Source organism: Rothia sp. P7208, assembly GCF_048512915.1.
Classification (GTDB): domain Bacteria; phylum Actinomycetota; class Actinomycetes; order Actinomycetales; family Micrococcaceae; genus Rothia.
Genome location: NZ_JBLXXW010000006.1, coordinates 1 through 57,671, shown reverse-complemented (window position 1 = coordinate 57,671; position 57,671 = coordinate 1). Strand labels below are relative to the sequence as shown.

Below are 57,671 nucleotides of genomic sequence, written 5' to 3'. Positions count from 1 at the left end.
TTCGATGTTTTCAACGCCACCGAACTCTCCGGCATGAGCTGTACCGACCTTGAGTATGACACCGTGGTCAGGTTGAACGATATTCGCTAAGTATCTAATATGTCCAAGACCATCAGCCCCCATCTCAATTACTAAGTAACGGGTATTCTCATCGGCTCGGAAAATGGTCAGCGGGACACCGACTTCTCCGTTGTAGGAGCCAATCGGAGCAACAGTTTCTCCTGCTGTAGCAAAAATATTGGAGAGGAGGTCTTTGGTCGTTGTTTTACCGGCAGATCCGGTGATACCAATAACTGTCAGCTCAGCATTTTTGCGCATTTTCTCGATGCAGAATTGAGCTAAGCTTCCCATTGCCAACACAACATCGTTCACGCGAACTTGTGGGTAATAGCTGCCATCTTCTTTCGAGACGAGATGGTCTACTAGCGCTAAGCTCGCACCAGCACTAAAAGCTGAGGGAACGAAAAGATGTCCATCTGTTTTTTCCCCAGGCTTAGCAAGAAAGAGCGTACCTTCGCGTACTTCACGAGAATCAGTTGTTGCAAAATTACAAGTTATCTGATGAGCAGCTTCTGCAGAAATTCCTTCTAAGGAACCGCCGGTTGCCTGAGCAATCTCTGCCACGGTTAACGTAATCATATATGTTTATGCCTCCAACATCAGCTGATACTCAGCGAGTACGCTGTACCCATAGTGGTTAAGCGCGCGAGCTACTTCTACCCTATCGTCAAGTTCGATATCAACACCGGCAATATCTTGTGCAGTTTCGTGTCCACGGCCAGCTACAAGTACTGAATCGTATTCTTGAGCCAAAGAAAATGCGCGGTCAATAGCCTCTGCACGAGGAGATATGTTAAGTATCTGCTCAACGCGAGCGCCTCGCGCTTTTTCTTGTTCAGCGCCGTGAACAACAGCTTGACGAATAGGTGTTGGGTCTTCGGAGTGTGGGTCATCGTCGGTGACGATGACGATATCTGCGTATTGTGCAGCGATACTACCCATGATGGGGCGTTTTGTTTGGTCGCGGTCGCCGGTCGCCCCAAAGACAACAATAACTCGCCCTTTTTCGTTGGCAGGTCGGATGGCTTCTAATGCTCGTTTGAGCGCGTCAGGGTTATGAGCAAAGTCGACGATTGCGGTGGGTGCATTGCCGATAAGTTGCATGCGTCCTGGCACCACAGGTGTGAGGGTCTGTGGCTGTTCCAAAGCGTGTGTTAGTTCTGCGAAGTTCTGCCCTGATTCGTAAACCATCACTGCAGCTAGGGATGCATTCGATACGTTGAAGTCTGCTGGTAGTTGTGTTTGTAAGTGCAGTTGGGTGCCGTCTGCCCGAACAACGGTGAAGCGGTGTCCGGTGCCGTAACGTTCTACGTTAAGAAGTGCCCAGTCCTGTGGGTTAAGCCAGGTGGGTGTTTGTTTGTATCCGGCCCCGGTGTTGGTGTACAGGGCGACGACGTGTTCTGTGCCCATGTCTTGGCAGGCTTTTTGGTAGATGGTCTTGCCCCAAGAGTCGTCAACAGTAATGACGGCTCTAGCTGAACGTTCTGGGGTGAAGAGCTCTGCTTTAGAGGCGCAGTAGCTTTCCATATCTCCGTGTAAATCAAGGTGATCTTGAGTCAGGTTGGTAAATCCTGATACGTCGTATCGGATACCGTCTACACGGCGGTAGTCTAGAGCGTGGGAGGAGACTTCCATAGAAGTTGCGCTAATGCCACGTTCTCTCATCAGTGCAATCAGTGAGTGTACGTGTGGAGATTCTGGTGTGGTGAGTTTTGAAGGAATGGATTCTTGGCCTGCAAGAATCTCGATAGTTCCGATGAGCCCAGTCGTGTTTCCGAGGCTTTGCATGATGGAGTTCACCATATATGTTGTGGTGGTCTTCCCATTCGTTCCGGTTACCGCAAAGAGAGTTGGGGCGCTGCCATCTTGGGGTTGAGATTGGTAGATGTATCCGGATAGAGGGCCAATGAGTGACCGTGGTTCTTCACAGCTGATGAGCCCTAACTCAAAATCTTGGAGTGGCGGCAGATTTTTTGTATTAAAGATTTCCAGCCCCTGAGCATCAGTGAGTACTGCGGAGGCTCCTTGGTTGATTGCTGTATCAACAAAGTTTGCGCCGTGAGTTTGAGCTCCAGCAATAGCGACGTAAAGGTCTCCTTTTTGGACTTCTCGAGAGTCCATGGTGATTCCGGTGATATGTGGTGTATCAGTGAGTAACTGTACCGAGTGTCCAGCACGTATGAGGTAATCCACCAGCTCTTGTGCGGAGCGACCGACGATATTATGCGGACGGAGGCTCTGAGCCGTTCCGTGATCGGTTGGTTCCTCGGTGCTCATAGTATTCTGCGCTTTCATAATGCTCTTATTTTATAAGGTTGCTGGAATTTTCGTGAATTAAAGACTCTTTTACCTTATCGAGTTTTATCCCTCTCCGTCTTTTTCAGCAAATTTTGGTATTTCTACAGGCTCACTTACCGAGTATGGAACATTATAAGTGCTCAGTACTTTCTCCATAATTTGAGAAAACTGTGTAGCAGCACCAGCAAGACCAACGTTATATGCGTTAGCATCTGGACGCTGAATCGTTACGCTTACCAAAAATTGTGGATTTTCTAGGGGGGCTACCCCCACAAAAGAAGTGGTGTAACCGTCGTACCCTGCTTTGGTTTCACTCGGTGCCTCTGCAGTACCTGTTTTTCCGCCAACACGATATCCTGCAATTTGAGCGCCTTTTGCGTTTTGGAGAACCACATTTTCCATTAGAGATAAAGTAGTACGCGCTGTCTTTTCTGAGATAATTCGTGTACCAGGTTCAACAGGTATGACTTCTTCTGTACCGTCCGCATCGATAATAGCATCAACAATTCGTGGTTTAAGTTTGATGCCTAAGTTACCAACGGTTTGGTAAATCATGGCTGTTTGTAGAGGCGTTTGAGCAACACCTTGACCAAAGAGTACGGTGTATTGTTGGCGGACATCCCAATCTTTCCAAGAGGCTACGATTCCTTGATTTTCGCCGGTTAGCTCAATTCCCGTATATTCACCCAAACCATATTTCTTCAGCCAGTCATAACGTTGTTCAGGAGTCATTTTCTTTCCCGCAAGAACAGTTCCGGTATTCATAGAATCGGTGATGATACCAGAGAATGTGCGTCTCTGGGGAGGATGTTCAAACGCGTCGGTAATGGTCTGCCCGTCGATTACGAGTTCAGCAGGTACATCAAATACCGTTGTTGGGGTGACCAACCCCATCTCAAGTAAAGCTGTTGATGTAAGAATTTTTTCAGTGGATCCTGGTTCAGTCGCTTGGGTAATGGCTCGAGGGTTCATATCTGCATAGGTAAATTTCTGTGACCCCGGATCCATGGTGCTAGAGTCTGCTAAAGCCAGAATTGACCCGTCTGATACCTTCATAACAACGGCTGTTGCCCATTCGGCTTTAAGCTCGTCGGCACGTGCTTTAACGACTTGTTGTGCAAAATATTGAATATCTTGGTTGATAGTCAGACGAACATTTTTTCCGTTGACGGCGGGAACGTTATGCTCATCCCCAACGGGAATACGTACCCCAGTTGCACTGATTTCGAAGCTACGTTCTCCATTTTTTCCGGCGAGGGTTTCTCCATATACGCGTTCTATTCCTACGGAGTTATTTTGGAGTTCAACCTCATCCGAACCTTCAACTTTAGCTTCAACCATCTGGAAGCGTCCAACGACAGAGCCACCTACTGCACCATTAGGATACAGGCGCTCAGAAGTGACTTTTCCATAGACAAATGTTGCGCCTAAATCGCTAACAGCGTTATACACCTCTGGCGTGACGTTATCTTTAACAACCGAATATTTTCTATCACCGTCAAGTGCAGCTTTAACATCTGAGTCTGACATTTTCAGCAGATCAGCTAACTCGTACACTAGCTGACTGGGAGTAACCAGCTCCGTCTTATTCTGGTCTTTATCGCCTTTAATATAACGACGGAATGGCGCAACAGCACTTTGATCAACAACAACAGTGTAACGTTGAACGGTTCGAGCAAGGATATTTCCGTTAATATCAAGAATCTGACCTCTTAAAGCCGGAATTTCTTGTGTTCGAATTCGTCGTTCTTTCGCCTTTGCCGCAATACCGTTAGGATCAAATCCTTGAAGGTATAAGAGACGAGCGCTGAAGAGTCCCAGTCCAGCAGTACCGATAGCACTTGCTAAAAAGGCACGACGCCCGATTGCCCGACGTTCTATCGGGCGCGAACTAGGTGCAGGTTTCCCAGTTTCTTTTTCGTTCATCGCGTTTCCCTTAAACTTTCTCAACCTCTGGTCTTAGCATTACGATAGCCGGCTAACACCATACCTATTTTTCCGCAGCACTCTCAAGTTCACGCGAAAAGTATTTGCCCTACTTAATAACACGTAGAATCTTTGGATAATCTCCTACTGACAAGCAATATCACTAAAAACCTCTATCCGGTATATACGAAGACGGCACATTCCAGCTATTAGTGGTTTGTATCTGGCGCAGGCTGCAGTAAAGAGGTGTTCAAGCCAGGCTGTTGTGATGGCGCTGAAGAAGGAGGAGAATCACCCTGTTGTTCAGATTGTTGATGCTGAGCTTTTTGTTCAGTTTCTTTCTTCTGGCGTGCGGCATCTTCTTTACGTTTCTGTTCTGCACGCTCTTTTTTAAGCTGTTCAGCAGCTCGTTCGCTCGCTTTAGCGTATGCTTCAGTGTCGTACAAGGCAGGTGGACTAATCAAGTTTTTACGATATTCTTGACCTTCAACTTTTGTAGCAGGAGTAGGAGTTCCACTAAGCTGTCCTGTTTGTAGGTTTAGTGTTGTTGTCACGTCTGTGGCAACAAGCCCTAGTTGAGAGGCCCGCACAGCCAAATCTTGAGGAGCTTTATCGTATTCAATTTCTTGGACGAGCGCCTCATTCTTTTCGATCAGGCTCTTCTCCTGCGCTCGAAGATCTAAGAGTTCGTATTGTCCTTGAGCAGTAAGAATATTAAGCCATAGGATGATGCCAAGAGCGAAAGGAATAGCAAGGAATCCCAGAATAATCAGCATTCTCCGGTTTTTAGGTGCAGCACCGGGCACCAACGCTGGTCGGGATTTAGGAGAGTCCGCTGGTACAGAATCAGAGACAAGACGTAAATGACGTTTTGATGAAGATTTTTTCATGCTCCGCCCTCGACGAGGGAATTGAGGTTCAGCGCTCATTTATCGTCCTCCTCCCTGACGCATCTTAATCTTTTCAGCAGCTCTTAGCTTTGCACTAGCTGCTCTCGAATTTTCACTAATTTCTTGTTCACTCGGCGGTTCTGCCCCACGAGTAATAATTTTTAGCTCCGGTCGATGCTCTTCAAGTTCAACCGGAAAACCTTTAGGTGCGCTAGAAGTCGCTTTTGCGACCATTGCCTTTTTGACCAGTTGGTCTTCTAAACTGTGATAGCTCATCGCAACAAGACGCCCACCAAGATTCAACGCCTCGATAGCTGAAGGGATTGCACGAGAGAGAGCATCTAGCTCATGATTAACTTCGATACGTAGAGCTTGAAATGTTCTTTTTGCGGGGTGTCCACCTTGACGTTGAGCAGCAACAGGAACAGCACGCTGAATCGCATTAACAAGCTCCCCTGTCGTTGTTAAAGGTTGTTCTTGTCGTGTTTTAACAATCTCTGCAGCAATACGTGATGCAAATTTTTCTTCTCCCCAAGAACGAATGATACGACGCAAATCGTCAACAGAATATTCGTTGACAATACGTTCAGCAGTCAGTTCTTCAGTAGAGTCCATACGCATATCAAGTGGCGCGTCATAAGAATAAGCAAAACCTCGCTCACGTTCATCTAATTGCATAGAAGAAACGCCAAGGTCAAAAAGTATGCCATCAACGGAGCTCAGCCCTAGAGATGAAAGAACATCTGGAATTTCATCGTATACCGCATGGACGGGTTTAAACCTTGAACCAAAACGTTCAAGCCGTTTTCCCGCGATACGGTGAGCTTCAAGGTCACGGTCGATACCGATAACGGTTAGCCGGGGGAATCGTTCAAGCATTGCTTCGGTATGCCCCCCCATCCCCAATGTGCCATCAATGGCGTAGGCGTCATCACGGCTGATGGCAGGCGCAAGAAGCTCAAGGCAGCGGTCAAGCATAACGGGGATATGCCTCTGATGGGCTTCTTTGCCGAGTGCGGCACCGTCAGTCACTTTTGCTCCTTCACGTTATGGCCTATAACGTTTTCATGATGTGGGGTGGTTCTTAGTGGCTATACCTTTGACAGTTATACAATGAAACCGTCTAAAGCTTCTTCATCCGTTGCTGAAAATTCGTGTTCTTTCTCTGATAGGTAGGTTTCCCATACCTGAGAATCCCAAATCTCAGCTCTGCTACCAGCACCGATAACAGTTAGTTCTTTCCCTAAACCTGCATACTCACGCAAGTTGGTAGGTATAGTGACTCTTCCTTGTTTATCGGGAACTTCATCAGAAGCACCCGATAGGAATACACGAATATAGTCACGAGACTGTTTGGATGAGATAGGGGCCATTCTCATTCGCTCATGAATGTGCTGAAACTCTTCTAAGGGGAAAACGTAGAGGCAACGTTCTTGCCCTCGAGTTAGGACAAGTCCGTCAGCTAGAGATTCTCTAAAACGAGCCGGGAGAATAACCCTCCCTTTAGCGTCAAGACGAGGCGTATATGTTCCTAGAAACATTAGTACACCTCACATTTCTCTAGTTTCTTCATGCGCTTAAAGAATGAAAACTACAACCGTGTTGTTTCGCCTTACCCCACTTTACTCCACTTTCCTCCCCAGTCTACCCAAATACCCGCATTTCTCGATGTTTTTAAGAGTTTTCACATTTCTTTTGCATCATGACTCACCAAAGCCGACACCAACAGCATTTTTCTCACACACCCCAGCGCCTCAACACAAAAGCGGCGGTATGGATACCCATACCGCCGCTTTTCTCAATAACTTGTTGAGAAAACTTATAGACCGCCGTTTTGACGCTTATCCCATTTCTCTTCTAAATCTTTCATAAACCGCGAAGTATTTTTGCCAGAAGAACGAACCTTCGGAGAAGATTTTCCGACACCAGAGGAATTTTTCAACGTTGCAACATAAACTCCCACGCCAGTGATGATACAACCAAAAACACCAAGAAGAATTAGCTTTGTACTAACGCCTGCTATAACAACGCCTAAACCAACAAGAGCAATTAAAACACCAAGAACTACGTGCCGAGCAGAATAGGTCACCGCAGGTGGAGCGTCCGCCGAAGACATAGAGCTTGCAAACTTTGGATCTTCCGCATTGAGCTGTTGTTCAAGCTGTGCTAACAGCTGTTGCTCACGTTCCGAAAGTGGCATATTGCTCCCCTGTCTTCATAGTCATCAATGGGATAGAAGAGACAAAGTATCTCTTTCTCAAACTCTCCCCTCATCATACAGAACCATAACCTATGGTGCTATGGATATATCAAGAATACTTAGGGTTATTTTCTTCTCACATATATCCTACGATTTCTCATGATTTTCACAGAGAGGGAAAGGGCCTAATAATTTGGCGGGCATAATACCTTGAGACCCAAAACGTTCATGAATCTGATCCATAATTTCTTCTGCACGAGACCAGCGCTCATTCCCACTACACAACATCGACTCAGCGGAATAATTCTCGCCCGAGAACGTCTCAAAGAGGGAACATTGAATGCCTTTCTCTACATCGCGAAGGTTCTCCGCTCTAACACCAATCAATCGAATCCCTCGATAAGAAAATCCATGACTATCAAACACAGAAAGCTCACGTATTTTCTCTAAAGCAACAGCATAAATTTTTTGACCAGAGTTAATACTCTCTAAAGAGGTAGAGCGGGTGACCGTTTGAAAATCTGCATAACGAATTTTAATAGAAATAGTTGATGCATATTTACCAATTTTTCGCAGTCGAGCACCGACAGATAAAGACAATTTAAGTAATTCCTGTTGCACCTGCTCATAGGATGAAACATCTTGATAAAAGGTATATTCTGCACCCACCGATTTTGTTGGGCGCTCAGGAATTACCTCTCGAAGGTCAATACCTCGAGCAATATCATAAAGATGAGAACCGGCACTGGTACCAAAACGAGACATAAGAAAAGAACGAGAATGCTCCCGTAGCTGGGATACCGTACGCACCCCAATATCAGCTAATAGCTGTTGGGTTTTAGACCCAACTCCCCATAATTTCTCGACAGGAAGAGGATCCAAAAACTCTTGAACTTGATGAGGCTCAATCACCCATAATCCATGCGGCTTACTCGCAGATGAAGCCATTTTGGCAATAAATTTCGTAGGACCTAGCCCTATCGAACACGGCAAAGATAATTCACTCATAATTCTTCGTTGCATCTGTTGAGCAGTATGCACAGGATGCCCTAAAGTTCGCACAGTACCACTTAAATCCACAAAAGCTTCATCGATACTAATTTTTTCGACGAGAGAGCTATAACTTCTCAAGATATTGAGCATCTGCTGAGAATACTGGGCATAATCTGCACTCGGTGGAATAATGACAGCCTGCGGGCAAAGAGATCGTGCTCTTAGAAGCGGCATTGCTGAACGCACACCATAAGCTCGCGCAGAATATGACGCAGAGAGCACAACAGAGCGAGCGCCTTCTTTCGCCACGATAACAGGCGCGTCGATTGTGCAATTTCGGTGAAGCAACTCAACGTTAACGAAAAAAGCGTCCATATCAAGGTGCATAATAATCTTCGAAGGACTTTCCGACATAACAACACCACCCAGTTAGAACATATATTCGATAAAGTTCTACTAAGAGCATATAACTTTTAGTGGCTTCTACACATCAACACCCCGAGAGTTCCTGCATTACAGTAGATTTTCCTTCAAGACCTCACCTAAAATGGGAGAGTTTACTCCCCTCATGCTCAAGGAGCACCATTGGCTCAGAACCCTCCAACTCAAACAATTACAGAACAGGTCCGCGCAGAACAAGAAGCTTATCTTCAAGCCGTAGAAGACCACATGCAAGAGTTTTTTACGAGCCAAGAACAGCTTCTTCACAAGATTTCTACCGAATCAGTTGAACTTTTGAACGCTATCCGCAGACTTTGTTCAGGCGGAAAAAGAATCCGCGCTCTGCTAAGCTACTGGGGTTATCGCGGAGCAGGAGCTACTGGAGTCTCTGACGAGATTGTTAAAGCAGGCGTAGCCATCGAATTATTTCAAACCGCAGCGCTCATTCACGATGACATCATCGACCGTTCAGATACTCGCAGAGGGTTACCGTCAGTACACCGCAAATTTGAGCATGAACACCAAAGACAACAGTGGCTTACCTCCTCAGAGAACTATGGCATCTCTAGTGCCATTATCGCTGGCGACCTATGTTTGTCTTGGTCCGAGATGATGTTTAGTTCTATCGGAAATAAGGCTCTATGGGGTTCTGAAGCCCGACATATCTTTGATCTGATGCGTACCGAAGTAATGGCTGGACAATATCTCGACATTTTCAACGAAGTATTACCGTCACAGGGCTATCAACAATCTTTACAATACGCGCACAATATTATCCGCTATAAATCTGCAAAATATTCATGCGAGCATCCTTTATCTTTAGGCGGTGCGCTCGCACTTAACATATCCTCTGCCGAGACAAACCCTTTACTTGAACAATACCGTTCTTTTGGGTTGCCATTAGGAGAAGGATACCAACTTCGAGATGATGTATTAGGCGTTTTTGGAGAGCCACGTGAGACAGGAAAACCTGCAGGTGATGACCTCAAAGAAGGAAAACGTACCGTACTCATCGCCCTTGTAGAAAAGAACGCTTCCCCAGCGCAATGGGAATTACTTAACTCACAATTAGGGAATCCTGAACTCCACGATAATGAGATTACTCAGCTACGAACAATCATTACTCGCTCAGGGGCACTTTCAGAAGTCGAAAAATATATTGAGAATACGGGAGACAAAGTATTTTCAGCATTAGAAAGCATGAAAGTTGATGAGCTCACTCGCACTGCACTAGGTAGTATTGTGTCGAAGATGCTGCATCGACGTTCATAAGTTCTCATATATTTTGTACATCATGCGATGAGGTACAAGGTTCATAAAAAGTATGGTGTGGTTACCGTAGCTTCTACGGTAACCACACCATACGCATAATGAATCTGTTGTTTTTTTACGTTGTATAAGGCGCTACCATGCTAGTGCGCTAGCACGACGACGAATCTCCGTTTTACGTCCTTGATGCAACGCATCAATAGGACGACCAGGTAGGGATTCATCTTCAGTAAATAGCCAAGTGATGGCCTCTTCATCGCTGAATCCAGCATCCTGAAGGACGATAAGCGTTCCTTTGAGAGATTCCAAAACGTGTTCTTCTCGGAAGAAGAGTTCTGGAACTTTACGAACCTGAGTTTCGGGATCGCGAAGAGCTAAAAGCGCACGTTCTGCGATAAGAGAGTGCACGCGAGTTACCTTAATATCAAGTAACTCAGCGATATCGGGAATCGTGAGCCAATTGCCCACAAGGTCAAAAATCTGTGCAGTAGTTTTTTCTTCAGTCACAGTTAATGAGTCTGCCAGATATTGAGAAGTTTTTCCGTGCTTTAGAGCACCTGAACAGATTTTATTCGCTAAGAATGAAGATATTTTCACCCTATCGGCAGTTTTGACCCTAGTAGTATAGCTACATGAGTAAATCACGTTCTGCCCCATGGCTCACCGGAAAAACTTTTAGCCGACGCTATCAACTTGGCAGAAAAATCGGTGAAGGAGGTATGGCAGAGGTCTATTATGCCACGGACGTGTTCTCCCATAATCCTGTGGCTATTAAGGTTTTGTCTTCTCGATTTTGTTCAGATATCTCACAGCAGCAAAAATTTTTTAGGGAAGAACGTTCTCTTCGCAATATATCTCATGAACATGTCGTGGGTGTGATTGATTCTGGCGTTCAAGAGGAGCAAGGCTATCAGCTCATGTTTCTCGTCCTTGATTATGTGCACGGTTGCACATTGCAGCATCTGTTAAACCAGCGCAAAGTACTCACACCAGCAGAAATGTTTGAGATTATTCTGCCAGCAGTTGAGGGGCTTTCTGAGGTTCATGCACACGATTTGATTCATCGTGATCTCAAACCGAGCAATATTCTTCTCTCGGCAGATCATCGGGATATTAAACTGACAGATTTTGGTTTGACGCGACGTGCTAACCAAACGTGGACAGGTGAGCTGATGGGTACACCCTCATTTGTTGCCCCAGAGATTGTCACGCCCGGAGCTGAGGTAGGGGTTCAAGCAGATATTTTCTCTCTGGGCATTATCATGTACCGTATGCTTAGTGGCAGACTCCCCTTCGCAGAGTGTTCAGATGATCAGCAGATTATCTACCATAATGTTAATACGGAGCTACCAGATATTAACAAATATGCCCCGCAACTTGATCAAAACATTTCCGGAATCATTAAATGGTGTACCCGTAAACCCCCCAGATTCCGCCCATCAAATGCGACAGAGTTATTTGAGATTCTTCAACAAACCCATTCAGAGCTATCAGATGAAGCATTAAACTACCGTTGGTTCAGTCATATTCCGATGGGTAGAAACCTATGGGAGGACGTAGCGCATATCACGGAGGCAGGTCACTCTCTAGAGGAGTCTCAGAGCCTCATATCTACTGCGGTTAAAGACATCGACAAAAGTATAAGATTCACAGAACCTCCCACAGACCCATATACAGACTCCGAAAATACTGATGATTCTGCCAATTCAGTACGAGATACAGCAAATAACCTTTTTGATAGGACGTCCGTACTGAGTGCTCAATATCATCTTCCGAGAGAGGATTTTGAACCTTCCGCTCAGTATTCTCCCCTTCCTCAGCAGTCTATTACTCCACCTCCGCATAACCCTCGTAAGCCCCAAAGTCCTTGGAATCCAAGAGTTTCTAACGTCATGAAACTAGGAATAGGCATTCTTTTTATTATCGCCTTTACCGTCTTCAGTTTATTAGGATGGCAACTAGCAAGAATTCTCCTAGATTCCCCGTTAATCCCCCAGCTCAATACATTTTTGACAGCACATGGGGATGAGCATCTCCTCGGTAATTTTTTATAGGAGTCACTAAAAGGTTTTAAACGTTAAGGGGCGATAGATTTTTCTATCGCCCCTTAACTATCTGCTCTAGAAAAATTATTCTTGAGCAGTCTCAACGGGTACTTTATCGTCGTGCAAGGTATTCTGCGACTAAGAATGCAATCTCTAGGGACTGGCGATGGTTTAGTCGAGGGTCGCAGAGAGACTCATAATTATCTAAGAACGCTGATTCATCAACGGGGTCTGAGCCTCCCAGACATTCAGCGACGTCGTCGCCTGTCATCTCGATATGTAGCCCACCGGGGAATGTTCCCAAGGCCTCGTGCACTTCAAAGAAACCACGAACTTCATCGACAACATCGTTAAAGCGTCTTGTCTTATATCCTGATGGCACAGAAATAGTGTTACCGTGCATGGGGTCTGTTACCCACACAATCTTTGAGCCTTCAGATTTAACCGCTTCAACGAGAGGAGGAAGATTCTCTCGAATCTTCTGCGCCCCCATGCGGGTAATAAAGGTCAAACGTCCTGGTTCACGTTCTGGATCTAGAATGTCGATGAGGCGGAGAACTTCTTCCGTAGATGTCGTTGGCCCAAGCTTAACACCGATGGGGTTACGCACTTTAGACAGGAAGTTAACGTGTGCATCGTCTAGTCCTCGGGTTCGTTCACCAATCCAGATGAAGTGTGCAGAGGTGTCATATGGGTTTTGAGTACGTGAATCAATCCGTGTCATAGCACGCTCGTAGTCGAGAAGTAAGCCCTCATGTCCGACGTACATTTCGGTTGCTTTAAGAGCTTCAAAATCGGCTCCGCAAGCTTCCATGAATTTAAGTGCGCGATCAATTTCTCGTGCTAAGGATTCATAGCGTGCATGTGCAGGGTTAGCAGTAAAACCTTTATTCCATTGGTTGACTAAACGAAGGTCAGCAAACCCCCCTGTTGTAAAAGCTCGGACAAGGTTAAGCGTTGATGCGGAGGTATGGTATCCACGTACCATGCGTCGCGGATCATGAGCACGAGCTTCTTCCGTGAAGTCAAAGCCGTTAACCATTTCGCCACGGAACGAGGGCAAGGTGACTCCATCGCGTGTTTCATCGTTTGAGGAGCGAGGTTTTGAAAATTGTCCTGCCATACGGCCCATTTTGACGACGGGCATAGAGGCACCGTAGGTGAGTACGACAGCCATTTGTAGAAGTGTTTTTACTCGTGCTGAGATTTTATCAGCGGTGGCATCGTTAAAGGTTTCAGCGCAGTCGCCACCTTGTAAGAAGAAAGCTTTTCCTTCAGCGACGTTCGCTAGTCTTCTGCGTAGGCGGTCCACTTCACCGGCAAACACGAGAGGCGGAAGTGAGCTAAGTTCTTGAATGGAGGAAGGATACTCAGGGTGTTCATGCCACGTTGGTTGTTGGTCAATGTGTAGATTGCGCCATTCGTCAAGCTTTGGCAGATCGTTGGAGTTCAGTGTCTGACCATGTTGGCTGTTTTCTAGTGACATATTAGGTTTCCTTCGAGAGTACGAAAGTTCTGCGGTATCAGAAAAATGAGGTGGTGCTACAAGATGCAGTTCTTATCGTCTTTGGTGTTGATAAGAACGGTATTTTTTGTAGCTGCTGCTTGGTAAGCAAGTGACTCGATACCCCCTGAAGGATATGAGTATTTTGGTGAACATTACCGGTATCTTGAGTAGTTTGCAAAAAATTAGGACATTATCTCACTAATAGCTTCTTGTGCTGTTACATTATGTTTCTTCATGCGTTCTTTGACGTCTGCTGCATAGACAGGAACATACTCTTGTTCGCTGAGCTCTCGAATTGCTTCAACGATGCGGTCGGCAACGAGACGCTGAATTTTGTGTTCGGAGGCGCGGTCCCAATATTCGGAAAAGTCGAGAGGTTTTCCGATACGAGTTTCGACCGTGATAGCAGAGCCATCGTCATTTTTGAGGCGTACAGCGTTTGTTCCAAGTGGTTGGACACGGTCTGTTCCAATCTGGCCGATAGGTACAACTGGTACGCGAGCGCTGAGGGCAAGTTTTGCAACACCAATTTTTGCGCGGTAGGCTCTGCCGTCAGGGCTTCTTGTTCCTTCTGGGTAGATACCTAGGTAGCAGCCTTCATGTAGTTTTTTGATTCCTTGGTTGAGAGAAGCTTGGCTTTTAGCTCCGCCGGATCGATCCATGGGGATTTGTCCGACTCCGCTGAAGAACCAACGCATGATACGGCCTTTGAGTCCAGTTCCGGTGAAATAATCAGATTTTGCGAGGAAGAAGACTTGTCGAGGTACGGACATGGGGATGAAGAGAGAGTCGCAAAACGCTAAGTGGTTGCTAGCGAGGATGGCGCCCCCGGTTGGTAGGTTTTCTTGTCCTTGGACGCGGTGTTTGTAGATTCGTCCTAAAAGTGGTGTACAAACTTTTTTGAGAACCATATATAAACCGGTGCTTTGGGTGTTCTTCATTCTTGTGGGTGTGCCTCTCTACACTAGCGTCACATGCATTCATAGTTTACCTAATTAGTGTTCTGTCTGTATCTCGTTTTGTCGTGTGGTGTGAGAACTGTCGTACTCTAACAGGTGAGGTTTATGGTTCTGTTGGGTGTTTTGTCTGAGTTGTGTCCATGGTGCAAGGTGAATTGTGTTCAAAGACCTTATAATGAGTGGTGTTCGCATTCCGATGAGGGCTCTTTCAGGAGATATAGTTTTGGCCGGTCTTTTCAACCATCAGCCGATGTCTTTTCGTGGTCAAAAGTCTATCGGCGTGCTTGTATTGCATGGTTTTACGGGTTCTCCGTGGAGTATGCGTCCTTTAGCTGAGCATGTGATGAGTCTGGGATATTCGGTGGAACTTCCTTGTCTGCCGGGTCATGGCACGTCATGGCAGGATATGTCGCGGTTTTCTCGTCATGCTTGGTTGGCGGAGGTAGATCGGGCGTATTGGCGTTTACGTGCTCAAGGTTGTGACGTTGTTATCGCAGGTTTGTCGATGGGTGGGGCGTTAGCTCTTTATCAGTCTGCTCGTCGTCCGGTGATAGGAACAATTGTTATTAATCCTTATGTTGTAGATCCGACGCCGTTATTGTCGCTGAGTCCGTATGCGAAGTTTTTTATTTCGAGTACGTCTTCTATTGCTTCTGATATTGCCGTAGAAGGTGTTGATGAGGGTGCTTATGATAGAGTTCCTACTGCTGCTGCGGCGCAGTTACATTTTTTGGGTCGGCAGTTGCGTCCAGTGATACCGAGTTTGTCTGAACCAGTTTTGTATTTTCGTTCACGGCAAGATCATGTGGTGTCAGATGCTTCGCACCGTTATTTTCTCAAAAATGCCCTTTGTCCAGTAGAGTTTATTGAGCTTGAGAATAGCTATCATGTGGCAACTCTTGATTATGATGCACCGTTCATCTTTGAACATGCTACTGTTTTTCTCACGTCATGTGAATTGAGCCAGAAAGTTACCTTATGAAGTATGTTTCAGTACCAGAAGCTGTTACCTGTGACCCACAGCTCAACGTTACCGATATTTTGGAACGTAAAGTGCAGCATAGTGAGAACCCTGTTCTTTACCGTGTTCAGTATTCCCCTGGCAACTGGGTGCCTATTCGTGCCACCGAATTTAAAAAACAAGTAGTAGACCTCGCTAAGGGTATGATTGCGGCGGGCATCGAAATCGGTGACACTGTCGGGATTATGTCCCGCACCCGATATGAGTGGACGCTGATTGACTTCGCCATCTGGTATGCTGGCGCTGTTTCGGTTCCTGTCTATGAAACTTCTTCACCGGCTCAGGCGGCTTGGGCACTTTCACATTCGCGGGCAAAAGCAGTGTTCGTAGAGACGGAGGCGCTTGCACATACGGTTGCTGAAGGTGAACAGTTTGCGCCACTTGTTCTAGAAGATACGTGGGTTATTGATCAAGGCGACCTTAAAGAGCTAGTTCGTCGAGGCCAAGATATTAGTGATGAGGTAGTTGAACAGCGCCGTTCCTACGCCACTTTAGACTCTATCGCGTCAATTATTTATACGTCTGGCACAACGGGAAAACCTAAGAGTTGTCCTCTAACTCATGGCATGTTTGCGCGTGTTGCAGCCAATATCTTGGTGGGTGAACCAAATGTTTCTAAGCCAGGTGGTTCGACGGTATTGTTCTTGCCTTTAGCTCACGTTATGGCGCGTATCATTCAGATTACGGCGTTGGATGCTGGCGTCGTTGTCGGACATTCTTCCAATATCAAAAACCTCACCTCTGATTTAGGTTCGTTTAAACCAACCTTTTTGTTGGTTGTACCGCGCCTTTTTGAGAAGATTTATGAGGCGTCAGTACGTAAAGCAGAAAAAGGTGGGAAGGTCAACGCTAAGCTCTTCCACCGTTCTGTTGATGTAGCAATTAAGTGGTCTCAGGCTTCTATCGCAGGAAAAGTCTCGCGCACGTTAGCGATGCAGTACGCCTTTTATGATCGTTTGGTCTATTCTCAGCTACGTAAAGCAATGGGTGGCAACCTTCGCTATGCGGTATCTGGTGGTGGCCCGCTAGCTCCTCGTTTGGGTCATTTCTTCCATGCTGTAGGGGTGATGGTCATTGAAGGTTATGGTCTGACCGAATGCACCGGTCCTATCTGTGTCGGACGTACCCGCGATTTTGAAGTCGGAAATGTTGGGACGTTACTCCCCGGTGGTGCTGCTCGCCTTGCTGAAGATGGCGAACTAGAGCTTAAAGGCGTTGGTGTCATCACAGGATATCTTGATAATCCTGAAGAGAATGCTATCGCGTTCACTGAGGACGGATGGTTCCGCAGTGGTGACTTAGCTCAAATTGATGAGCGTGGTTTTATTAAGATTGTCGGACGTAAAAAAGAAATTATTGTGACAGCTGGCGGTAAGAACGTTATTCCTTCAGTTGCTGAAGAGCGTCTACGTACTTCCCCACTCGTTTCTAATGCCATGCTTATCGGCGATGAAAAACCCTTTATTGCGGCACTGATTACTTTGGACCCTGACGCTTTACCCGACGAACTAGAGCATCTTGGCTTGCCACGCGAAATGTCCATCTCGGATGCTGCGATTAATCCTAAGGTTCGTGAAGCAATTCAGAAATTCATTGATGAAGCAAACACCTTTGTTTCGCGTGCAGAATCTATTCGTGAATTCCGTATTATGAACCGTGATTTCACTGAAGAAGAAGGGCACCTGACTCCTTCGCAAAAAATTAAACGTGCCGTAGTCTCACATGATTTTGCCTCGTATATTGAGGATATTTATAACAGGACAAAAGAATCTGTTAACGAACAATCCAAGAAATTTGAGGAGTTCCGCGCAGAACGTGCTGAACGTGCCGAAGCTAAACGTGCTGAGCGTGCTGAGAAACTTGATGAGTTCCGTCAAGAAACCGGTAATAAGCTCATTGAGTTAGGCGAACAGATTAAGGACTATACTCCTAAACATAGCGCAGGACAGGAAGACTCTTCTACCGAAGATTAGTCTTTTCTTGTAAGACACGATGGGTGTTGGCATTCCCCTAACTGAGGGGCACCGCCAACACCCATCGCTTTTTAATTGATGCCTCTAGGTGCTATTTAGGCATGTAGCTCAAGGCCTAGGATAGCGTTTTCGACAACTTCTGTAAGTGCTGGATGAATCCAATACTGTCCACGAGCTAAGGTTCTTACGTCTTGTCCAAAGCTCATTGCCTGAATCAGCGGCTGAATCAGCAATGACGCTTCAGCACCCATGATATGTGCCCCTAGGAGCTCAGCCGTATCTGTACGAGCAATGAGCTTGACGAATCCTTCATCGTCTTCCATCGCCCACCCATAAGCAGTATCACCGTACTTTTGAATTTTGGTCACGATGTTGAAGCCTTCTTCTTCGGCTCGTTGCATAGCTTGTTTTTCTGTGAGTCCAACACTAGCAATTTGGGGGTGAGTAAAGACCGCTGCCGGAACAATATTGTCTTCTGCGCTGTGGAGGTCTTCACTCGCCCAGAGGTTGTGTTGCACGGCGCGCATCTGTGCATTCGCAACGTGTTTGAGCATCCACGGTGAGCTAATATCTCCTAAAGCAAATACGCCCTCTACGACTTTCCCCTTCGATAGTGCCCGCTGATATTGGTCAACGGCAAGGAAACCACCGTCTAATACGTCATAACCAGCATCTTTAAGGTTAAGCGATGCACTGTTCGGTGTTCGTCCAACAGCCAAGAGCACAAGCTCTGCGTTAAAGTTTTTTTCTTCTCCTTCATGCTCAGCACGAACCGTGACTTGCTGAGCGTTCTCATCTGTCTCGATGGCATGGACGGGAGTATTCGTGTATACGCTCCATTGTTTACGTGCGTTGTATTCAAAACGTTCTGAGATGAGTTCGTCAGCACCGCGTAGCAGAGTTTCTGAACGGTGAAGTTGAGTCACCTCAGTGCCTAAAGAGCTAAAGACGTGGGCAAATTCTGCTGCAATGAATCCTCCCCCAATAATAATCAGACTTTGCGGTAGCTTTTCGATACGCATAATAGTGTCTGAAGTGTGTACTAGAGGGCTATTCACGCCATCAATATTTTCGGGAATGGTGGTGTGTGAGCCGGCAGCAATCACAATCTTTGGTGCGTGTAGTTGACGTCCACTATCGGTTTGAAGGGTATGAGTATCCACAAAATGAGCGTATTCTTCAATGACCGTGACATGGTCTAGAGTTTTACGGTAGTTAAGTCCTCCTTCAGAAATTGCGTCAATGCGTGTAAAGATTCTGTCTCGCATCTGTTTCCATGAAACGTTCACAAGCTCTGCTTGCACACCGAGGCGTTGCATATGAGTTGTTTCGTAGGCAAGAGTTGCGGGATAAACGTATTGTTTAGTGGGGATACAACCGAAGTTCAGGCAGGTTCCTCCGAACGTTCCACCATCCACGATGGCAACTTTTTGATGTTCCCAACGTTCATCGATGAGGGAGTTCCCTGAGCCTGATCCAATAATGATGAGGTCGTATTCTTCAGTCATGTTTCCTCCATGAAATGAGTATTCGGGATAGATTCTGCTGACTATAACGATGTTGGTGGTGCTTCTATTCCCTCGTTGACAGCCTTTGATGTGTTTATGCTACGACGTTCATAAAAAATGAGGTCTTTCTTTAACAAAAAAGAAGTTTTGTTAAAGAAAGACCTCATCACCTAGTGAGTTGTGTTTTTATGAGTTGGTGTTAACTACGATGAGCAAGTCTCCACCTGCCACTTGAGTAACATCTTGGTAGACGACTCGTTCTACGACGCCGGCTACCGGCGACGTGATAGATGCTTCCATCTTCATTGCCTCGATAGTAGCAATCTGTTCACCGACTTCGACACGCTCTCCTACGGTGGCGGTAATCGTTACGCCACCGGCAAAAGGTGCAGAAATGTGACCGGGGTTGGTTGGGTCAGCTTTTTCTGCTTCTTTGACGTCGGATTCGATGGAGAGGTCTCGAACTTCGACGGTTCGAGATTGACCGTTCAGGGTGCAGATGACGTGCCGGATACCTTTAGAATCTGGTTCAGAGATTGCTTGTAGGCTGGCGATGAGGCGCACCCCTTTGCCTAGGGAGATAACGTGTTCTCGGTTTTCGATCATACCGTAGAGGAAATCTCGAGTATGAAGGATAGAGACGTCACCGTAGTCTTGACGGACACGTTCAAATTCTCGTGTCGGGGCAGGGAAAAGTAGCCTATTTAGCGTTTTACGACGTGTGTCTCCACCTTCTTGTAGAGCTTTTCTATCCTCTTCAGAGAGTTCATTGACCGTCGGTTTCGCTAGTTTTCGCCCTTCAAGAGCACGGGTTCTAAAAGGCTCTGGCCAGCCTGCTGGTGGGGTTCCTAGCTCCCCGTTCAGAAAACCGATAACGGAGTCAGGAATATCAAAGTTCTGAGGGTTTTTCTCGAACTCTTCAGGGTCTACTCCCATTCCTACCAGTTGTAAAGCGAGATCGCCAACAACTTTTGAGGAGGGAGTAACTTTGACGATATGTCCCAGCATCTTATCTGCCGCAGCGTACATATTCTCGATATCTTCAAAGCGGTCAGCCAAGCCAAGGGCTTTGGCTTGTGCTCTGAGGTTTGAGAGTTGTCCGCCAGGAATCTCATGATCGTAGACTCGCCCAGTAGGTGAGCTCAAGCCATTTTCGAAGGGACGGTAAATTGCACGAATAGCTTCCCAATAAGGCTCTAGAGAGAGCGCTGCGTCAAGGCTTACTTCTGGTTGGCGCGCGGTGCCGTCCATCGCGGCGATGAAGGCAGAGAAAGGAGGCTGTGAGGTTGTACCAGCTAATGTGGCAGAGGCAAGGTCAACAGCGTCTACACCTGCTTCTACAGCAGCCAGTAGTGTTCCGATTTGTCCACCCGCAGTGTCGTGGGTGTGCAGATGTACTGGTAGGCTAAAACGTTCGCGTAAGGCACTTACGAGACGTCGTGCAGCTTCTGGACGTAGTAGCCCTGCCATATCTTTGATAGCAAGGATGTGTGCACCCGCGTCAACAATTTGTTGTGCGAGCTCAAGGTAATACTCAAGAGTGTAGACCTTCTCCTGAGGATCTAGGAGGTTACCGGCGTAGCACATGGCGACTTCTGCAACGGCTGTTCCGGTTTTCCGTACTGCCTCAATTGCAGGAGTCATTTGTGAGACGTCGTTGAGAGCGTCAAAGATACGGAAGATATCAACGCCTGTAGCAGCCGCTTCTTGGACGAAAGCATCGGTTACTTCTACCGGATAAGGAGTGTATCCGACGGTGTTTCGTCCGCGTAGAAGCATCTGGATGGGGATATTTGGCATGGCCGCACGAAGATGTGCTAGACGTTCCCACGGGTCTTCTGAGAGGAAACGTAACGCCACGTCGTAGGTTGCTCCACCCCATGCTTCTACCGAGAATAGTTCTGGTAGTACATGTGATACTGCTGGTGCTGCTGCTAGCAGGTCTCGGGTTCTTAGACGTGTTGCAAGCAGAGATTGGTGGGCATCTCGGAACGTTGTATCGGTAATAGCGACTGGCTGGTATTCGCGTAGTGCTTGTGCAAATCCTTTTGGTCCGCGCTCTTGCAGGATATGCCGCCATCCTCGGGGTCGTTCGTGTTCGCCGTGGTCGAACGGTGAGCGGAAAGGCTCGTCAATTTTGTCCCCGGGGAATCGAGGAAGTTTATGACGGGGGTCTGGCCCTTCAATACGTGGACCGTGAGGTTGGTTAACGGTCACTTCTGCTAGGTATTGTAGGGCTTTTGTGCCACGGTCGCTGGAGGGACGTTTACGTAACAGTTCTGGGTGTTCGTCGATGAACGGGGTTGAGACGTCTCCAGCTTGGAAGGTGGGATCTTCAAGGACGGCATGAAGGAAGGGGATGTTGGTTGCGACTCCGCGGATACGGAATTCTGCAAGTGCGCGTTGAGCTCGTTGTACTGCTGCTGAGAAGTTTCGTCCACGGCAGGTGAGTTTTACAAGCATGGAGTCGAAGTGCGGTGAGATTTGAGCTCCGGTGTAGACTGTTCCGCCGTCCAAGCGGATGCCAGAGCCACCTGCTGATCGGTAGTATGACACTTTTCCGACGTCAGGTCGGAATCCGTTGGCAGGATCTTCAGTTGTGATGCGACATTGTAAGGCTGAGCCTCGAACGTGTAGTTCTTCTTGCCTGATGCCGAGGTCTTCAAGGGATTCCCCTGAAGCGATGCGCATTTGAGCTTGGACGAGGTCTACGTCTGTGACTTCTTCGGTGACGGTGTGCTCAACCTGAATGCGTGGATTCATTTCGATGAAGACGTGTTCTCCGGCGCGTTCACCTGCGGTATCGACAAGAAATTCTACGGTTCCAGCGTTCTGGTATCCGAGTTCACGAGCAAATTTTACGGCGTCTCGGAAGAGAGCTTGACGAATGTTCTCATCAAGTTGTGGTGCTGGTGCGATTTCGACAACTTTTTGGTGTCGCCGTTGCAAGGAGCAGTCACGTTCAAAGAGGTGCACGATGTTCCCTTGTGCATCGGCAAGGATTTGCACTTCGATATGGCGCGGGCGCAGTACTGCTTGTTCTAGGAATACGGTGGGGTCGCCAAATGCGGTGTCTGCTTCTCTCATTGCCGATGCGAGCGCGTCAGGTAGAGCCTCTTTGCTTTCGACTCGACGCATTCCTCGCCCGCCACCGCCTGCTACTGCTTTGACGAAGATGGGGAACCCAATTTTTTCGGCTTCTGCCAGTAGGTATTCGGTGTCTTTAGATGGTTCGGAAGATTTGAGGACGGGTATTCCGGCTGCTCGTGCGGCGCGGAGTGCTTCGACTTTGTTACCGGCGAGTTCTAGAACTTCTGGCGGTGGTCCGATGAAGGTGATTCCTTCTTTCTCCGCGGCACGTGCTAAGTCTGGGTTTTCTGAGAGAAAACCATATCCTGGGTAGATAGCGTCTGCGCCGGCTTCTTTGGCGACGCGGATAATTTCTTCGATATCAAGGTACGCACGAACGGGGTGTCCTTCTTCACCGATAGGGTAGGCTTCGTCGGCTTGCTGACGGTGAATGGAGTGGCGGTCTTCGTAGGGGAATACGCCAACTGTTTTTGCACCAAGTTCGTAGGCGGCGCGATATGCACGAATGGCAATCTCGCCACGGTTTGCGACAAGAATCTTTTCAAACATGTGTTTAGTTCCAATCTGCCTAGCATAGGAGGCATTCTTGGTAGAGGTTTTCACGGTGTGTGACTAGCTCTACTATATGCATCATTGCTAGTTTTTGCCCTTTTTTGTTCTTGGTGAAGCCAAGAATACCTAAAGTTTACATAGTTACAGGGTGTGTACTGTGATTATCTACATTTAAGCCCACAATGCGATATTTTCCGTGACTATTGACAGGAGTTACCTCTAAAGTTCGGTAGCATTATGTTAACTGTGTAAAAATTGCACGTTAGTTTTGTGTTCTGGATTTGGGTGGGGGCCATTTTTATGCCACTGGTTGTGAGTATCAGCAGCCTTAAAGGTGGAGTTGGTAAAACTTCAGTTACTCTTGGTCTTACCTCAGCAGCTTTGCACGCTGGACAGAAGGTCCTTGTGATTGATTTAGATCCTCACGGCGATGCAAGCACAGGTTTGGGTGTTCCAACGACGGGAGCCGATATTGGCAGTATGCTTGCTGCCCCAGATCGGTTCTCTTTCACCGATAATATTGTTTCTTCTGGGTGGAACGCTATTGCTCAGGAACATGAAAATTCGGGTGGAGTTGTTCACGTTGTCCGTGGTAGTGCGTCTTCTACTCCCCTGGAGCAAGCACCCTTGTCTCAGTATCTGCCACGGTTGTTGAACCTGCTTCAAGGAAATATTGATGATTATGATGTGGTATTCATTGATTGCCCTCCAACGTTAGGTGTTCTCACCTCGATGGCATGGGCAGCTTCTGACCGTGTTATTTCGGTAGCTGAACCTTCTTTATTTTCGGTTGCCGGTACAGAACGTACGTTGCGTGCTATTACTCGTTTTGAGGAAAATAGTCAGTATTCAGTTTCCTCTGCTTCAGTTATTTTGAATAAGGTTCGTCCTCACAGTAGTGAGCATTCTTATCGTGTTGAAGAGATGAAGGTCTTATTTGGGGATCTTGTTGCTGACCAGTTTTTAGAGGATTTTGAAGAATTCCAACGAGTTCAAGGTTCTGCCTATCCTGTGCATTATTGGCCAAGCGATGATGTGCGACGTTGTGCAGCGGTTTTCTCTGATATTCTTCAAGGACTTAAATAATTCTTTAGACATTCAGCGAGGGGTTTTATACAAGATATTTTGTATAAAACCCCTCGCTGAATGTTTTAAGTATGTTGAGGTTATTTTCCGTTTGCTTTTTTAGCGCGAAGCAGGGAAAGCTCATCTGTTTGAGCGAGTTCTTCATCGTCAGAGATTGCGCAGGTATTTTCGCCTGGAAGGTTGGCGAGGTTAACTTCGAGTTCACGCCAGACTCTACCAATAGCAATACCAAAAACGCCTTGCCCAGCTTGTACAAGGTCAATCACTTCATGAGGTGAAGTACATTCGTAGACGCTTGCCCCGTCGCTCATCAAGGTAATGCCGGAGAGGTCTTCGATTCCGCGAGTACGTAGATGTTTCACCGAAGTTCTGATTTGTTGTAGAGAGACTCCAGTGTCAAGAAGACGCTTAACAATTTTAAGGACAAGGACGTCTCTGAAAGAGTATAAACGTTGAGATCCTGAGCCTGAGGCTGAACGTACAGTAGGTTCTACAAGTTTGGTGCGCGCCCAGTAGTCTAATTGGCGGTAGGTAATTCCTACGGCTTTGCAAGCCACTGGTCCACGGTATCCGAGGTTTTCGTCAACGAGTGAGACGGAGTCAGTGAAGAGTACCCCTTGTTCACCTTGCTGAGGAGGTTGCTTGGGCATCACTTGCTCAAACCCCAGAATAGGCTGATCCATCGGTATAGTTTCTGAGTTCTGTGTAGCTAGGTTCAAGGGCTGAACCGCAGAACTAGGGCGACGCGTGCCCCCATTCTTGTGAGCTACCATAAGGACTTCCTAACCGTAGATACTTTTTTACTGACCTCTTGACATATTACCGGTAGATACGGCAAAACGTCGTCATTCTCGATAAAGAACAGTTGTTTTTCTTCAGAGATTCCCCTGATACGAGTTTTAGGAGTCGTAGTCAGGGATAGAAGAAATAACGAGTGCCATATGTAGGCGAAGGCAAAGATTAGAGATCTCTCGTGCACGTGTTTTTGCTAGTGACAGAGAATCTTTATCTTTTCTCAAGGCTAAGGGCGCTACCGCATTTTTGACAAGTTCAGCTTCTCGTTCTGCTGTTGCGCGGAATTGACGTAAATGTCGGGGTTGCAAGCCATGAGAGGTAAGCTGAGAACAAATTTTGGTGATAGCGACATCATATTCGCTATAGTTTCCGTCGACATCTCGAATCAGACCAAAATTGATAAGTTCACGGAGCAGTGGCATATCCGCACCGGCAGCAGTAGAAAGCTCTCGAAGAGTATAGCTTCGTTCTTGCTCCGGTAAGGGAACAAAACTAGCGACGGCGTCCTGTTCTTCACCGTGTACTTGGGCATGTTGTTCTTGTGTATTACGGGGCGAAGATTCAGCTGTCGTGTCGCCTTGTGTCTTTTCCCGATAATACTGTTCGAACTCCCCTGCTTGAAGTTTATCTTTGATAACTTTCAGCGGCAGGTATTGGTCCCGTTGTAACGATAGGATGTAGCGTAGCTGTTCAACGTCTCGGGCAGAGTACTTCCGGTATCCGGTGTTTGTGCGGTGAGGTTGTACTAAGCCTTTATCTTCTAAAAAGCGAATTTTTGAAGCGCTAATGCCTTTAAAATTGACGTCAAGAGCACTAAGAACTTGGCCGATAGTGCGGTCTTTACCTTCACTATCAGAGAGCTTTTGTGCAGAGTCTGACATTTATTCTCCGACTCCCAAGAAGAATGCAAAAATGTATTTTCCAATCTGAAGTTCAGACCCATTTTTAAGGAAAGCAGTGTCTACGCGGTCGCCGTTGAGGTATGTTCCGTTGAGCGAATTATTATCCGTGATAACAAAAGATCCAGCGTTAGGCGTGAAAACAGCGTGCTGACGAGAGACGGTAACGTCGTCGAGGAAGATATCAGAATCTGGGCTACGACCCACAACGATTTGTTTCTCCGCACCGTTTTCGTCAAGCTCAGAGTTGAGCAAGAAACGAGCGCCTTCAAGTTCTGTGCTAGTGCAGATGAGTAGCCCTGAGCCTTGAGGAATGGTTGCTAAAACGTCCATTTCTTCTACTGTGGGTTTGTGGTTAGCATCTTTAAATTCTGCAAAAACTTTCGCAGCAATCCGCATCTCTTGTTGCGTGATAGCGTTGAGCGCAGCTGTCGGTGGGTGCGCTTCGTTCTGTTCAGTCATGGGGGATCCTTCGCCATAGTATTCTTCCCTGTAGGTCAAATTTTGATTGAATCTTATCCACTCATAATGATAACGATTCGGTAAACATTGAACCTACCGTCTAATCTTATAGGCAAGTATAAGAGTTAGCTATATAAAACACGATGGCATACAAAACTCCTCAAGGATTTTCTTGAAGGGATCATCAGGTAGTTCTCTAAGACGCTCCCTCATAATATGCCGTTAAACAGTATTGGTGCCGGTCTTTTACTGATGTTAAAGACCGGCACCAACAACCAGAAGAGTCGCTACTTATTCAGCAATTTCTGCAGCATAAGCTTCTGCGTCAAGAAGTGCAGAGAGATCCTCTACGTTATCGGGACGTAGCTCAATCAGCCACCCCTTCTCATAGGGATCGGTATTCACAAGAGCAGGATCTGCTTCAATTTCTTCGTTGATGGCAACGACTTCACCACTAACGGGCGCAAATAAATCTGAGACAGATTTTGTGGATTCAATTTCTCCGAAAGTCTCTGAGCCGACGACGTTCTCCCCCACCTCAGGAAGATCAACATACACGACGTCGCCAAGAGCTTGTTGTGCGTGATCGGTAATACCTATTTTTACGGTACCTTCTGCAGTTACAGCGGTCACCCATTCGTGTTCTGAGGTATATAGCAGATTTGCGGGTACGTCACTCATAGTGGCTTTCCTTTCGTGCGTGTGGCGATACGACCACCAAGATGCCCGGGGCTGCTAGCCCCAGAAAATAAACCATGTTCAGCAACGGGGAAGAACAGTGGCGTGTGCTGTTCTTAACGCAACAAGATGATACGACAATACATCTTCTTATACGTTTGACCCGTCACACACTCTATAGTATTCCACATCTCATTCAGATAGGTTCAACAACAGCGCGTTCACAAGAATTATTCTCAAACAGGCAGCCATATCTTACTTTGTAGAAGAAAACTATTTTGATGTTTAAAGCACGTGGTGTCGCAGAAAACGTTTCTACGACACCACGCCTAACAGGAGTATTAGATGACGTGTTCAGAGAATCTGTTGGGATTACCAAAACGATGCGCAGTAATCGAGACTGCCTGCTCCTTAACAAATGGAAGCATCTCAATACGTCCGGCTTCAGTGACTGCAGCCGTATAAATACCGATATCAGGACGTCCATTCAACGCGGCAAAAATGCTTGTTGCTTGATCTCCAATATAACGGATACGGCTACCTTCTAGAGGCGTACCTTGCAAGTCTGCAGTGCTCTTTGAAGCATAAGAGTTGAGCCACTGACGGTATTCCTCATCGCTTTGAAGAGCAATCTTTACTCCGTGGTTTTCTAATGTTCCAGCCACAGCTACTGGCAGCTGCTGAGCAGTTGATAGGTAGATAGGTGCACCAGCTGCCAAACCAGCAAGGAGTACACGTAAAGTATCAGCTACGTTCGCAGAAGAATCCGCACGAACTTGTACAGTTTGAGGAACATAACGCAAAATATTGCGTTCGACACCTAACTGTGAGGGGTCGTGAGCAATGCCGAACTCGCTGTTATAGGCCTCAGCATCAGAAGATGCAGAACGAACCAAGAATTCTAGTTTTTCATGGTCTACAGCAGTAGGTTGGCGGGTAGCAGCCAGAGTCTCGCGGACAGCTCGAGAGGTTGGCATAGCAGTAGCTGTCGAAGGAGCGCTCTTCCAATCGCTGAGGGCTACTAAATAGTTAGGTCCTCCAGCTTTAGTTCCACTGCCCACAGTGGATTTCTTCCAACCGCCGAAGGGCTGACGGCGAACAATTGCACCAGTAATTCCGCGGTTGACATAGAGGTTTCCTGCTTCAACACGAGATAACCATAATGCCAGTTCATCAGAATCAAGAGAGTGAAGCCCTGCAGTAAGACCGTAGTCAGTTGCATTTTGCAATTCAATGGCTTCTTCAAGAGTTTGCGCCACCATAATGCCGAGAATCGGACCAAAATATTCGGTGAGGTGATATTCACTTCCCGGCTTAACTCCTACACGTACACCTGGTGACCAGAGTTTGCCACTCTCATCAAGCTTTTTAGGTTCAATTAGCCAGCTTTCGCCGTCTCCAAGAGTGGTTAGTCCGCTGAGTAGTTTGCCTTCTGCCGGTGCGATAATCGGCCCCATCTGAGATTCGATATCTTGTGGGTAGGCTACGTGCAAGGAAGATACAGCATCGACTAGCTGATTCTTGAAACGTTCAGATTGTGCAACAGTTCCAACGAGAATCACCGTTGATGCTGCAGAACATTTTTGTCCAGCATGCCCAAAAGCAGAATAGACAACGTCCTTAACCGCTAAATCAAGGTCGGCGTTAGGCGTAACGATGATGGAGTTTTTGCCAGAGGTCTCACCAAATAATGGTAAGTCTTGACGCCATGAACGGAAAGTTTCTGCTGTTTCGTATCCGCCCGTGAGAATCAGTCGGTCTACTGCTGGGTGAGAGATAAGCTCTTTTCCGGCCTGACGATCTGTGATTTTGATGAGTCGGAGAAGCTCGCGAGGGACTCCAGCTTCCCAAAGAATCTCAGCAATCAAAGCACCCGTTCTTGCAGTGTTCGTTGCAGGTTTGAAAACGACACCAGACCCGGCCGCCAGTGCAGCAAGAACACCACCTGCGGGGATAGCCGTTGGGAAGTTCCACGGTGGCACTACTAGTGTGAGGTGAACAGGTACAGGGGTTGCCCCGTCGATGTGTTCGATATTCTCTGCCAACGTCGCATAGTAGTTTGCGAAGTCGATTGCTTCTGAGACTTCAGTATCGCCTTGGTCGAGAGTTTTTCCTGCCTCTGCTGCCATCACTTCAAGTAGTTTTGCACGGTTCACACCAAGTGCGATACCTGCTTGACGCAGAATTTTAGCTCGTTCGGCGCCACTACGTTCAGCCCAGACTTTGGATGCTTCAATCACAGAATCCACAAGTAGTTGAACCTCATCGCTAGAGCTAAGCTGTGAGGCTTCGAGAGTTTCTATGCCCAAGCTCGTTGTTTTTGAACGTTCGAGGATTTCTCGTCCCCATTGGCGGTTTGCAGCAAGCGAAGGGTCAGTATCTGGTGCGTTTTCAAATCCTTGACGGGGTCGGAAAACGTTATCGACGGTTTCTGTCTGACGGTTTTGCTGACGTTTGGGCTCAGGCACTTCATCAGTAACAGAGTTAAGCGAGCGCATGAATCGTTGTTCTTCTCGTTCGAAGAGTTCAGCGTTGTCATGCAGGTCGAATACTGCTGACATGAAGTTTTCGCTCGAAGCATTTTCTTCAAGACGTCGAACGAGATAGGAAATTGCTACGTCGAATTCTTCGGGGCGAACAACTGGAGTGTAGAGCAGAAGATGTCCGACACGTCGGCGGATGACTTCTGCCTGTTGTGCGGCCATACCGATGAGCATTTCAAATTCGATATCGTCTTTGACTCCGCGTTCTTCGCTCAAGAGTAGCGCGAATGCTACGTCGAAGAGGTTATGTCCGGCGACGCCTAGTCGAATGTTTTTGGTGTGTTCGGGGCGTAGCGCGTATTCGAGGACTCGTTTGTAGTTGGTGTCGCTGAGCTGTTTGGAATCCCAGGTGGTCAGTTCCCAACCGTGGGTGAGGGCTTCAACGATTTCCATGGAGAGGTTGGCGCCTTTGACCAGTCGCACTTTAATGCGTGCTCCGCCGGAGGCTACGCGGTTGCTAGCCCATTGCTGGAGTTTTTGCATTGCGGCGAGGGTGTCGGGCAAGTATGCCTGTAGAACGATTCCTGCTTCGAGGTCTTTGAGCTGTGGTTGGTCGAGAATTTTGGTAAAGACGTCGATGGTCATGTCGAGGTCTTTGTACTCTTCCATGTCGAGGTTAATGAACTTCTTTTCAGGAGAGTTTGCTGCAAGTTCATAAAGTGGTGTGAGTCGTTGTACTGCTTCTTCGACGACTTCGTCGAAGGCCCAGTGAGAGTGTGGGCCGGAGACAGCAGAGACTTTGATGGAGACGTAATCGACGTCGTCTCGTGCGAGGAGACGCTTGGTTTCGTTGAGTCGTCGTTCTGCTTCTTTGTCGCCGAGGACGGCTTCGCCAAGGAGGTTGACGTTAAGTTTGTTGCCGGTTTTGGTGAGGTGTTCAATAGCTGGGCCAAGTTTTTCGTCGCGGGCATCTACGATGAGGTGTCCGACCATTTCTCGGAGGACTCGTCGTGCGATACCAACGGTGGGCCATGATGCTTTGCTAGCAATTTTTCCGCCGGCGGCTACTGCACTTTTCATGTACCACGGGAGGAATGATGGTACGAGGGGTGCGATTTTTGCGAGGTTGGCTCCAGCAACATTATTGTCTTCAGGGCGAACGACGGTGTCGACGAATCCGACGGTAAAGTCTAGCCCGTTGGGGTCTTTGAGGACGCCTGCGAGCATTTGTGCGGAGGAGTCTGCGGGGACGTCTTGGGCTTCGGTGAGCCACTGGCGCACGAGGGTTCGGGCTTCTTGTGCGAGTTCTTGGTAGCGTTCTGCAGCAAAGGGATTGGTTGTCATTCCTGTGCTCCCATCTTCTGTGTTTGTGTGAATTGGCACTCATTGTGCTTTTGTTCTATTTGACCACGTTATGGTGGCGAACACACTATTAGTAAAAATAATTATTTCTCAGCATAATAGTTAAGAAAAGCTTAACTACTAGTGATGAGGTTTAGCACAATGTACGATATTCACCGGCTTCGCATCCTTCTTGAAATCCACGAACGCGGATCCCTCGCAGCAGCTTCAAGAACACTACACCTCACCTCTTCTGCTATCTCACAACAGATGACAGCACTCGAAAAAGAAGCTGGCGCTCCCCTTATTCGCAGATCAGGACGTTCAGTACGACTGACCGACGAAGGACTTATCCTCGTCCACGGCGCACGAGCTATCCTCAGAGAAATGGATAAGACCGCCACTCGCATTGCACAGTTTTCTGGCGAACCGCTAGGCACCGTAAGGCTAGCAATTTTTCAGTCAGCAGCGATGGCGCTCTTACCCACAGCACTATCGTATTTACAGCAGAACGCACCGCAACTCATTTTAGAAGTTGTGCAGATAGACCCCGAAACAGGTTTAGAACTCACAAGAAGCAGACAATTCGACCTTGCTATTACGGAGTCCTATCCGCACCATTTTGTACCTGAACATGAGGACCTACAACTTGAACTACTCACGGCAGACCCTATTCACCTTGTTTTAGCACAAGATTCTCCCTACACAACCCTCACTGAAGCAAAATCTCTACCATGGGTTTTTGAACGAGAACACAATACCAGCCGTATTTGGGGTATTAATCAATGCCGTCAGGCAGGCTTCGAACCGCAAGTTCGTTATAGCATCGAAGATTTACTCACTCATGTACGTCTTGCAGAACAAGGTTATGCAGCAGCTATTCTGCCCGGTTTTGTCACATCTTCCACGCACCACAAGACCTCTATTAAACTCATCTGCTTACCAGAACACCCCGAACGTCAAATCTTTACCGCCTCTAGAATTGACAGTGCAGGACAACCCAACATTGCCATGGTCAGAAGGGCACTATCATATGCAGCCGGTGCCCTCAAACATCATCAAGAGAGCATGTGCCCCAGTGACACTATCTAAAAAAGTTTTAAGGACAGTCCATCAACGCTTCAGCAAGTTGAGTATCTATCACCACATCTGTAATAGCGCCAGTGCGCAGTGCACCTCGTAAAGCAAAGACTCGGTGATTGCCAGAAACTACCGCAATCCGGCGACGAATCCGTGCCAATTCTGTTGCGGTTGGCCCCGTTGCACGTTGGTTCACGGCAAGGTCTTGATAGCTTCCATCTTCACGAAGAAGTACCGTACACATATCTCCGACAACACCACTTGCACGCAATTCGCGTTGTTCTTGAGCATCAAAATACCCTCCGTTATACACGTGAGAAGGAATAGCGCCACCAAAAGCCCCAATCCCAAACACCGCAACATCAGCTTTACGCTGTGTAGCGAGAACTCCCATAATGCTCCGTTCACGCCACATTGCTTCTTTAGTTTCAGAATGGTCAAAGAAAGCAGGAACGGGAAAATGCACCATCTGCGCATCGTATGCGGCGGTAATCTGCCCAAGAATCGACCCCGAGTAAGGTATACCTGTATGCCGAGCGTTACCGGCTCCGTTAAGTTGTACTACCACCACATCTTTGAGCGGACGATACGGCAGATGTTTGGCTAGCTCTGTCACCGTTGATCCCCACGCAACACCTAATGAGGTGCCTTCTTCAACGCAGGAGTCCACAAGAATTGCTCCACGCTTAGCGACTTTTTCCATACGGGAAATAGCAGATTGTTCTTTTGAAGTTTTCACCAGATGCACACGAACTCGATACTTGTCTCCAAGTCTTTGAGCAAGATCTGTTTGCGGTTTGCTGTTTTCGTTGAGCCGAATCTGCACGATTCCGGTGTCTCGAGCAGTTTTGAGTAGGCGTGATACCGTTGCGCGTGAGGTGTATAGATGTTGCGCAATTTGTTCCATAGTGAGGTTTTCCATGTAGTACAGGTACGCTGCCTCGTATGCGGTGTCGTGACGTTCGTTCATTCAAATTTCCCCCTTCTGAAAAAACGTTCAAATGTTTTGGTCATAGTAACTACAACTACGTCAGAATGTATATCAAGCATCCGTAGTAGAAAGGGACAGGAACTATGGCCAACACACAATTCGCTCAGAAGTCTCAGCTTACCGCATCTTCTCGTACTGAAGCTCTCCACGAAATGAGCAAAGAAGAAGGCGTAGACATTCTCGTCATTGGCGGAGGCGTCACCGGCGCCGGTATCGCCTTAGACGCAGCAACCCGCGGACTCAAAACCGCTATCGTCGAAGCAGGCGACTGGGCAGCAGGAACTTCAGCATGGTCATCAAAACTTGTCCACGGCGGACTCCGATACCTCTACAACCTTGACTTTAAACTCGTAGCAGAAGCACTCAAAGAACGTGGCCTACTCCTTGAAAAAATTGCGCCACACCTCGTTAAAGCACAGCCTTTCCTATGGCCTCTCAAAACACCAGTCATCGAACGCGCCTATTCCGCTATCGGAATTGGAATGTACGACACTCTTGCATTGATTGGGGCTCGTGGCAAAAAAACTGTACCGCCACAACACCACTTCTCAAAGCAAGGCACGAAAACCGTATTCCCCGATATTAAAGATTCAGCTTTTACCGGAGCTATCCAGTTCTACGATGCACGCGTTGATGATGCACGCCTCGTCATTGACCTTGTACGCACCGCAGCAGGATACGGTGCCCTAGCGGCATCTCGTACACAAGTCACCCGAGTACTCAAAGACACTCAAGGAAAAGTTACCGGAGCAGTCATCCGAGACCTTGAAAACGGACAAGAACACACTGTTCGTACCCAACACATCATTAACGCTACCGGCGTATGGACCGAAGAGTCTGAGTCCATGGCCAATAAAGATGCCGGGCTTAAAGTTCTTGCATCCAAAGGTATTCACATCATCGTTCCACGAGACCGCATTAATGCTTCCAGCGGTATCTTCACCAAAACCGAAAAATCTGTACTCTTCATCATCCCTTGGCAGCGTTACTGGATTATCGGAACAACCGACACCCCATACACCGAAGACATCACGCACCCTGTAGCAACTTCGCAAGATATTGACTATGTACTCGAACAAGCCAATAAGCTCCTTGCACGTGAGCTGACCCGTGATGACATCATCGGAACCTATGCAGGTCTACGTCCGCTACTACAGCCAAAGCTTAAAGAAGGCTCCGAGGCAGCATCTACTAAAGTTTCACGCGAGCATACCGTCACCGAAGTAGCCCCCGGAATGAGCGCTATCGCGGGTGGAAAACTCACCACCTACCGTGTTATGGCAGCTGACGCCGTAGACTTTGCGCTCAAAGAACGAGCACAAGAGCAGCCTTCTGTCACTGAAAATATTCAATTGGTGGGTGCCGCTGGTTTTTCTGCAGCACAAGCATCTTCCCCACGTCTCGCACAACGATTCGGCTGGGACGAAGACCGTATGGAGCATTTGCTCGAACGCTATGGTGCAGATATTACGGAACTCGTGGCACTTATTGATGAAGCACCAGAATTAGCGCAACCCTTGGCAAAAGCTCCACAATTCCTCAGAGCAGACGTCCTCTTTGCAGTACGTTACGAAGGTGCTCTTCACTTAGAAGATGTGCTCATCCGCCGTTGCCGTCTAGACCTTGAACAGCGTGACCGTGGCTTACGTGCAGCCGAAGAAGTCCTCCAAGTAATGGCGCCAGAACTCGGTTGGAGCGAAGCTGAAGCGGAGAAAGAGCTAGAACTCTACCGTAAACGCGTAGAAGCAATCGCTCAAGCAGAAGAAAAAACTTCTGACGTTCAGGCAGCTCAATGCATCACATCTATCGAGCATGTCTGCCCTCGCGTACCTCTAGGCTAGTATTCCATAAGTTTCCCCATAGAAAACTTCACATGAAAGGTATAGATACAGAACTCCCCATACAGATAAAATACTGATTTTTTTGATGAAGGGGCAGAAACTTTCCCCCAGCTACAATGTTTCTGCCCCTCTCATATCAACCGCTCAGGCACACACAATATGTCGCAGTGCCTCTCATCTTTTTCTTGTCGTTATTTGAGGATTTTTCCCTCAAGAATGTTTGTGTAAAAGCAATGGTTGCTTTTACTCCTTCCCCCACCACAATGCTGTGTTGAAAGGAAAAATACATGCAGACTATTTTGGCGGAGGGCGCATCTGCCCTCGTAGGAGCGGATGGAGTACCTACTGCATTAGGATTATTCTCCTCCGAATTTTTGGGAACCTTTATCCTCATTCTTCTTGGCGGTGGCGTTTGCGCTGCTTGTTCGCTACCAAAATCTATCGCTAAAGATGCAGGCTGGGTAGCTATTGCGTTGGGCTGGGGTATGGCAGTTTTTGCTGCAGTGTACCTATCTGGTCCATCTGGTGCGCACCTTAACCCTGCCGTCACCATCGGGCTGTGGGCTGCCGGCGAAAACCTTGTCGGCGAAGTACCTGCAACAGCATCTAATATGATGATTTACTTTGCGGGTCAATTTACGGGTGCCTTTACCGGTGCTGTCATGGTATTTCTCACCTATAAGAAACACTTTGATGAGGAAACCGAACCAGGTGTCAAACTTGGTATTTTCTCTACCGGACCAGCAATTCGCTCCTATGGTTGGAACGTATTTACTGAAGCAGTCGGAACCTTTGTACTCATCGGATTCGTTGTAGCGTCAGGGCAAACTCCCTCCGGTCTTGGACCTTTGGCTGTTGCTCTCATCGTGGTAGGTATTGGTTTCTCCCTCGGTGGTGCAACCGGTTACGCTATCAACCCTGCTCGTGACCTTGGTCCACGTATTGCTCACGCAGTGCTACCTATCAAGGGTAAAGGCGATTCTAACTGGTCCTATGCTTGGGTTCCAGTCGTTGGCCCAATCATCGGATCTGTTGCAGCAGCAATTCTCGTTCCTATGTTCCTCGGAATCTAATTCGAGTTTGTAGGGTTTCTCATCACCGCACCGTTATTGCATTTTCCATCATCTACTATTTGAGGTACACATTGACTCAACACAAGTTCTCCTTGGGTATTCTCAATGCCCCACCAGCAGCCAAACGTATCCCCGAAAACGAAATCCCGCAGCGTTACCGTCGCATGCGTCTGAGCGTCTTTATGGGAATCTTCATCGGCTACGCAGGGTTCTATCTCATCCGTAATAACGTTTCACTCGTCTCAGCAGTACTTAAAGATCACGACATCCTCAATGCTGTTGGCATTGGTATCGTCGCAAACGCAGTGCTCTTCTCTTACGGGTTATCAAAGTTCTTCATGGCAATGCTCTCTGATAGAGCTAATGCCCGTTACTTTATGCCCCTAGGTTTAGCGCTCTCTGCGGTAATCAACCTGATGATTGCCTTCATTCCGGCATTATCAGCTACCGTTATGATTTTTGCTTTGACAATGTTCGTCAACGGTTGGGTGCAGGGCATGGGATGGCCGCCCTCAGGGCGTGTTCTCGTCCACTGGTTCTCAACAAACGAACGTGGGTGGAAAACCTCCATTTGGAATTGTGCACATAACGTCGGTGGTGCAGCTGTTGGCGTCATCTCAGCGTGGGCACTCGATCACTACGCTCAGTCTGAGGCAGACTGGCGACCAGCTTTCTGGGCACCAGCTATCGTTGCGCTCGTTGTTGCTTTTATCGCGTTCCTTCTAATTCGTGACCGTCCTGAAGCGGTTGGTTTGCCACCTATCGAAGAGTATCGTAACGATCCTCCCAAGGTCGCTTCTGAATCTCAGATTCCGTGGAAAGAAATGCTTTTCAAGCATGTTTTGAAGAACAAAGTTATCGTGCTTTTAGCAATCACAAACGTCTTTGTTTACACTCTGCGGTACGGCGTTCTTAACTGGATTCCGATTTATCTCACCGATAAGATTCACGGCACAAACGTCAAAGAAGGCATTCTTGGTTTCGCAATCTATGAGCTTGCAGGGATCATCGGCACACTTTTGTGCGGTTGGCTATCCGATAAAGTCTTCAAAGGGTGGCGTTCTGGTGCAGGAATGGTATTCCTCGCAGGTGTAGGTATAGCGTTAGCAACATACGCGTTGCTACCAGCTACTGCACCTATCGGAGTTTTCTATCTGCTCATCGCCATCATCGGTGGTCTTATCTATGGCCCTGTGATGCTTATCGGGTTACAGGCTATCGATTTATCCCCTCGTAACGTTGCAGGAACCGCAGCCGGATTTACGGGACTTTTTGGGTACTTACTTGGTGCTTCACTGGCATCTACCGGTGTAGGTTTGCTCATCCACTATTTTGGTTGGGGCGTAGCCTATAGCGCGTTGCTTGGAATCGTTGTTCTCGCTCTGGTTTTCATGTGGATTATCGGCCGTAAAGAACGTGAGCTCCTACAACAACGCGAGATGGCAGACAACAACTAATTTTTCTCGTACGAGATATCTTTTGTCCATTATCAAAATCTCAAACTTCACAAGGAAGTGACATTATGACTACTACTCTCCCCGAGCGTAAGAAGTACATTCTTTCCATCGACCAGGGAACAACCAGCTCTCGCGCGATTCTTTTCAACAAGAGTGGCGAAATCAAGTCCATCGGCCAGCTGGAGCACGAACAGATTTTCCCAAAGGCTGGGTGGGTAGAACACGATCCCATGGAAATCTGGGAAAATGTCCGCCAGGCAGTAGGCCAGTGTATGACCAAAGCTGAGGTCAACCACCACGAAATTGCAGCGGTAGGTATCACTAACCAGCGCGAAACTGCTGTTGTCTGGGATAAGACCACAGGTAAACCTGTATATAACGCTATTGTGTGGCAGGATACCCGCACCCAAAAAATTTGTGATGAGCTAGGTGGTGAGGCAGGCCCCGGTAAGTACCACGATATTGTTGGTCTTAACTTGGCAACATACTTCTCCGGCCCTAAGGTCAAATGGATTCTTGATAACGTCGAAGGCGCACGCGAAAAAGCAGAAGCAGGCGATTTGCTCTTTGGCAATACTGACACCTGGGTTCTATGGAATTTGACCGGTGGTGTTGATGGCGGCGTTCACATCACAGACGTTACCAATGCGTCCCGCACCCTGCTGATGAATATCCGTACCCTCGAATGGGACGAAAACATTGCAGCAGATATGGGAATCCCGATGTCTATGCTCCCTGAGATTAAGTCCTCATCCGAAGTTTACGGATACGGACGTTCTCAAGGACTTCTCAACGGCACCCCTATCGCGGGTATTCTCGGTGACCAGCAGGCAGCAACTTTCGGTCAAGCTTGCTTTGAAAAGGGCATGGCAAAGAATACTTACGGAACCGGTAACTTCATGTTGATGAACACCGGCGAGGAGCCCGTCATCTCTGAGAATGGGTTGCTCACAACTGTTGCGTATAAGATTGGCGATCAAGCACCTGTCTACGCATTGGAAGGCTCCGTCGCTGTTTCTGGTTCACTGATTCAATGGCTTCGCGATAACCTGAAGATGATTGATAATGCGGCAGATTCAGAAGCTCTTGCGACAAGCGTTGAAGATTCTGGCGGATGCTATGTTGTCCCCGCTTTCTCTGGTCTCTTTGCACCACATTGGCGACCAGACGCACGTGGCGTTATCGTGGGTCTGACCCGTTATGTTAACCGTGCACATATTGTTCGTGCTGCTCTTGAATCTACTGCTTGGCAGACTCGTGAGGTTCTCGACGCAATGAATGCTGATGCGCAAGCTGCAGGAACTAACGTTGATCTTTCTGAGCTACGTGTTGATGGCGGCATGACGGCAAACGAATTCCTCATGCAATTCCAGGCAGATATCTTGGGCGTACCTGTGATCCGTCCAAAAGTCATCGAAACTACCGCATTGGGTGCTGCTTATGCTGCAGGTATCGCAGTTGGTTTCTGGAGTGGTGAAGAAGATGTCACCGCAAACTGGGCTGAGGACCAGCGTTGGACTCCGCAAATGCCAACTGACGAAGTTGAACGTCAATACCGTCTTTGGAAGAAGGCTGTAGCAAAGACTCTCGACTGGGTCGATGAGGATGTAGACCAAGACTAAAGCTATTGTCGTTTTCACTCTTCGATAGCTGACTTTCACTAACGCTGAGTCATAGGTGTTGTATGTACTCCATGGGAGTATTTATGACGCTTATGGCTCAGCGTTAGGCTTAATAGCAGATTTTTATACCAGTTTTTGAGAGGGTGAGAAGATGAGCATTACTTATCTTTCGTATCAAAATATCCTCGAACATTTCTCTCCTGCACAAGCAGTACATGCGCTCCGAGAAACTTTAAAAAATGGTTATGATCCAAGTTGTGATTATCCTCGTCAGAAAATGGATATGCCCTACGCTCAGCTGCTCATGATGCCTTCTTATACTCGTGATAGTTTCGGAATGAAAATCCTCAGCTGCGCAGATACCTCGGTACGTCCTGATGTGCCGTTGATTCAAGGGTCTTATCTTCTATTCAATGCGCAGACCCTTGCACCAACACATGTTCTTGATGGCGTGGCACTAACTGATATCCGCACGTCAGCGGTTTCTATTGCCGGTGTTTACCCTTATATTTCTGGTTCTTCAGAACCACTAAAAACCGTCATTTTTGGCTGTGGTGCACAAGGACGCGCCCACCTTAAGACCCTCGAAAATACGCTCGAGGCAATACGTCCAGTAGAGCATACTTTTATTAGCCGTACCCAGCCAGAAGATATAACACAGTGGGTTCAGGCTGATTCTCAGGATGCTGCTGATGTCCTCAAACAGGCAGAACTCATTCTTTGTACCACGACTTCATCCACTCCCCTTTTTGAGGTAGAAGATATTAGCCCTCACGCTGTTATTGTTGCGGTGGGTTCTCATACTCCGCAGGCACGAGAAGTGAGTTCTTCAGTGATGGAAGTTGCTGAAGTGATTGTTGAAGATATAGCAACTGCTCTTCGCGAATGCGGTGATGTTATCTGCGCAATTGAAGACGGTGTCTTGGCAGAAGACAAGTTGTATCCTCTGTGTAAGATTGTTTCAGGAGATCTTAAAGTAAGGTCTGAACGCCCTATTGTTTTTAAAACATCAGGTATGGGTTGGGAAGATTTAACATTAGCAGAAGCAATCGTACGTTCAGTGCAGTCTTAAGATAACGCTATCCTAGAGATATTGTTATGTGTCTTCTCTACTTGTCATCATTATGTGGTGCGGAAGGTTTTTATTATGACTGAGTCTGTTTCCAACGTGATTGAAGAAGCAGCCGGTAATGATGTTCTCTCACGTGTCTATACCACTTGTGCTACGAAGATTGGGACTATTTTTCTTTGCGTTGAAGAGGGCGCTCTTGTTGGTGCGTGGTTAGAGAAGCAAAAGCATTTTCCTGAAAAAGAGCGTCTGGGAAAGTTCGTTGAAGCTCATGAGAATAGTGTTCTTTCTCAGGCTGTACAAGAGTTAGAAGAATATTTTCGAGGTCAACGTACTGTCTTTGAGATTCCTCTTCGCCCTGAAGGAACAGATTTTCAACTAGCAGTGTGGAATCTCGTCTCAGACATCCGTTACGGGTATACAGATACGTACGGTGCTATTAGCCGTGTTGTTGGTCCTGGTGCTCCTGCTCAGGCCGTAGGCCAAGCGGTAGGCCGAAACCCTTGTATTATTTTTATTCCTTGTCATAGGGTTCTTGGGGCGGGAGGAAAAATAACCGGTTATGCAGGAGGTCTTTCTGCAAAACAGTGGTTATTAGAGTTAGAACGGCCCCAGAATCTAGCAGGTGATCGTCTTTTCTAAGACATTAGATATCGTATAAAAATAAAGCCGTGATAAAAACAATAAGTTTTTATCACGGCTTTGTTGGTCGGGTTGACAGGATTTGAACCTGCGACCCCTTGACCCCCAGTCAAGTGCGCTACCAAGCTGCGCCACAACCCGAAATGCTGTATAGAAAACCTGAAGGTTTCTAGCACCTAGACAACTATACAGCACCGACAAGAGCGAAGACAAACTCACAACCTAAAAACTTGAGAGTCTTAGCTCACACTTATGGAGGTGCGCTGCACGTCGCAACCGTGTCGTCAACGCACAACACACACCACAAATACTATTTAGCGTCGAGAGCCTTTAGAGGACTGACGTTTCTTATCAAGCTGACGACGTTCACGTACACGCATCGAAATTTCAAGTGGAGTACCTGTGTATTCGAAAGTCTCACGCAAACGACGCATAATAAAACGACGGTATCCAGGATCCAAGAAACCTGTCGTAAAGAGAACAAACTTTGGAGGACGAGAAGACACTTGCGTACCAAAGAGAATACGAGGCTGCTTACCGCCACGTAAAGGATGCGGATGCGCAGCAACAATCTCGCCCAAGAAAGCGTTAAGACGTCCTGTAGGAATACGAGAATCCCATGATTCAAGAGCAGTTTCCAAAGCTGGTACAAGCTTATCTTTATGCCAGCCAGTACGCGCAGAGATATTTACACGAGGAGCCCACGCAACATGCGCAAGGTCACGGTCAATTTCTCGTTCTAGCTGATCTCGACGCTCTTCATCAAGAGTGTCCCACTTATTAAAGGCCAGCACTAGAGCACGCCCCGAATCAACAACCTGCTGAATAATCCGAATGTCCTGTTCAGAGATGGTCTCTGAAACATCGAGAAGAACAACACATACTTCAGAACGTTCAATAGCAGTTTGGGTTCTTAGAGAAGCATAGAAATCTGCGCCTTTTGCCATATGCACACGACGACGAATACCTGCCGTATCCACAAAACGCCAAGGACGCCCCCCTAGCTCAACGATCTCATCCACAGGGTCACGTGTCGTACCTGCAAGATCATTAACTACGGCACGTTCTTCACCGGCGAGCTTGTTTAGTAACGAGGACTTACCCACGTTGGGGCGACCCACCAGAGCCACACGACGAGGACCACCTAAAGCCTCTGGCTCAGCATATTGAGAATGCTCCGGCATCACTTCGTATAAGGCGTCAAGAAGGTCAGCAAGCCCACGGCCGTGCAGACCCGACACAGGATAGGGCTGGCCCATACCCAAAGACCACAAGCTATGAATTTCAGCTTCTTGATGTTCAGCGTCTACCTTGTTAGCGATCAGCAAAAGAGGCTTATTAATACGACGCAACATACGAACAATCGCTTCGTCGGTTGCAGAAATACCAACCATTGCGTCCACCACTAACAACACAACATCAGCGTGCGCTACAGCAATCTCTGCTTGAGCAGCCACCTGCGCATCAATGCCCTTAGCGTCAGCTTCCCAACCGCCGGTATCAACGAGAGTGAAGTCTTTTCCGTTCCACTCTGCTTTATAAGAAACACGGTCACGCGTCACACCAGGTTTGTCTTCAACAACGGCTTCACGACGACCCAAAATACGGTTGATAATAGTGGATTTACCGACGTTTGGGCGTCCAACGATAGCGACAACGGGGTCAGCTTCTTCACTTTCATCTTCGTTAATATCGAAGCCCCATGCACCAAGTAGCTGGCGGTCTTCCTCTTCTAGAGCATAGTCTTCAAGACCTGCACGCAAGGCCTCAGCTCGTTGTTCAGCGGTTTCGTCATCGATCTGCGCTAAACGCTCTGAAACGTTATCGTTACCGTCACCTAAATATTTCTTCTCATACTCATCGCGCTCTGGCGTCGTATTCTCTACCATAAAAATTCTTTTCTCTTCGCTCGTATAATCTATTTAGTTCAAGTCTAATGCACTATCGGAGTGAATTTGGTCTTCGATAGCTTCACGCACAGCAAGAATCGTCTGTTCAAAATCTAATTCAGATGAATCAACCAAAGTTACGCCCTCAGCAGCTTCCATAAAATTATTGACTCGGGAATCTTTAGCGTCACGTTCAGCAACCTGTTTCTGTAGCTGCTGCTGATTTTGTGTTCCACCAAGCTGAATACCACGACGAGCCATTCGAACCTCTTCAGACGCCGTTAACAGCACACGCGCATGAGCATCTGGGGCGACAACTGTGGTGATGTCTCGACCTTCAACAACAATACGCCGTGCACAGTCTTCAATCATTTGACGCTGTTGGGCAACCAACAAAGAACGGACCTCAGGCACAGAAGCAATAGCAGAAACAGACTCTGAAATACGTGGAGAACGAATCTGCGCAGAAACATCTGTACCGCCGACCCGCAAGAATTTTTCATCGACAGTGGTGCTTTGTTCTAAGGGAAAACGCTGCGCAGCTTCAATCACTGCTGATGTATCGTTGAGGTCAACGTGCTCTTCTAGACAGTACCATGTCAAGGCACGGTACATGGCGCCAGTATCGAGGTATGCCAGCTGATAGTGGCGTGCAATCTGCTCAGATACCGATGATTTTCCAGAACCAGAAGGCCCATCAATCGCGATTACAAGTTCTTTCATCGTCTTGTCTTCTTTCATCTTTATCGAACAACCTTCCAGCCGGCGTTCGTCAAATCTTCAATTAATTTCTCATGCTCATGAGGATTTACCGAAAGCTCCACCATACCGACCGGCTGCCCCGGAGAATGCTCAAGACGTAAGTCCTCAAGGTTCACCCCTAACTGACCAATTTCCTGCAAGAGTTGAGCAAGAGTCCCCGGGGTGTCTTCAACCAATACTACAATCTGGGAGAAGGCAGAAGGCGCACCTCCATGTTTTCCAGGAATACGCGCCACACCAGCATTACCATCACGCATCATCTGCGCGATACTCAAGCGAGCGCCCTGCCCTTGTGGGTTTTCAAGACTACAGATAATACGATCTAGTTCCTGTCGAATCTCAAGCAGCGTCTCTCGAACGTGCTCAGCATTAGCCGACAAAATCTGGGTCCATAAGGTTGGTTCAGAGCCTGCAATACGAACAGTGTCTCGTAACCCCTGCCCCGCTAACGATAATGCGTGTAAAGGAGTTTCTTGCAAACGGGAAGCGAGCAGAGAGCTCATCACCTGCGGCACATGTGAAATACGGGCAACAGAACGGTCATGTTCTTGAGCATCCATGATGGTCACAAGAGAACCAAGTTCCATGCCTAGATGATGAGCAATTTTGATGGATTCTTCGCAGGAACTATGATGCGGACACACAACAAATGGACGTGACGTAAATAGTTCTGCGCGAGCAGCAACAGGCCCTGATCGTTCTCGTCCAGCCATAGGGTGTGCACCCACATAACGGTGTGCTTCTGACGAAGAAGCAATCACGGTTTCGGCGATGGGTGCTTTCACTGAGGCCAGGTCTACTACCGTTGCATGAGGCCACCACTGTAATTGTTCTATGACGATTTGCGCTACAACATCTGGCGGAGCAGCTACAACCACAAGATACGGCGCCTCAGGTATCAGTTGTGGAAGTGGCATATTTTTAAGACCGCGCTCTTGAGCACGTTTATGAACAGATATTCCGGCACCAATATCTTCAGCAATAGCTTCCACCGTAGGAGAGACGTCTACGAGGTAGACGTCTCGTCCTTGGCTACGAAGACAGAGCCCTACGGAGGCACCCAAGAGTCCGGTTCCAACAATAAGAACCGGTGGGAGCGAGTGCGTCTCTGCCTGAGGTGAATGACTCATCATATATTTCTCTTTTATAAGCCTACAGAAGCAAGGAGCTGCCCAATTTCCACTTTAGATAGATTGCGAATAGTTCCTTGTTTTTGAGATCCGATACGAACTGGCCCCATTTGTACACGAACGAGCTTTTCTACGGGGTATCCGGCTGCGTCAAAGAGACGTCGTACAATACGGTTCTTACCGGAGTGGATAGTTACCTCAATGAGTACGTGCCCGGGAGTAGAGTCTACGAGTTTGAAGCTATCTACTCGGGAGACACCATCTTCAAGGCGGATGCCTTTCTTCATCTGTGCACCTACGCCAGCTTCTACAGGCCCGTGAACTTGAACTAGGTATGTTTTAGGAATCTCGTAGCTGGGGTGTGTCAGGCGGTTGGTGAGTTCGCCGTCGTTGGTGAGAAGTAGCAGCCCTTCAGTTTCTACGTCGAGGCGGCCGACGTGGAAGACACGTTGGCTCATAGAAGAACGTAAGAAGTCGTTAATGCAGGGGCGCCCGTCGGGGTCTTCCATAGTAGAGACAACACCTGCCGGTTTATTTAACGCCATATAGATTTTACGTTCGTCGGTTTGAATGGTGATTCCATCAACACGGATGCTGACTTCTTCGGGGTTGACGCGTACCCCTAATTCGGTGACGAGTTCGTCGTTGACGGTCACTCGGCCTTCGGTAATCATCTGTTCGCAGACTCGTCGGCTTGCGACACCGGCTTGAGCCATCACTTTTTGTAGTCGTACACCGTCTTGTTCGTAGAAATCGTAATGGTCTACTGGTTCTGCACGAGGACGGCGGGGGCGGTGTGGCCCAGCGTAATTAGAGTTGTTACGTTGTGGCCTGTATTCTCCACGTTCTTGTGCGAAAGGTTTTCCAGAACGGAATCGTTTTCCGCCATTACCTTTACCGCCTTTGGGAATACCGCCTTTACGGTGAGTTGTTCCGCGATTATTTTTAGCTCCGGTTCGGTTCTGTGAACGACCGGATGGTTTCTGTGCACTCATGTGTTTTTCTCCTGTTCGTGCTGTAGTAGCACGTTGTGTGTTGAGTTATTGGATTGTGAGGTGAAGAGTGTTTCAACGCCGTATAGCGCTGTTTTCTTCTACTCTTTAAAAGTTTTCTGTTGCTATTTCTAGGTCGTTTTCATCGGGTAGATAGGGGGCTAACGGCGGTAATTCGTCTAAAGAATCTAAACCGATTTTTTCCAGAAAAAGTTCTGTAGTGATATATTGTTGCGCTCGAGTTTGGGGTTCTGGTGTGGTTTCTACGATGAGTTCTCGTTGAAGAAGAGTTCGTACCGCAGAGTCAGCGTTAGTTCCTCGGACGCCGGCAATATATGCTCGTGTTACGGGCTGTTGATACGCAATAATTGCGAGTGTTTCCATCACGGCTTTTGGCAATTTTGAATTTGCTTTTGACCCGATGAATCGCCCTACCCAAGGACTAAAGTCTGAACGTGAATAGATGCGCCATCCCCCTGCTACACGTCTAAGTTCTAGTCCACGAGGTTCATGCACGGTATCTTGTTCTACATAACCATTATATTCTCGATATAGCTGGTCTAAAGCGCTCTCTATCACATCTTCAGGGAGGAGCAGAGCTTCTGACAGTTCTCGGGTTCGTACCGGCTTGTGCGCGATTAAAAGTATCGCTTCAATAGCTGCTTTTGCTCCTCCTGGTTGAAGTTCAACGCTGGGGATATCCTCATCGTTAAGAAGGACTACGGGTTTCTGTCGAGTTTTTTGTGCTGCGTATTCTTCAGCTTTTTCTGGCTCTTCCCAAGGGTTCTCAGGAGCTTGAACGCTCTTATCTGCATTGTCGAAAGAGCATTGTTCTGCGTTGTTGTGGTCGTGATCTTCTGTATCTGGGCTCCATGCTCCAGAAGTCAGAAGTGCAAGGTCTTCTGCAGTGTAATCGTATTCTTCTGAGCGTTCAGACATCGTCACTGCTCCTGCTCTACTAGTTTGTGTGTTGTACCTTCGTGGAGCTGTTGAGCTATCACACGAATTGTTCCTAAAGGCTTTTCTTGGTGTAAGGTAATGGCACCTTGCTGATATAACCCAAGAAGAGCGAGAAAACGAACAATGGCTATTTCATATACGCCGGCATCTTGAAGAAGTTCAAGGAGGGATGCTTCTTCTCTGTCTTGTAGAAGTTCTTGAACATGTTGTTCTTCTGTGGCGATAGTGGTGAGCGGTTCTTGCAGATGTTCGGTATTGACCGTTGGCTCTGGTATGCCAGTAGTTTCTCGTTTTTTAAGCTGTAGTGCTTGGGCGGCGATACGTGCAAATTCTTCAGCTCCCGTGTTAAAAACGAGTTCGGGAAGAACTTTTGCAAGGTGAGGTTCAAGAGCGACTTCTCGTGTGAAACGTTGTGATTCTTGTTCGTATCGAGCGTTCAGGTATTCTGAGACTTCTCGATAGGCACGATATTGTAAAAGCCGTGCAAAGAGTAAGTCTCGAGCTTCTAGTAATGCTGCATCATAGTTATTTTCAGAGGTACTCTCTTGCGGTAATAATCGGGCAGCTTTAAGTTCTAGAAGTGTTGCTGCGGTAACCAAAAAATCGCTGGCAGTATCTAGCGCTTGACGATGATGTTGTTGGTAGAGAGCCGAAATATATTCGATAAACTCATCGGTTACTTCAGATAAGGCAATATCTGTGATGTCGAGTTTACGGCGAGTAATCAAAGAGAGTAAAAGGTCAAAAGGGCCTTCAAAGTTCTCTAGTGTGAGCTTAAAAGGCGTTGGTGTTCTCTCGTCTGAGGTATGGGGTGTCGGTGCCATCACGGCAGCGACCGGCTCTGTTGTCATAGATGTAGCAGGTCCTTCTGAAAAAGATATAGGTCATTCCCTTATCACGATTCTGCCCTAGGACAGAAGAAAAGTGCAAGGGTCTTAGCAGGTAGCTTTGCCCACGTTTAAGCGGCACCACCACGGCTAATGAGTTCACGTGCTAATTGGCGGTATGCTTCTGCGCCAGGATGAGTTGTGGCATACGACAAAATAGGTTCTGCAGAGACACTTGCATCGGGGAATTTCACGGTTCGTTTGATGACGGTATCGAAAACTTTATCTCCAAAAGCGTCAATGATACGAGCTAGAACTTCCTTAGAATGTAAAGTGCGAGAATCAAACATCGTGGCAAGAACCCCATCAATTTGAAGTTTAGGGTTGAGACGTTCTTGAACTTTCTCAATCGAATCCACCAATAGTGCAACCGCACGTAGAGCGAAAAACTCACAAATAAGTGGAATGATGACACCGTCGCTAGCTGTCAACGCATTGACTGTCAGCAGTCCTAAAGAAGGCTGGCAGTCAATCAAAATCACATCATATTCATGAGCAACTTTACGTAGAGCGCTACTTAGAACCTGTTCACGAGCAACCTCGTTGACGAGCTGAACTTCTGCAGCCGAAAGGTCAATATTTGCAGGAAGTAAGTCAATATTTTCGACGTTAGTACTTTGAATAACCTCACGAATATCAACGTTACGGTCCATCATAACGTTATATACTGTCAGGTCCAGTTCGTGTGGGTTGGCACCAAACCCAGCGGATAACGCACCTTGCGGATCAAAATCAACGAGTAGAACGCGTCGTCCGCATTCGGCAAGAGCAGCACCGAGGTTAATAGTCGAGGTGGTTTTACCGACTCCACCTTTTTGGTTGACCATAGAAATAATACGAGCTGGCCCATGAGTCTGCAGTGGCGCAGGATCAGGATATATCCGTACAGGACGACCCGTTGGACCAGTCTGTGAATGATCATCAAAAGATTTATTCATATGCATTACCTTTATGAAACCGAAAATTGTTCTCTCTCTAGAGTACAGCCTAGAGTCAAATTATCTCTGGTTAAAGAGCTCGTGGATGCGTTGCCGCGAAGACTTCGCGTAACGTTTCTGCCGTAACTTTAGTGTAAATCTGGGTTGTTGTCAGTGAAGCATGCCCTAAAAGTTCTTGGACAACACGAATATCCGCCCCACCTTCTAACAGGTGCGTAGCATACGAGTGTCTTAGCGTATGTGGAGAAATATCTGACACAATACCTGCACGTTCAGCAGCATTTTTGATGATGAGCCATGCACCCTGACGTCCGAGCCTTCCACCACGAGCGTTCAAAAATAGTGCGGGTATTCCTTTACCTTGTTGAGCAAGGATTGGGCGTGCACGCACCAAATATTCTTCCAGAGCGTGCACAGCATATGAGCCGAGGGGAACAATTCTTTCTTTAGAGCCTTTGCCCCATAGCCTTACCATACCAGTACGGTGTTTTTGTTCAGAAGATTCAGAAGCAGGCTCTTGGACAGAGATATCATCAAGGTCAAGATTCAGGACTTCAGAAATACGCGCCCCTGTTGAGTATAAAAATTCCAACATGGCACGGTCGCGAAGACCTGTTGCAGAATGTTGATCGGGGCTTTCTAAAAGAGCCTTGACATCTTCATAGGAGATACCTTTGGGAAGTCTTGACGCTATTTTAGGTGGCTGGATATGAGAGGCGGGATCGTCTGAGGTAGTACCTTCTTTGAACCAAAAACGGTGGACTCCTCTCACCGCAACGACAGCTCTTGCTACGCTCCGTACGCTCAGTGGCTTCTGTTCTGGGTAAACTCCGGTGGCTAGTTGAGTCACAAAATCACGAATGTGTTTTGAGGTGATAGAGCGAGGAGAGATGATTGCATTCTGTACCAAAAATATTTCGTACCGATGAAGATCACGACGATATGATTCCACCGTATTTTTACTCAGGGATCGTTCGATAGTGAGAAATTGCAGATATTGTTCTATGCCACGTTGTAAAGCTGTTTGTGTTGAAGTTGTTGTCATAGAGATATCGGCTTATGAGTTTTTCGCTGGACGGATAGGCCCTGTACAATCTTTTGTTCTGTACCGAGGATGTGCTTCAAATGGTGAGTGAGCAGAATAAAGGCTACTAAAATTCTGCTGGTGAGCGATATAGGTAGCAAGAATCGCGTTAGTCGCACTAGGGTTATGTATGTACCCTGATAATACAGCAGAAACTGCGTCCTTAAGATTTACCCATCGCATAATAATCTCAGATTCTTCATCTTCTCGAATGTGCTGATGTTCTTTATCAACAGGGGCAATGTCCCGTGCTAAGAATACTCGACAGGCCTCGGTACTTCCTCCTGGAGAATTATAGAATTCCATTAACGTGTCCCATTGTTTAGCGCATAGAGATGTTTCTTCGGCAAGTTCTCGTTGTGCTGCTTCGAGAGGAGTTTCTCCTGCCACATCTAATAATCCAGCAGGTATCTCCCAAAGGTTGGCACGTACTGGGTGACGGTATTGGCGGATTAAAAGAATCTGTTGGTCTTCGTTCAGCACCGCAATAGCTACGGCTCCTGGGTGTTCGAGAAAATCCCGTTCAAAAGGTGCTGACTCTTCTGTCAGTGAGACGTTCTCTCGTACGACATCCCAAATACGCCCGCCACATAGAAGGGTTCTATTATGTGTGGTTCTCGGATCGATAGAGTCGGCAAGTTCTTCTAATGGGAATTGCATGGTGGAGCCTTCCTAAGGTTGTCTCAAACATGTATCAGTCTACAACCGAAGCTTGTTATGTGAGGTTCCAAGATATACCAGCTAGAGAAAGTCGGGTGTCAGAGATGACCTCTGACACCCGACTTTCTATGGCTCAAGAACTATGTATATCGTTCCCTCGTTACTTTGCACGTTGTGCGAGCGCTGCCCGAATCAGCCCAACAAACAAGGGGTGTGGTCGTGTTGGGCGAGAACGGTATTCAGGATGCGCCTGTGTCGCAACGTAATAAGGGTGTACGTTTTCAGGAAGTTCAACGTATTCTACAAGATTGCCGTCAGGAGATACGCCACTAATAACGAGACCAGCTTTTTCTAGCTGTTCACGATATTCATTGTTAACTTCATAACGGTGGCGGTGACGTTCTGAAACTTCAGTAGCACCATAGGTCTTCGCCACGACAGAATCAGCGTTTAAGGTTGCGGGGTACAGTCCAAGACGCATCGTTCCGCCAAGGTCTCCGGCGCCCTCAACAAATTGTTGTTGTTCTTTAATTGTAGCGATGAGTGGTGACGGTGTTTCAGGGTCAAATTCTGTTGACGATGCGTCACGAATTTCTAGCACATTGCGCGCGTATTCAATCACCATTGACTGTAGACCTAGGCAGATACCCAGTGTTGGAATATGGTGTTCACGTGCATATTTGAGTGCCCCAATTTTACCGTCGAGACCGCGGATACCGAATCCACCAGGGACAAGAACGGCGTCCATCTCGCGTAGCTGGTGTGCAGCATCTTCGTCGGTGGCACAGAGGTCAGCCGCTACCCATTTGACGTTCACTTTAGCGTTGTTTGCAAAGCCTCCAGCGCGTAAGGCTTCAGAGACAGAAAGATACGCGTCAGGTAGGTCAATGTATTTTCCGACGAGGGCAACATTAACCTCAGCTTGAGGCTGGTGTACAGCGGTAAGAACTTTGTTCCATTCGGTAAAGTCAGCCTCTTGATAGTCAAGACCAAGATAATCGAGGATATATGTGTCTAGCCCTTGGCTGTGAAGAGTTTTAGGGATGTCATAGATGCTAGGCGCATCAGCGCAAGAAATAACTGCCGCAGGGTCAACGTCGCAAGCGTTCCCAATTTTCTTCTTATGAGATTCTGGAACTTCTCGTTCGCATCGAAGGACGAGCCCATCAGGAATAATGCCCAAACCACGAAGCGCAGCAACTGAATGCTGAGTAGGTTTAGTTTTGAGTTCTCCGGAAGGCCCAATAAAAGGCACTAGAGACACGTGTAGAAAGAAGACGTTATTTCGTCCAACGTCTCGGCGGACTTGTCGGGCAGCTTCAAGGAACGGCTGAGACTCAATATCACCGACAGTTCCACCAATTTCAGTAATGATAATATCTGGTGCGTCTTCACGTGTTGCAGGCACTCTCATACGACGTTTAATTTCATCGGTAATATGAGGGATGACCTGAACGGTATCGCCAAGGTATTCACCACGACGCTCTTTAGCGATAACAGTAGAATAGACTTGTCCGGTTGTTACGTTGGAAGACTGGTCGAGATTTTCGTCAAGGAAACGTTCGTAGTGACCGATGTCGAGGTCTGTTTCTGCCCCATCGTCTGTTACGAAAACTTCTCCGTGCTGGAAGGGGTTCATCGTACCGGGGTCTACGTTGAGGTAAGGGTCAAACTTTTGCATCGTCACGGATAGACCGCGAGAGCGTAGCAGACGCCCTAGAGAAGATGCTGAAAGTCCTTTACCGAGGGATGAAGCTACACCACCAGTTACAAAAATCTGATGTGTTACTTTGCCGTTATCTGAAGTCTTTTTTTCATTCGCCACGGAATTCCACCTTATCATTGATATTCTTCTGAGCCAACACCACTCACCTATTGCGTGCGAGTAGGTCGTGAGATGTTCTTCCCATTTTTCAATAGTTCTCTTGCATGTTCTTGAGCAGAGAGAGATTCGTCATGTCCGGCTAGCATACGAGCCAGCTCTACGACACGTTCTTGTTCGTCAAGCACTTTGACTTTAGAGAGTGAAGCGTCGTCGTTCTTCATGACCAGAATATGTTGATCGGCAAAAGCGGCAACTTGAGGCAAATGTGTGACCACCAGAACCTGAACATGTTGAGCGAGCATCGCTAGTCGCCGACCAATTTCGACGGCGGCTTTACCACCCACACCCGAGTCTACCTCGTCAAAAATAAAAGTAGGGACGGGATCGACTTCTGCTAAGACAACTTCAAGCGCTAACATTACGCGAGAAAGTTCACCTCCAGAAGCACCTTTTCCTAAGGGACGAGCCGTTGCCTTTTCATGTGGCTTGAGTAAAAACTCAATAGTGTCTTTGCCAGAAGGAGTGAATTTTGCATTCTCTTGAACGTCAACAACAAGTTCGGCATGGGGCATGGCTAACGCGCTTAACTCTTCAGAAACAGCATAAGCAAGTTTCTTCGCTGCACGTTGCCTGATCTGCAACATCTGCTCGGCTTGCTGTTGAAGACGTTCTCGAAGGTCTTGTAGTTCCTCTTCAAGCTCTTCAATACGGTGAGGGTCGTCGTTCAAAGACACAAGACGTTCTTGAGATTCTTCTGCCCATTGGAGTACTTCAGCAATATCTGAACCATATTTGCGAGTAAGAGTTTTAAGCTGTGCTAAACGTTCTTGAACTTGAGCTAAGCGATGCGGCCCTTCACTGTCTAGATTTGAGGTGTATGACGACAGCTCCTCAGCAATATCTGTAATCTGTATCAGCGCATCATTGAGTCGTTGAACGAGTGTTGCTAATTGTTCGTCAGAAGAGGATTCCACCTCTAGAGCAGAACGGGCTGTATCTAATAGTGCTAAAACGTTAGCGCTATCAGCTTCAAGATATTCTGATCCGGTCAAAGCGCCTAAAGCCGTATGCGCGGCAGAACGTAAAGACTCAATGTTCGTCAGCCGTAGACTTTCTTGAGATAATTTTTCGTCTTCTCCGAGGATGGGTTCTATCGTGTTAATCTCAGCTAAAGCACTTTCTAATGTTTGCGCTTCAAGAGCTCTTTCACGAGTATTTTCACGAACGTGGCGTAGCTCCGTTGCAAGATGACGATAACGCTCATAATGTTGCTGATAGTTCTGCTGTATCTTGCTTAGTTCGTCTCCAGCGTAGGAGTCAAGAGCTCGTCGTTGTTCGGCAGAAGATTTCAAACGAATCTGATCCGATTGTCCGTGTACTGCCACTAGTGTTTGCCCAATTTCAGCTAATTTTCCAATCGGTGCCGAACAGCCTCCAACGTGTGCACGTGAACGTCCTTGGGCAGAGACAGTACGTGCCAGTAATAGTTCACATTGTTCTTGATCAATATGGTCGAAACTACCGCCGGCGTCTTCTGCTAGAGCAAGAGCTTTATGGTTTTTAGGTAGGCGCATCACAGCTTCAGCTAAAGCGTTCTTCGCGCCGCTTCGTACCGTTCCAGCGTCACTGCGTGCACCAAGTAACATGCCAAGAGCAGTGACAACCATTGTTTTTCCGGCTCCAGTTTCACCAGTAAGCACAGAGAACCCCGGTTCTAGCGGCAAACGAGCATCCGTAATGACGCCCACGTCACGCAGATGAATTTCTTCAATCATAGAATTAGTGTCTCTCTTATCCTTATGAGGCTGTTTTTTCGTCTTGAGTAGTGTTTTCTGGACCGCGCCAGCCGCGAATAGGAAGCTCAAATTTTGCGACAAGACGTTCGGAGAATGGTGCTGTATGTATTCTTGCTAGACGAACGTATTTTTCTGATCGTGAGACTTCAATTCTTGCACCAGCAGGTAAGTCGATGGTTCGACGCCCATCGCACCACAGTACGCCAGTCACCCCATTATGGGGTAATAGTTCAACAGCTAAGGAAGATGTCGGGGCAGTGACAAGAGGACGAGCAAAAAGGGCGTGTGCGGATAGTGGAACCATGAGCATGGCTTCTACTTCTGGCCAGACGATAGGCCCGCCACCGGAGAAAGCGTAGGCTGTTGACCCCGTGGGCGTTGCCATAACAACCCCGTCACACCCAAAGGTGCTCAACGGACGTTTGTCGACTTCGATAACTACCTCAATCATTTTTGCGCGGTTACCTTTTTCGACACTCGCTTCGTTCAGGGCCCATGTTTCGACTAGTTTTTGATGCCCGTGCCATGCTTTTACGTCAATGGCCATGCGTTCTTCGACGGTGTAGTTATTTTCAACGATGCATTGCACGGTCTCTTGAAGATCTGATTCTTCAGATTCAGCTAGAAATCCGACGTGCCCAAGGTTAACACCGACAAGTGGAATATCTGTATGACGCACTTTCTCTGCTGCACGCAGAATAGAGCCGTCGCCACCAAGCACAATTCCTAGTTCGACGTCAACGAGTGCTACTGCTTCACGAGCAACAGCTACAGGGACGGGATTTTGCCACCCCTCAACTAGACATTCGAGGTCGCTACGTTCAAGGACGGGAACTAGCCCCGATTCATGTAGTTGACGGCAGACAGTACGTGCTGCCTTGCGGGCTTCTTCACGGCCGGTATGGGCGAAGACGAGAATTTTTCGAGAAGAAGAGTTCTTTTTTGTTGAGGTGCTCACGTTATAAATCTTATGGTACTTTTGCGTTGAGGTTGAGTTGGCTTTCACTATTTAGTGCACCACAGGAAAAATTCTTGATTTCCGTCTTGTCCCGGTAATGGACTTTTTTCAACGCCAGCAATGTTAAGTCCACATTCTTGAGCGCTCAACGAGACTTTCTTAATGGCTTCTTGATGAGCTATCGGGTCGGTGACAACTCCCCCGCGTCCAATGTTGTGTTGGCCTACTTCAAATTGAGGTTTAATCATCAGGAGGAGATCTCCGCCTGTTCTAGTTGCTTGAGCTAGTGCATCCATGACCAATGTTAAGGAGATAAAAGAGAGGTCAGAGACGGTAAGATCTACGACTCCTCCGATATGTTCTGGACGTAGATATCTAACGTTCATGCCCTCGTAAACGCTAACTCGTGGGTCTTCTCGTAGCGTGGAAACGAGCTGATTATGTCCTACGTCAACAGCAGCAACGTGTGCTGCACCTTGTTGTAGTAAGACATCTGTAAATCCTCCGGTGGAAGCTCCAGCGTCAAGACAATTTTTATCAGCTGCTGTGACTTCGGAAAAGATTTTTAGTGCGCCCATCAGTTTATGTCCAGCACGGGAAACATACTGTATATGGTCGTTATCATCCACTGTGATGGTGTCTTGAGGTAGTACGTCATAGGAGCTTTTTGTGATAACTACCCCGTTGACCGAGATAAAACCATCGTTAATGAGTTTCTGAGCAAGGGTGCGTGAACGTGCTAAAGCACGATTCACGAGTTCTTTATCGAGTCTCACTCGGAGGACTCACCCTTTTTAAGATAGTCTTCTAGCCCATGAACCAGAGACCAAAGTTCTTGAGTTTTTTGGTTCATAGTATTTATTGTGTCAGCCTGTTGCAGCTGATGCATAAAGTGTTCTATGTAGGAAGAATCTAATCTTTCCGCTTCTTCTGGGGAAAGTCCGTTGGGTGAGTTATCGTTTGCCACGAATAATTTCTTTCGGTTGGTGACTTTCACTTTCTTGAGGGTAAGCAGCCCACCATGCAGCACATGCGACTCTCCAGGCATCGGGTTCTTCTCCTTCACCGGTTATGGTGAGAATTTCGCCTTCAACTTTGGCGTGGTATCCTGCACCTTCGGCAGTGTAGCTCTCTCCCTCAGAGGTAACAGTTATCTTCGGATATTCTATGAAGAAATCATTTAATGTGCTGAGAATATAGTCTGGGCGGTCAAAAGTTGGGGCTTGTAGAATGCTTTGATAGCTTTCTACTCCGGTCAGGACACAAGCTGTTGCTATACCTGCTTTATTACCGCCACGAATGTCGGTATCAAGGCGATCTCCTACAACAACTGGTGCAGTACTCTTGAGTTTTTGAGCTCCGGTTCGGAAGATCGCTGCCTCTGGTTTCCCCGCAATATATGGGGTTCTGCCAGTCGCTTTAGCGACGGCGTGTACTAGTGTGCCGTTTCCGGGGGCCATTCCACGGGCTTGTGGAATAGTCCAGTCAGTGTTGGTTGCAATCCACAGAATTTCTGGGTCTGCTAGGGTAAAGGCTGCTTCTGCTAAGTTTTCCCATACCATTTTTGGGTTAAAACCTTGAACAACAGCTTGAGGATTTTCTGTCTGGTGGTAAACCGCTTTAAAACCTGCTGCTTCGACACATTCTGCAAGGTCTTGAGTTCCTGTAATCAGAACTTTTGCCCCTGTTTTAAGGTGTTCTCGTAAGAGTTCTGCTGCAGCTTGTGCTGAGCTGACAATACGTTCTGCTGAGGTATTGACCCCTAGAGAGCGTAGGTGTTCTGCAATGGTTTCGACGCTTCGTGAAGCGTTATTCGTTACGAATGCGACAGGTACGCCTTCATCTTCTGCTCGGTTAAGCGCTTGAGGTGCGCCGTCGATTGCATGTGGGCCAGCATAGACGACACCGTCAAGATCGCTCAGAATGGCATCATGATTTTTAAGTAACATACTATGCGTCTTTGGGTGCGTTGTCGGTATTTTCCTCGTTCGTTGCAGAAGATTCTTCTTCAGCAGATGCTGAGGAAGTCTCTTCTATAGTCTTTTCTTCGGTAGGCTCTTGTGAGGTTGAGCTTTCAGCTTGGGATTCTAATTCACTAATATCTACTGAAGGTTCTTCTGGCTCGAGGAGTTCTTCTTCGGTGAAAATGTCAAAAATTTCAGGCTCTACGAAGTTTCCTTGGCCTAAAGCTGCTTCGGTCATGAAAGCAAGACGGTTCCAGCGTGCTGCTTCTTTGGTTTTTCCGGCTTCTTCTAGAAGATTTGCGTAGGCTGAAAAGAGGCGTGGACTATAATCAAATCCGCGTTTGCTGTTAAGTTCTGGAATTTCTAGTGCTTTGATTGCTTCTTGTAGGTTGCCTCTATCGTGATGGATACCTGAAAGTACAAGAGCGATTTCGACACGAGTTGCCGGTTGTAAGTCTTGATCGAAGCGGAATTGTTCTGCCATTTCTAGTGCTTTATCGATACGCCCTAATGCACGTTCGCTGTCGATTAGTAACGCTAGGTGTTGGTTAGAACCACTGATACGGCGGTGCGTGCGAAGTTCACGAAGGCATAGGTCATAGTTTTCAGCAACATATGCGGCGACTCCAGCTGCTTCACGGACTGTTCCGATACGTCCTGCACGGCGGGTAGCAGCAACGGCGTGTTCTAACGCGAATTGTGGGTCAAGTTCAAGGTATCGTCCCGCCATAACAAGGTGTTTTGCAACAACTTCAGCGTTATCTTTTTCGAGGGCTCGCAGCTCTCTCAGGATGTATCCTTCAAGTTCACGACCAGTGACGTCGGTGTCTAGTTCTGGTGCGTGTGGGCGTGCCGGACGGTATCCTTCTTTACGGGCGAATCGTTCTTCACGTTGTTCTACTCCTCCACGGCGATGTCCACCTTGAGGTTTATTTTCGTTGTTATAGCGTCGTCCGCCTTTGTTACGATCTTGGTATGAGCGCTCTGATCGATTATTATCGCGGGAAGGTCGATGTGTTGAAGAAGAACGTTCAGTATCTTTTGAATAGCGTTTTTCTCCGTCACGTCCACGATCGTTAAATTTTTTGTGGTTGCCAAAATTCTTCTTGTATTCTCCACGAGGAGCAGAACGCTGACGGTCAGAGTGTTGAGGTCGTTTTCCCTGGTCTTTACGGTCGTTGTTCTGGTGCGTGTCACGGCGGGAGTGGTCAGACAAATTATGCTCCTCTATTGTTGTGAAGACGATTCACGTTATGGCGTTGAATATATAGTTTATCGGGGTATTTTAGGATGAGCTATCAACACATCAAAAATGTTGATGCGTTTTCTCTTACATGAATGTTTAATTTAGATAATAAAAAAGGAGGACTTCTACCAGTTTTACCTGGAAGAAATCCTCCTTCAAATAATAACGCGGCAACAACCTACTCTCCCACACCGTCCCCAGTGCAGTACCATCGGCTCGGTAGGTCTTAGCTTCCGGGTTCGGGATGGAACCGGGCGTTTCCCCTACGATATAATCACCGCAAACCTATTTAATAATCAATACCTGCAAAAGTTTTACAACTCTTGTGG

Annotated in this window: 46 protein-coding genes, 1 tRNA gene and 1 rRNA gene (1 of these 48 running past the window's edge); 12 read left to right on the top strand and 36 right to left on the bottom strand. The window is 47.4% G+C overall.

All coding sequences use genetic code 11. The features are described 5' to 3' along the window. The 8 genes from ACN084_RS06620 to dinB form a co-directional block, all read right to left on the bottom strand. Positions 1 to 639 carry the start of a UDP-N-acetylmuramoyl-tripeptide--D-alanyl-D-alanine ligase gene (locus ACN084_RS06620; protein ID WP_419101890.1) on the bottom strand. It extends 951 nt beyond the left edge of the window, so the window shows 639 of its 1,590 coding nt (coding positions 1–639); the start codon lies at positions 637 to 639; the stop codon falls past the left edge of the window. 6 nt (positions 640 to 645) lie between these two features. Next, positions 646 to 2,337 (bottom strand): UDP-N-acetylmuramoyl-L-alanyl-D-glutamate--2,6-diaminopimelate ligase, encoded by a 1,692-nt coding sequence (locus tag ACN084_RS06615; RefSeq protein ID WP_419106300.1) that lies wholly within the window; start codon positions 2,335 to 2,337, stop codon positions 646 to 648. A gap of 84 nt (positions 2,338 to 2,421) precedes the next feature. Next, positions 2,422 to 4,284 carry a peptidoglycan D,D-transpeptidase FtsI family protein gene (locus ACN084_RS06610; protein ID WP_419101892.1) on the bottom strand — a complete coding sequence of 621 codons (1,863 nt, stop codon included), beginning with the start codon at positions 4,282 to 4,284 and terminating at the stop codon, positions 2,422 to 2,424. A 209-nt stretch (positions 4,285 to 4,493) separates the two neighbouring features. Further along, positions 4,494 to 5,213 (bottom strand): hypothetical protein, encoded by a 720-nt coding sequence (locus ACN084_RS06605; protein ID WP_419101893.1) that lies wholly within the window; start codon positions 5,211 to 5,213, stop codon positions 4,494 to 4,496. After that, complete coding sequence (gene rsmH, locus ACN084_RS06600; protein ID WP_419101894.1) at positions 5,214 to 6,206, bottom strand: 16S rRNA (cytosine(1402)-N(4))-methyltransferase RsmH; 993 nt, start codon at positions 6,204 to 6,206, stop codon at positions 5,214 to 5,216. It lies immediately after the preceding gene. Between the two features lie 74 nt (positions 6,207 to 6,280). Continuing rightward, the gene (gene mraZ, locus ACN084_RS06595) at positions 6,281 to 6,715 is read right to left on the bottom strand and encodes a division/cell wall cluster transcriptional repressor MraZ (RefSeq protein ID WP_419101895.1); all 435 of its coding nucleotides are present in this window, start codon (positions 6,713 to 6,715) and stop codon (positions 6,281 to 6,283) included. A gap of 278 nt (positions 6,716 to 6,993) precedes the next feature. Next, the gene (locus tag ACN084_RS06590; RefSeq protein WP_419101896.1) at positions 6,994 to 7,374 is read right to left on the bottom strand and encodes a DUF3040 domain-containing protein; all 381 of its coding nucleotides are present in this window, start codon (positions 7,372 to 7,374) and stop codon (positions 6,994 to 6,996) included. A gap of 147 nt (positions 7,375 to 7,521) precedes the next feature. Next, positions 7,522 to 8,781 carry a DNA polymerase IV gene (dinB, locus tag ACN084_RS06585; protein WP_419101897.1) on the bottom strand — a complete coding sequence of 420 codons (1,260 nt, stop codon included), beginning with the start codon at positions 8,779 to 8,781 and terminating at the stop codon, positions 7,522 to 7,524. Between the two features lie 171 nt (positions 8,782 to 8,952). Between dinB and ACN084_RS06580 the strand changes: the two genes are divergently transcribed. Continuing rightward, positions 8,953 to 10,080, top strand: coding sequence for a polyprenyl synthetase family protein (locus tag ACN084_RS06580; protein ID WP_419106298.1), 1,128 nt, complete (start codon positions 8,953 to 8,955; stop codon positions 10,078 to 10,080). A gap of 132 nt (positions 10,081 to 10,212) precedes the next feature. Here the strand turns inward: ACN084_RS06580 and ACN084_RS06575 are convergent, their stop codons facing one another. Beyond that, the gene (locus tag ACN084_RS06575; protein WP_419106297.1) at positions 10,213 to 10,584 is read right to left on the bottom strand and encodes an Rv2175c family DNA-binding protein; all 372 of its coding nucleotides are present in this window, start codon (positions 10,582 to 10,584) and stop codon (positions 10,213 to 10,215) included. 125 nt (positions 10,585 to 10,709) lie between these two features. Between ACN084_RS06575 and ACN084_RS06570 the strand changes: the two genes are divergently transcribed. Next, positions 10,710 to 12,131: a serine/threonine protein kinase gene (locus ACN084_RS06570; RefSeq protein ID WP_419106296.1), complete on the top strand. Its 1,422-nt coding sequence runs from the start codon at positions 10,710 to 10,712 to the stop codon at positions 12,129 to 12,131. Between the two features lie 103 nt (positions 12,132 to 12,234). Here the strand turns inward: ACN084_RS06570 and ACN084_RS06565 are convergent, their stop codons facing one another. Both ACN084_RS06565 and ACN084_RS06560 read right to left on the bottom strand, forming a co-directional pair. After that, complete coding sequence (locus ACN084_RS06565) at positions 12,235 to 13,608, bottom strand: class II 3-deoxy-7-phosphoheptulonate synthase (RefSeq protein ID WP_419106295.1); 1,374 nt, start codon at positions 13,606 to 13,608, stop codon at positions 12,235 to 12,237. A gap of 203 nt (positions 13,609 to 13,811) precedes the next feature. Continuing rightward, positions 13,812 to 14,570 (bottom strand): lysophospholipid acyltransferase family protein, encoded by a 759-nt coding sequence (locus ACN084_RS06560; RefSeq protein WP_419106294.1) that lies wholly within the window; start codon positions 14,568 to 14,570, stop codon positions 13,812 to 13,814. A gap of 193 nt (positions 14,571 to 14,763) precedes the next feature. Here ACN084_RS06560 and ACN084_RS06555 point away from each other — a divergent pair, with 193 nt between their 5' ends. Further along, positions 14,764 to 15,570 carry an alpha/beta hydrolase gene (locus ACN084_RS06555; protein ID WP_419106293.1) on the top strand — a complete coding sequence of 269 codons (807 nt, stop codon included), beginning with the start codon at positions 14,764 to 14,766 and terminating at the stop codon, positions 15,568 to 15,570. After that, entirely contained in the window at positions 15,567 to 17,582 is a 2,016-nt protein-coding gene (locus ACN084_RS06550; RefSeq protein WP_419106292.1) for an AMP-dependent synthetase/ligase, read from the top strand. The genes ACN084_RS06555 and ACN084_RS06550 overlap by 4 nt, the downstream gene beginning before the upstream one ends. 95 nt (positions 17,583 to 17,677) lie before the next feature. Here ACN084_RS06550 and ACN084_RS06545 read toward each other — a convergent pair whose 3' ends face one another. After that, a complete protein-coding gene (locus ACN084_RS06545; protein WP_419106291.1) occupies positions 17,678 to 19,090 on the bottom strand; it encodes a mycothione reductase in 1,413 nt (470 codons plus the stop codon). A 186-nt stretch (positions 19,091 to 19,276) separates the two neighbouring features. Then, positions 19,277 to 22,729: a pyruvate carboxylase gene (locus tag ACN084_RS06540; protein WP_419106333.1), complete on the bottom strand. Its 3,453-nt coding sequence runs from the start codon at positions 22,727 to 22,729 to the stop codon at positions 19,277 to 19,279. Positions 22,730 to 23,044: 315 nt separating this feature from the next. Between ACN084_RS06540 and ACN084_RS06535 the strand changes: the two genes are divergently transcribed. Then, the gene (locus ACN084_RS06535) at positions 23,045 to 23,818 is read left to right on the top strand and encodes a ParA family protein (protein WP_419101907.1); all 774 of its coding nucleotides are present in this window, start codon (positions 23,045 to 23,047) and stop codon (positions 23,816 to 23,818) included. An 80-nt stretch (positions 23,819 to 23,898) separates the two neighbouring features. Here ACN084_RS06535 and ACN084_RS06530 read toward each other — a convergent pair whose 3' ends face one another. From ACN084_RS06530 to ACN084_RS06510, 5 genes are all read right to left on the bottom strand, one after another. After that, the gene (locus ACN084_RS06530) at positions 23,899 to 24,501 is read right to left on the bottom strand and encodes a MerR family transcriptional regulator (RefSeq protein ID WP_419101946.1); all 603 of its coding nucleotides are present in this window, start codon (positions 24,499 to 24,501) and stop codon (positions 23,899 to 23,901) included. Between the two features lie 216 nt (positions 24,502 to 24,717). Further along, positions 24,718 to 25,494, bottom strand: a complete 777-nt coding sequence (locus ACN084_RS06525) for a MerR family transcriptional regulator (protein WP_419101908.1) — start codon at positions 25,492 to 25,494, stop codon at positions 24,718 to 24,720. Further along, positions 25,495 to 25,974 (bottom strand): FHA domain-containing protein, encoded by a 480-nt coding sequence (locus ACN084_RS06520; protein ID WP_419101909.1) that lies wholly within the window; start codon positions 25,972 to 25,974, stop codon positions 25,495 to 25,497. 291 nt (positions 25,975 to 26,265) lie between these two features. Then, positions 26,266 to 26,655, bottom strand: coding sequence for a glycine cleavage system protein GcvH (gcvH, locus tag ACN084_RS06515; protein WP_419101910.1), 390 nt, complete (start codon positions 26,653 to 26,655; stop codon positions 26,266 to 26,268). 338 nt (positions 26,656 to 26,993) lie between these two features. Then, positions 26,994 to 30,479, bottom strand: a complete 3,486-nt coding sequence (locus ACN084_RS06510; RefSeq protein ID WP_419106289.1) for a bifunctional proline dehydrogenase/L-glutamate gamma-semialdehyde dehydrogenase — start codon at positions 30,477 to 30,479, stop codon at positions 26,994 to 26,996. 159 nt (positions 30,480 to 30,638) lie between these two features. Between ACN084_RS06510 and ACN084_RS06505 the strand changes: the two genes are divergently transcribed. Continuing rightward, on the top strand, positions 30,639 to 31,568 hold the full coding sequence (locus ACN084_RS06505) for a LysR family transcriptional regulator (RefSeq protein WP_419106288.1): 930 nt from the start codon (positions 30,639 to 30,641) through the stop codon (positions 31,566 to 31,568). Positions 31,569 to 31,575: 7 nt separating this feature from the next. Here the strand turns inward: ACN084_RS06505 and ACN084_RS06500 are convergent, their stop codons facing one another. Further along, positions 31,576 to 32,526, bottom strand: a complete 951-nt coding sequence (locus tag ACN084_RS06500; protein WP_419106287.1) for a sugar-binding transcriptional regulator — start codon at positions 32,524 to 32,526, stop codon at positions 31,576 to 31,578. Positions 32,527 to 32,630: 104 nt separating this feature from the next. On the opposite strand from ACN084_RS06500, the gene ACN084_RS06495 reads away from it, so the two are divergent. The 6 genes from ACN084_RS06495 to ACN084_RS06470 all read left to right on the top strand — a co-directional run bounded on the left by ACN084_RS06495 (position 32,631) and on the right by ACN084_RS06470 (position 40,251). After that, positions 32,631 to 34,388 carry an FAD-dependent oxidoreductase gene (locus ACN084_RS06495; RefSeq protein WP_419106286.1) on the top strand — a complete coding sequence of 586 codons (1,758 nt, stop codon included), beginning with the start codon at positions 32,631 to 32,633 and terminating at the stop codon, positions 34,386 to 34,388. A 287-nt stretch (positions 34,389 to 34,675) separates the two neighbouring features. Then, entirely contained in the window at positions 34,676 to 35,461 is a 786-nt protein-coding gene (locus tag ACN084_RS06490; RefSeq protein WP_419101915.1) for an MIP/aquaporin family protein, read from the top strand. A 71-nt stretch (positions 35,462 to 35,532) separates the two neighbouring features. Then, positions 35,533 to 36,918, top strand: coding sequence for an MFS transporter (locus ACN084_RS06485; protein WP_419101916.1), 1,386 nt, complete (start codon positions 35,533 to 35,535; stop codon positions 36,916 to 36,918). A 65-nt stretch (positions 36,919 to 36,983) separates the two neighbouring features. Beyond that, complete coding sequence (glpK, locus tag ACN084_RS06480) at positions 36,984 to 38,540, top strand: glycerol kinase GlpK (RefSeq protein ID WP_419106285.1); 1,557 nt, start codon at positions 36,984 to 36,986, stop codon at positions 38,538 to 38,540. A 151-nt stretch (positions 38,541 to 38,691) separates the two neighbouring features. Further along, positions 38,692 to 39,612 (top strand): ornithine cyclodeaminase family protein, encoded by a 921-nt coding sequence (locus ACN084_RS06475; RefSeq protein ID WP_419106283.1) that lies wholly within the window; start codon positions 38,692 to 38,694, stop codon positions 39,610 to 39,612. A 75-nt stretch (positions 39,613 to 39,687) separates the two neighbouring features. After that, the gene (locus tag ACN084_RS06470) at positions 39,688 to 40,251 is read left to right on the top strand and encodes a methylated-DNA--[protein]-cysteine S-methyltransferase (RefSeq protein WP_419106282.1); all 564 of its coding nucleotides are present in this window, start codon (positions 39,688 to 39,690) and stop codon (positions 40,249 to 40,251) included. A 64-nt stretch (positions 40,252 to 40,315) separates the two neighbouring features. On the opposite strand, the gene ACN084_RS06465 is transcribed toward ACN084_RS06470, so the two are convergent. The 17 genes from ACN084_RS06465 to rrf all read right to left on the bottom strand — a co-directional run bounded on the left by ACN084_RS06465 (position 40,316) and on the right by rrf (position 57,624). Next, positions 40,316 to 40,392 (bottom strand) — tRNA-Pro (locus tag ACN084_RS06465). A gap of 173 nt (positions 40,393 to 40,565) precedes the next feature. Then, on the bottom strand, positions 40,566 to 42,140 hold the full coding sequence (gene der, locus ACN084_RS06460) for a ribosome biogenesis GTPase Der (protein WP_419101920.1): 1,575 nt from the start codon (positions 42,138 to 42,140) through the stop codon (positions 40,566 to 40,568). 33 nt (positions 42,141 to 42,173) lie between these two features. Further along, positions 42,174 to 42,863, bottom strand: coding sequence for a (d)CMP kinase (gene cmk / locus ACN084_RS06455; RefSeq protein ID WP_419101921.1), 690 nt, complete (start codon positions 42,861 to 42,863; stop codon positions 42,174 to 42,176). 20 nt (positions 42,864 to 42,883) lie between these two features. Beyond that, the gene (locus tag ACN084_RS06450; RefSeq protein WP_419106281.1) at positions 42,884 to 44,035 is read right to left on the bottom strand and encodes a prephenate dehydrogenase; all 1,152 of its coding nucleotides are present in this window, start codon (positions 44,033 to 44,035) and stop codon (positions 42,884 to 42,886) included. An 11-nt stretch (positions 44,036 to 44,046) separates the two neighbouring features. Then, entirely contained in the window at positions 44,047 to 45,027 is a 981-nt protein-coding gene (locus tag ACN084_RS06445; RefSeq protein WP_419106280.1) for a pseudouridine synthase, read from the bottom strand. Positions 45,028 to 45,132: 105 nt separating this feature from the next. Further along, positions 45,133 to 45,963 carry an SMC-Scp complex subunit ScpB gene (gene scpB / locus ACN084_RS06440; RefSeq protein ID WP_419106279.1) on the bottom strand — a complete coding sequence of 277 codons (831 nt, stop codon included), beginning with the start codon at positions 45,961 to 45,963 and terminating at the stop codon, positions 45,133 to 45,135. A 2-nt stretch (positions 45,964 to 45,965) separates the two neighbouring features. Continuing rightward, positions 45,966 to 46,835 carry a segregation and condensation protein A gene (locus ACN084_RS06435; protein ID WP_419106278.1) on the bottom strand — a complete coding sequence of 290 codons (870 nt, stop codon included), beginning with the start codon at positions 46,833 to 46,835 and terminating at the stop codon, positions 45,966 to 45,968. Between the two features lie 107 nt (positions 46,836 to 46,942). Further along, positions 46,943 to 47,809, bottom strand: coding sequence for a ParA family protein (locus ACN084_RS06430; RefSeq protein WP_419101926.1), 867 nt, complete (start codon positions 47,807 to 47,809; stop codon positions 46,943 to 46,945). A gap of 70 nt (positions 47,810 to 47,879) precedes the next feature. After that, complete coding sequence (gene xerD, locus ACN084_RS06425; RefSeq protein WP_419106277.1) at positions 47,880 to 48,854, bottom strand: site-specific tyrosine recombinase XerD; 975 nt, start codon at positions 48,852 to 48,854, stop codon at positions 47,880 to 47,882. 12 nt (positions 48,855 to 48,866) lie between these two features. Then, the gene (locus ACN084_RS06420; RefSeq protein WP_419106276.1) at positions 48,867 to 49,553 is read right to left on the bottom strand and encodes an NUDIX domain-containing protein; all 687 of its coding nucleotides are present in this window, start codon (positions 49,551 to 49,553) and stop codon (positions 48,867 to 48,869) included. Positions 49,554 to 49,713: 160 nt separating this feature from the next. After that, complete coding sequence (locus ACN084_RS06415; protein ID WP_419101929.1) at positions 49,714 to 51,396, bottom strand: CTP synthase; 1,683 nt, start codon at positions 51,394 to 51,396, stop codon at positions 49,714 to 49,716. A 29-nt stretch (positions 51,397 to 51,425) separates the two neighbouring features. Beyond that, positions 51,426 to 53,153, bottom strand: a complete 1,728-nt coding sequence (gene recN / locus ACN084_RS06410) for a DNA repair protein RecN (protein WP_419106275.1) — start codon at positions 53,151 to 53,153, stop codon at positions 51,426 to 51,428. A 22-nt stretch (positions 53,154 to 53,175) separates the two neighbouring features. Next, positions 53,176 to 54,132, bottom strand: coding sequence for an NAD kinase (locus ACN084_RS06405; RefSeq protein WP_419101931.1), 957 nt, complete (start codon positions 54,130 to 54,132; stop codon positions 53,176 to 53,178). Positions 54,133 to 54,179: 47 nt separating this feature from the next. Further along, the gene (locus ACN084_RS06400; RefSeq protein WP_419106273.1) at positions 54,180 to 54,908 is read right to left on the bottom strand and encodes a TlyA family RNA methyltransferase; all 729 of its coding nucleotides are present in this window, start codon (positions 54,906 to 54,908) and stop codon (positions 54,180 to 54,182) included. A gap of 177 nt (positions 54,909 to 55,085) precedes the next feature. Continuing rightward, positions 55,086 to 56,081, bottom strand: coding sequence for an HAD-IIA family hydrolase (locus ACN084_RS06395; RefSeq protein WP_419106272.1), 996 nt, complete (start codon positions 56,079 to 56,081; stop codon positions 55,086 to 55,088). 1 nt (position 56,082) lies between these two features. Beyond that, the gene (locus ACN084_RS06390; RefSeq protein WP_419106271.1) at positions 56,083 to 57,312 is read right to left on the bottom strand and encodes a hypothetical protein; all 1,230 of its coding nucleotides are present in this window, start codon (positions 57,310 to 57,312) and stop codon (positions 56,083 to 56,085) included. A gap of 195 nt (positions 57,313 to 57,507) precedes the next feature. After that, positions 57,508 to 57,624, bottom strand: a 5S ribosomal RNA gene (gene rrf / locus ACN084_RS06385). Between the last annotated feature and the right edge of the window lie 47 nt (positions 57,625 to 57,671).

What these genes read in the sequence shown, in the direction of transcription:
- ACN084_RS06445 (WP_419106280.1), bottom strand. Translation starts at nt 45,027, where the DNA reads ATGAGTGCACAGAAACCATCCGGTCGTTCACAGAACCGAACCGGAGCT.
- recN (WP_419106275.1), bottom strand. Translation starts at nt 53,153, where the DNA reads ATGATTGAAGAAATTCATCTGCGTGACGTGGGCGTCATTACGGATGCT.
- cmk (WP_419101921.1), bottom strand. Translation starts at nt 42,863, where the DNA reads ATGAAAGAACTTGTAATCGCGATTGATGGGCCTTCTGGTTCTGGAAAA.
- ACN084_RS06555 (WP_419106293.1), top strand. Translation starts at nt 14,764, where the DNA reads ATGAGTGGTGTTCGCATTCCGATGAGGGCTCTTTCAGGAGATATAGTT.
- ACN084_RS06395 (WP_419106272.1), bottom strand. Translation starts at nt 56,081, where the DNA reads ATGTTACTTAAAAATCATGATGCCATTCTGAGCGATCTTGACGGTGTC.
- ACN084_RS06450 (WP_419106281.1), bottom strand. Translation starts at nt 44,035, where the DNA reads ATGATGAGTCATTCACCTCAGGCAGAGACGCACTCGCTCCCACCGGTT.
- ACN084_RS06590 (WP_419101896.1), bottom strand. Translation starts at nt 7,374, where the DNA reads ATGCCACTTTCGGAACGTGAGCAACAGCTGTTAGCACAGCTTGAACAA.
- ACN084_RS06545 (WP_419106291.1), bottom strand. Translation starts at nt 19,090, where the DNA reads ATGACTGAAGAATACGACCTCATCATTATTGGATCAGGCTCAGGGAAC.
- ACN084_RS06540 (WP_419106333.1), bottom strand. Translation starts at nt 22,729, where the DNA reads ATGTTTGAAAAGATTCTTGTCGCAAACCGTGGCGAGATTGCCATTCGT.
- ACN084_RS06570 (WP_419106296.1), top strand. Translation starts at nt 10,710, where the DNA reads ATGAGTAAATCACGTTCTGCCCCATGGCTCACCGGAAAAACTTTTAGC.
- scpB (WP_419106279.1), bottom strand. Translation starts at nt 45,963, where the DNA reads ATGTCTGAACGCTCAGAAGAATACGATTACACTGCAGAAGACCTTGCA.
- ACN084_RS06560 (WP_419106294.1), bottom strand. Translation starts at nt 14,570, where the DNA reads ATGAAGAACACCCAAAGCACCGGTTTATATATGGTTCTCAAAAAAGTT.
- ACN084_RS06490 (WP_419101915.1), top strand. Translation starts at nt 34,676, where the DNA reads ATGCAGACTATTTTGGCGGAGGGCGCATCTGCCCTCGTAGGAGCGGAT.
- xerD (WP_419106277.1), bottom strand. Translation starts at nt 48,854, where the DNA reads ATGACAACAACTTCAACACAAACAGCTTTACAACGTGGCATAGAACAA.
- ACN084_RS06415 (WP_419101929.1), bottom strand. Translation starts at nt 51,396, where the DNA reads ATGATAAGGTGGAATTCCGTGGCGAATGAAAAAAAGACTTCAGATAAC.
- ACN084_RS06510 (WP_419106289.1), bottom strand. Translation starts at nt 30,479, where the DNA reads ATGACAACCAATCCCTTTGCTGCAGAACGCTACCAAGAACTCGCACAA.
- ACN084_RS06525 (WP_419101908.1), bottom strand. Translation starts at nt 25,494, where the DNA reads ATGTCAGACTCTGCACAAAAGCTCTCTGATAGTGAAGGTAAAGACCGC.
- ACN084_RS06615 (WP_419106300.1), bottom strand. Translation starts at nt 2,337, where the DNA reads ATGAGCACCGAGGAACCAACCGATCACGGAACGGCTCAGAGCCTCCGT.
- dinB (WP_419101897.1), bottom strand. Translation starts at nt 8,781, where the DNA reads ATGTCGGAAAGTCCTTCGAAGATTATTATGCACCTTGATATGGACGCT.
- ACN084_RS06420 (WP_419106276.1), bottom strand. Translation starts at nt 49,553, where the DNA reads ATGCAATTCCCATTAGAAGAACTTGCCGACTCTATCGATCCGAGAACC.
- ACN084_RS06530 (WP_419101946.1), bottom strand. Translation starts at nt 24,501, where the DNA reads ATGGATCAGCCTATTCTGGGGTTTGAGCAAGTGATGCCCAAGCAACCT.
- ACN084_RS06495 (WP_419106286.1), top strand. Translation starts at nt 32,631, where the DNA reads ATGGCCAACACACAATTCGCTCAGAAGTCTCAGCTTACCGCATCTTCT.
- ACN084_RS06550 (WP_419106292.1), top strand. Translation starts at nt 15,567, where the DNA reads ATGAAGTATGTTTCAGTACCAGAAGCTGTTACCTGTGACCCACAGCTC.
- ACN084_RS06565 (WP_419106295.1), bottom strand. Translation starts at nt 13,608, where the DNA reads ATGTCACTAGAAAACAGCCAACATGGTCAGACACTGAACTCCAACGAT.
- gcvH (WP_419101910.1), bottom strand. Translation starts at nt 26,655, where the DNA reads ATGAGTGACGTACCCGCAAATCTGCTATATACCTCAGAACACGAATGG.
- der (WP_419101920.1), bottom strand. Translation starts at nt 42,140, where the DNA reads ATGGTAGAGAATACGACGCCAGAGCGCGATGAGTATGAGAAGAAATAT.
- ACN084_RS06430 (WP_419101926.1), bottom strand. Translation starts at nt 47,809, where the DNA reads ATGAATAAATCTTTTGATGATCATTCACAGACTGGTCCAACGGGTCGT.
- ACN084_RS06610 (WP_419101892.1), bottom strand. Translation starts at nt 4,284, where the DNA reads ATGAACGAAAAAGAAACTGGGAAACCTGCACCTAGTTCGCGCCCGATA.
- ACN084_RS06500 (WP_419106287.1), bottom strand. Translation starts at nt 32,526, where the DNA reads ATGAACGAACGTCACGACACCGCATACGAGGCAGCGTACCTGTACTAC.
- ACN084_RS06520 (WP_419101909.1), bottom strand. Translation starts at nt 25,974, where the DNA reads ATGACTGAACAGAACGAAGCGCACCCACCGACAGCTGCGCTCAACGCT.
- ACN084_RS06435 (WP_419106278.1), bottom strand. Translation starts at nt 46,835, where the DNA reads ATGACAACAGAGCCGGTCGCTGCCGTGATGGCACCGACACCCCATACC.
- ACN084_RS06605 (WP_419101893.1), bottom strand. Translation starts at nt 5,213, where the DNA reads ATGAGCGCTGAACCTCAATTCCCTCGTCGAGGGCGGAGCATGAAAAAA.
- ACN084_RS06475 (WP_419106283.1), top strand. Translation starts at nt 38,692, where the DNA reads ATGAGCATTACTTATCTTTCGTATCAAAATATCCTCGAACATTTCTCT.
- ACN084_RS06470 (WP_419106282.1), top strand. Translation starts at nt 39,688, where the DNA reads ATGACTGAGTCTGTTTCCAACGTGATTGAAGAAGCAGCCGGTAATGAT.
- mraZ (WP_419101895.1), bottom strand. Translation starts at nt 6,715, where the DNA reads ATGTTTCTAGGAACATATACGCCTCGTCTTGACGCTAAAGGGAGGGTT.
- ACN084_RS06505 (WP_419106288.1), top strand. Translation starts at nt 30,639, where the DNA reads ATGTACGATATTCACCGGCTTCGCATCCTTCTTGAAATCCACGAACGC.
- glpK (WP_419106285.1), top strand. Translation starts at nt 36,984, where the DNA reads ATGACTACTACTCTCCCCGAGCGTAAGAAGTACATTCTTTCCATCGAC.